General features: G+C 71.6%; 51 protein-coding genes and 4 pseudogenes (1 of these 55 only partly in view). 35 read left to right on the top strand and 20 right to left on the bottom strand.

Features of this window, described 5'->3' with window-relative positions; genetic code table 11:
* On the top strand, positions 1-315 hold the final stretch of the coding sequence (locus tag ACIRP7_RS30655; RefSeq protein WP_403665783.1) for an acyl-CoA synthetase. 1,182 nt of this gene lie to the left of the window's left edge; only the last 315 of its 1,497 coding nucleotides appear in the window; its start codon lies beyond the left edge, outside the window; the stop codon is at positions 313-315.
* Positions 316-327: 12 nt separating this feature from the next.
* Here ACIRP7_RS30655 and paaK read toward each other — a convergent pair whose 3' ends face one another.
* The gene (paaK, locus tag ACIRP7_RS30650) at positions 328-1,623 is read right to left on the bottom strand and encodes a phenylacetate--CoA ligase PaaK (RefSeq protein ID WP_403665781.1); all 1,296 of its coding nucleotides are present in this window, start codon (positions 1,621-1,623) and stop codon (positions 328-330) included.
* Between the two features lie 213 nt (positions 1,624-1,836).
* On the opposite strand from paaK, the gene ACIRP7_RS30645 reads away from it, so the two are divergent.
* Positions 1,837-2,556, top strand: a complete 720-nt coding sequence (locus ACIRP7_RS30645; RefSeq protein WP_403665779.1) for an alpha/beta fold hydrolase — start codon at positions 1,837-1,839, stop codon at positions 2,554-2,556.
* Here ACIRP7_RS30645 and ACIRP7_RS30640 read toward each other — a convergent pair.
* Positions 2,534-4,381, bottom strand: coding sequence for a sulfatase (locus ACIRP7_RS30640; protein WP_403665777.1), 1,848 nt, complete (start codon positions 4,379-4,381; stop codon positions 2,534-2,536). The two genes, ACIRP7_RS30645 and ACIRP7_RS30640, sit on opposite strands and share 23 nt — an antisense overlap.
* Before the next feature lie 143 nt (positions 4,382-4,524).
* Positions 4,525-6,141 carry an acyl-CoA synthetase gene (locus ACIRP7_RS30635; RefSeq protein WP_403665775.1) on the bottom strand — a complete coding sequence of 539 codons (1,617 nt, stop codon included), beginning with the start codon at positions 6,139-6,141 and terminating at the stop codon, positions 4,525-4,527.
* 177 nt (positions 6,142-6,318) lie between these two features.
* On the opposite strand from ACIRP7_RS30635, the gene ACIRP7_RS30630 reads away from it, so the two are divergent.
* The 8 genes from ACIRP7_RS30630 (at position 6,319) to ACIRP7_RS30595 (ending at position 13,394) form a co-directional block, all read left to right on the top strand.
* Positions 6,319-7,119, top strand: coding sequence for a crotonase/enoyl-CoA hydratase family protein (locus ACIRP7_RS30630; RefSeq protein ID WP_403665773.1), 801 nt, complete (start codon positions 6,319-6,321; stop codon positions 7,117-7,119).
* A gap of 139 nt (positions 7,120-7,258) precedes the next feature.
* Positions 7,259-8,200, top strand: a complete 942-nt coding sequence (locus ACIRP7_RS30625) for a Zn-ribbon domain-containing OB-fold protein (RefSeq protein WP_403665771.1) — start codon at positions 7,259-7,261, stop codon at positions 8,198-8,200.
* Positions 8,197-9,240 carry a thiolase domain-containing protein gene (locus ACIRP7_RS30620; protein WP_403665769.1) on the top strand — a complete coding sequence of 348 codons (1,044 nt, stop codon included), beginning with the start codon at positions 8,197-8,199 and terminating at the stop codon, positions 9,238-9,240. The genes ACIRP7_RS30625 and ACIRP7_RS30620 overlap by 4 nt, the downstream gene beginning before the upstream one ends.
* Positions 9,237-10,403 carry a thiolase domain-containing protein gene (locus tag ACIRP7_RS30615; RefSeq protein ID WP_403665767.1) on the top strand — a complete coding sequence of 389 codons (1,167 nt, stop codon included), beginning with the start codon at positions 9,237-9,239 and terminating at the stop codon, positions 10,401-10,403. Before ACIRP7_RS30620 ends, ACIRP7_RS30615 begins: the two co-directional genes overlap by 4 nt.
* A 95-nt stretch (positions 10,404-10,498) precedes the next feature.
* On the top strand, positions 10,499-10,741 hold the full coding sequence (locus ACIRP7_RS30610; protein WP_028807758.1) for a DUF397 domain-containing protein: 243 nt from the start codon (positions 10,499-10,501) through the stop codon (positions 10,739-10,741).
* Between the two features lie 119 nt (positions 10,742-10,860).
* On the top strand, positions 10,861-11,781 hold the full coding sequence (locus ACIRP7_RS30605) for a universal stress protein (protein ID WP_403665764.1): 921 nt from the start codon (positions 10,861-10,863) through the stop codon (positions 11,779-11,781).
* Between the two features lie 81 nt (positions 11,782-11,862).
* Positions 11,863-12,459, top strand: coding sequence for a CGNR zinc finger domain-containing protein (locus ACIRP7_RS30600; protein ID WP_403665762.1), 597 nt, complete (start codon positions 11,863-11,865; stop codon positions 12,457-12,459).
* Between the two features lie 437 nt (positions 12,460-12,896).
* The gene (locus tag ACIRP7_RS30595; RefSeq protein ID WP_403665760.1) at positions 12,897-13,394 is read left to right on the top strand and encodes a hypothetical protein; all 498 of its coding nucleotides are present in this window, start codon (positions 12,897-12,899) and stop codon (positions 13,392-13,394) included.
* A 52-nt stretch (positions 13,395-13,446) separates the two neighbouring features.
* Here ACIRP7_RS30595 and ACIRP7_RS30590 read toward each other — a convergent pair whose 3' ends face one another.
* Together ACIRP7_RS30590 and ACIRP7_RS30585 are read right to left on the bottom strand one after the other, a co-directional pair.
* Positions 13,447-15,402 (bottom strand): N-acetylmuramoyl-L-alanine amidase, encoded by a 1,956-nt coding sequence (locus tag ACIRP7_RS30590; protein WP_403665758.1) that lies wholly within the window; start codon positions 15,400-15,402, stop codon positions 13,447-13,449.
* 270 nt (positions 15,403-15,672) lie between these two features.
* Positions 15,673-16,812 carry an aminoglycoside phosphotransferase family protein gene (locus ACIRP7_RS30585; protein ID WP_403665756.1) on the bottom strand — a complete coding sequence of 380 codons (1,140 nt, stop codon included), beginning with the start codon at positions 16,810-16,812 and terminating at the stop codon, positions 15,673-15,675.
* A 243-nt stretch (positions 16,813-17,055) separates the two neighbouring features.
* On the opposite strand from ACIRP7_RS30585, the gene ACIRP7_RS30580 reads away from it, so the two are divergent.
* Positions 17,056-18,549, top strand: coding sequence for a hypothetical protein (locus tag ACIRP7_RS30580; protein WP_403665754.1), 1,494 nt, complete (start codon positions 17,056-17,058; stop codon positions 18,547-18,549).
* Positions 18,550-18,554: 5 nt separating this feature from the next.
* Here ACIRP7_RS30580 and ACIRP7_RS30575 read toward each other — a convergent pair whose 3' ends face one another.
* Positions 18,555-19,985, bottom strand: a complete 1,431-nt coding sequence (locus ACIRP7_RS30575) for a PP2C family protein-serine/threonine phosphatase (RefSeq protein WP_403665752.1) — start codon at positions 19,983-19,985, stop codon at positions 18,555-18,557.
* 373 nt (positions 19,986-20,358) lie between these two features.
* Here ACIRP7_RS30575 and ACIRP7_RS30570 point away from each other — a divergent pair, with 373 nt between their 5' ends.
* Positions 20,359-20,772, top strand: a complete 414-nt coding sequence (locus tag ACIRP7_RS30570; protein WP_403665751.1) for an SsgA family sporulation/cell division regulator — start codon at positions 20,359-20,361, stop codon at positions 20,770-20,772.
* 8 nt (positions 20,773-20,780) lie between these two features.
* Here ACIRP7_RS30570 and ACIRP7_RS30565 read toward each other — a convergent pair whose 3' ends face one another.
* Positions 20,781-21,878, bottom strand: a complete 1,098-nt coding sequence (locus ACIRP7_RS30565) for a chemotaxis protein (RefSeq protein WP_403665749.1) — start codon at positions 21,876-21,878, stop codon at positions 20,781-20,783.
* A 96-nt stretch (positions 21,879-21,974) separates the two neighbouring features.
* Positions 21,975-22,403 carry a PaaI family thioesterase gene (locus ACIRP7_RS30560; protein WP_393601562.1) on the bottom strand — a complete coding sequence of 143 codons (429 nt, stop codon included), beginning with the start codon at positions 22,401-22,403 and terminating at the stop codon, positions 21,975-21,977.
* Between the two features lie 67 nt (positions 22,404-22,470).
* On the opposite strand from ACIRP7_RS30560, the gene ACIRP7_RS30555 reads away from it, so the two are divergent.
* Positions 22,471-22,899, top strand: a complete 429-nt coding sequence (locus tag ACIRP7_RS30555) for a MarR family winged helix-turn-helix transcriptional regulator (RefSeq protein WP_403665746.1) — start codon at positions 22,471-22,473, stop codon at positions 22,897-22,899.
* Between the two features lie 26 nt (positions 22,900-22,925).
* Here the strand turns inward: ACIRP7_RS30555 and ACIRP7_RS30550 are convergent, their stop codons facing one another.
* From ACIRP7_RS30550 to ACIRP7_RS30540, 3 genes and pseudogenes are all read right to left on the bottom strand, one after another.
* Entirely contained in the window at positions 22,926-24,512 is a 1,587-nt protein-coding gene (locus tag ACIRP7_RS30550) for an alpha/beta hydrolase (RefSeq protein ID WP_403665745.1), read from the bottom strand.
* 166 nt (positions 24,513-24,678) lie between these two features.
* Positions 24,679-25,159 (bottom strand): annotated as a pseudogene (locus ACIRP7_RS30545) (nucleoside deaminase).
* Positions 25,160-25,174: 15 nt separating this feature from the next.
* Positions 25,175-26,374: an MFS transporter gene (locus ACIRP7_RS30540; RefSeq protein WP_403665743.1), complete on the bottom strand. Its 1,200-nt coding sequence runs from the start codon at positions 26,372-26,374 to the stop codon at positions 25,175-25,177.
* Positions 26,375-26,430: 56 nt separating this feature from the next.
* Here ACIRP7_RS30540 and ACIRP7_RS30535 point away from each other — a divergent pair, with 56 nt between their 5' ends.
* Genes ACIRP7_RS30535 through ACIRP7_RS30525 form a run of 3 tightly spaced genes read left to right on the top strand, consistent with a single transcriptional unit; the run spans position 26,431 to position 28,605 of the window.
* On the top strand, positions 26,431-26,808 hold the full coding sequence (locus ACIRP7_RS30535; RefSeq protein WP_403665741.1) for a MerR family transcriptional regulator: 378 nt from the start codon (positions 26,431-26,433) through the stop codon (positions 26,806-26,808).
* A 41-nt stretch (positions 26,809-26,849) separates the two neighbouring features.
* The gene (locus ACIRP7_RS30530) at positions 26,850-27,626 is read left to right on the top strand and encodes a GNAT family N-acetyltransferase (RefSeq protein WP_403665739.1); all 777 of its coding nucleotides are present in this window, start codon (positions 26,850-26,852) and stop codon (positions 27,624-27,626) included.
* A 55-nt stretch (positions 27,627-27,681) separates the two neighbouring features.
* The gene (locus ACIRP7_RS30525; protein WP_403665737.1) at positions 27,682-28,605 is read left to right on the top strand and encodes an NAD-dependent epimerase/dehydratase family protein; all 924 of its coding nucleotides are present in this window, start codon (positions 27,682-27,684) and stop codon (positions 28,603-28,605) included.
* Here ACIRP7_RS30525 and ACIRP7_RS30520 read toward each other — a convergent pair whose 3' ends face one another.
* Together ACIRP7_RS30520 and ACIRP7_RS30515 are read right to left on the bottom strand one after the other, a co-directional pair.
* Entirely contained in the window at positions 28,606-29,487 is an 882-nt protein-coding gene (locus tag ACIRP7_RS30520) for a GNAT family N-acetyltransferase (protein WP_403665735.1), read from the bottom strand. It abuts the gene before it with no gap.
* A gap of 168 nt (positions 29,488-29,655) precedes the next feature.
* The gene (locus ACIRP7_RS30515; RefSeq protein ID WP_352386050.1) at positions 29,656-29,919 is read right to left on the bottom strand and encodes a GlsB/YeaQ/YmgE family stress response membrane protein; all 264 of its coding nucleotides are present in this window, start codon (positions 29,917-29,919) and stop codon (positions 29,656-29,658) included.
* 230 nt (positions 29,920-30,149) lie between these two features.
* On the opposite strand from ACIRP7_RS30515, the gene ACIRP7_RS30510 reads away from it, so the two are divergent.
* Entirely contained in the window at positions 30,150-31,592 is a 1,443-nt protein-coding gene (locus ACIRP7_RS30510; protein ID WP_403665733.1) for a hydrolase, read from the top strand.
* Between the two features lie 173 nt (positions 31,593-31,765).
* Entirely contained in the window at positions 31,766-32,491 is a 726-nt protein-coding gene (locus tag ACIRP7_RS30505; RefSeq protein WP_403665731.1) for a phosphotransferase, read from the top strand.
* A 45-nt stretch (positions 32,492-32,536) separates the two neighbouring features.
* On the opposite strand, the pseudogene ACIRP7_RS30500 reads toward ACIRP7_RS30505, so the two are convergent.
* Positions 32,537-32,768 (bottom strand): annotated as a pseudogene (locus ACIRP7_RS30500) (SPW repeat protein); the annotation flags it as partial.
* Positions 32,769-32,844: 76 nt separating this feature from the next.
* On the opposite strand from ACIRP7_RS30500, the gene ACIRP7_RS30495 reads away from it, so the two are divergent.
* On the top strand, positions 32,845-33,816 hold the full coding sequence (locus tag ACIRP7_RS30495; protein ID WP_403665729.1) for a MerR family transcriptional regulator: 972 nt from the start codon (positions 32,845-32,847) through the stop codon (positions 33,814-33,816).
* A 40-nt stretch (positions 33,817-33,856) separates the two neighbouring features.
* Here the strand turns inward: ACIRP7_RS30495 and ACIRP7_RS30490 are convergent, their stop codons facing one another.
* Positions 33,857-35,230 (bottom strand): cryptochrome/photolyase family protein, encoded by a 1,374-nt coding sequence (locus ACIRP7_RS30490; RefSeq protein ID WP_403665727.1) that lies wholly within the window; start codon positions 35,228-35,230, stop codon positions 33,857-33,859.
* A 37-nt stretch (positions 35,231-35,267) separates the two neighbouring features.
* Positions 35,268-36,794, bottom strand: a complete 1,527-nt coding sequence (locus ACIRP7_RS30485; RefSeq protein ID WP_403665725.1) for an SDR family oxidoreductase — start codon at positions 36,792-36,794, stop codon at positions 35,268-35,270.
* Between the two features lie 159 nt (positions 36,795-36,953).
* Between ACIRP7_RS30485 and ACIRP7_RS30480 the strand changes: the two genes are divergently transcribed.
* Positions 36,954-37,142: a hypothetical protein gene (locus ACIRP7_RS30480; RefSeq protein WP_352386039.1), complete on the top strand. Its 189-nt coding sequence runs from the start codon at positions 36,954-36,956 to the stop codon at positions 37,140-37,142.
* Between the two features lie 9 nt (positions 37,143-37,151).
* Here ACIRP7_RS30480 and ACIRP7_RS30475 read toward each other — a convergent pair.
* Positions 37,152-38,107 (bottom strand): annotated as a pseudogene (locus ACIRP7_RS30475) (LysR family transcriptional regulator).
* 138 nt (positions 38,108-38,245) lie between these two features.
* On the opposite strand from ACIRP7_RS30475, the gene ACIRP7_RS30470 reads away from it, so the two are divergent.
* The 7 genes from ACIRP7_RS30470 (at position 38,246) to ACIRP7_RS30440 (ending at position 44,694) form a co-directional block, all read left to right on the top strand.
* Positions 38,246-38,329: a putative leader peptide gene (locus tag ACIRP7_RS30470; RefSeq protein ID WP_350760414.1), complete on the top strand. Its 84-nt coding sequence runs from the start codon at positions 38,246-38,248 to the stop codon at positions 38,327-38,329.
* A gap of 134 nt (positions 38,330-38,463) precedes the next feature.
* Positions 38,464-39,573 carry a dimethylsulfone monooxygenase SfnG gene (gene sfnG / locus ACIRP7_RS30465; RefSeq protein WP_403665723.1) on the top strand — a complete coding sequence of 370 codons (1,110 nt, stop codon included), beginning with the start codon at positions 38,464-38,466 and terminating at the stop codon, positions 39,571-39,573.
* 13 nt (positions 39,574-39,586) lie between these two features.
* Positions 39,587-40,804, top strand: coding sequence for an acyl-CoA dehydrogenase family protein (locus ACIRP7_RS30460; protein ID WP_403665721.1), 1,218 nt, complete (start codon positions 39,587-39,589; stop codon positions 40,802-40,804).
* Positions 40,805-40,871: 67 nt separating this feature from the next.
* Entirely contained in the window at positions 40,872-41,426 is a 555-nt protein-coding gene (gene ssuE, locus ACIRP7_RS30455; RefSeq protein WP_403665719.1) for an NADPH-dependent FMN reductase, read from the top strand.
* A 6-nt stretch (positions 41,427-41,432) separates the two neighbouring features.
* The gene (locus ACIRP7_RS30450) at positions 41,433-42,641 is read left to right on the top strand and encodes an SfnB family sulfur acquisition oxidoreductase (RefSeq protein ID WP_403665717.1); all 1,209 of its coding nucleotides are present in this window, start codon (positions 41,433-41,435) and stop codon (positions 42,639-42,641) included.
* Positions 42,642-42,673: 32 nt separating this feature from the next.
* Positions 42,674-43,819, top strand: coding sequence for an LLM class flavin-dependent oxidoreductase (locus ACIRP7_RS30445; protein ID WP_403665715.1), 1,146 nt, complete (start codon positions 42,674-42,676; stop codon positions 43,817-43,819).
* A 59-nt stretch (positions 43,820-43,878) separates the two neighbouring features.
* The gene (locus ACIRP7_RS30440) at positions 43,879-44,694 is read left to right on the top strand and encodes an alpha/beta fold hydrolase (protein WP_403665713.1); all 816 of its coding nucleotides are present in this window, start codon (positions 43,879-43,881) and stop codon (positions 44,692-44,694) included.
* On the opposite strand, the gene ACIRP7_RS30435 is transcribed toward ACIRP7_RS30440, so the two are convergent.
* Positions 44,691-45,737, bottom strand: coding sequence for an acyl-CoA dehydrogenase family protein (locus ACIRP7_RS30435; protein WP_403665711.1), 1,047 nt, complete (start codon positions 45,735-45,737; stop codon positions 44,691-44,693). The two genes, ACIRP7_RS30440 and ACIRP7_RS30435, sit on opposite strands and share 4 nt — an antisense overlap.
* Positions 45,738-45,830: 93 nt before the next feature.
* Between ACIRP7_RS30435 and ACIRP7_RS30430 the strand changes: the two genes are divergently transcribed.
* From ACIRP7_RS30430 to ACIRP7_RS30405, 6 genes and pseudogenes are all read left to right on the top strand, one after another.
* Positions 45,831-46,187 (top strand): YciI family protein, encoded by a 357-nt coding sequence (locus ACIRP7_RS30430; RefSeq protein ID WP_403665709.1) that lies wholly within the window; start codon positions 45,831-45,833, stop codon positions 46,185-46,187.
* Positions 46,187-47,356, top strand: coding sequence for an RNA polymerase sigma factor (locus tag ACIRP7_RS30425; protein WP_403665707.1), 1,170 nt, complete (start codon positions 46,187-46,189; stop codon positions 47,354-47,356). Before ACIRP7_RS30430 ends, ACIRP7_RS30425 begins: the two co-directional genes overlap by 1 nt.
* 117 nt (positions 47,357-47,473) lie before the next feature.
* Positions 47,474-48,796 (top strand): aldehyde dehydrogenase family protein, encoded by a 1,323-nt coding sequence (locus ACIRP7_RS30420; RefSeq protein ID WP_403665705.1) that lies wholly within the window; start codon positions 47,474-47,476, stop codon positions 48,794-48,796.
* Between the two features lie 138 nt (positions 48,797-48,934).
* On the top strand, positions 48,935-49,678 hold the full coding sequence (locus ACIRP7_RS30415; RefSeq protein WP_403665703.1) for a tRNA-dependent cyclodipeptide synthase: 744 nt from the start codon (positions 48,935-48,937) through the stop codon (positions 49,676-49,678).
* A 178-nt stretch (positions 49,679-49,856) separates the two neighbouring features.
* Positions 49,857-50,741, top strand: coding sequence for an NAD(P)-dependent oxidoreductase (locus ACIRP7_RS30410; RefSeq protein WP_403665700.1), 885 nt, complete (start codon positions 49,857-49,859; stop codon positions 50,739-50,741).
* Positions 50,716-51,138, top strand: a pseudogene (locus tag ACIRP7_RS30405) (pyridoxamine 5'-phosphate oxidase family protein). The gene ACIRP7_RS30410 and the pseudogene ACIRP7_RS30405 overlap by 26 nt, the downstream one beginning before the upstream one ends.
* 75 nt (positions 51,139-51,213) lie before the next feature.
* Here the strand turns inward: ACIRP7_RS30405 and ACIRP7_RS30400 are convergent.
* Positions 51,214-52,008 carry an IclR family transcriptional regulator gene (locus ACIRP7_RS30400; protein ID WP_403665698.1) on the bottom strand — a complete coding sequence of 265 codons (795 nt, stop codon included), beginning with the start codon at positions 52,006-52,008 and terminating at the stop codon, positions 51,214-51,216.
* Positions 52,009-52,262: 254 nt separating this feature from the next.
* Here ACIRP7_RS30400 and ACIRP7_RS30395 point away from each other — a divergent pair, with 254 nt between their 5' ends.
* Together ACIRP7_RS30395 and ACIRP7_RS30390 are read left to right on the top strand one after the other, a co-directional pair.
* Positions 52,263-54,053 carry a bifunctional sugar phosphate isomerase/epimerase/4-hydroxyphenylpyruvate dioxygenase family protein gene (locus tag ACIRP7_RS30395; protein ID WP_403665696.1) on the top strand — a complete coding sequence of 597 codons (1,791 nt, stop codon included), beginning with the start codon at positions 52,263-52,265 and terminating at the stop codon, positions 54,051-54,053.
* A gap of 53 nt (positions 54,054-54,106) precedes the next feature.
* Positions 54,107-55,012, top strand: a complete 906-nt coding sequence (locus ACIRP7_RS30390) for an aldo/keto reductase (protein WP_403665694.1) — start codon at positions 54,107-54,109, stop codon at positions 55,010-55,012.
* 4 nt (positions 55,013-55,016) lie between these two features.
* Here ACIRP7_RS30390 and ACIRP7_RS30385 read toward each other — a convergent pair whose 3' ends face one another.
* Positions 55,017-55,472 carry a pyridoxamine 5'-phosphate oxidase family protein gene (locus ACIRP7_RS30385; RefSeq protein WP_403665692.1) on the bottom strand — a complete coding sequence of 152 codons (456 nt, stop codon included), beginning with the start codon at positions 55,470-55,472 and terminating at the stop codon, positions 55,017-55,019.
* Positions 55,473-55,810: the final 338 nt, after the last annotated feature.

The following is a 55,810-nucleotide window of genomic DNA, read 5'->3' as shown; positions in this document are numbered from 1 at the left end:
GTCGACCGGGTGAAGGACGTCATCAACTCCGGTGGGGTGCTGGTCGCTTCACGCCAGGTCGAGGACGCGCTGTACACGCACGACGCGGTCGCCGAGGTCGCCGTGGTCGGCCTGCCCGACGAGCGGTGGATCGAGGCCGTCACCGCGGTGGTCGTCCCTCGCGGCGAGGTCACCGAGGCGGAACTGCTCGACCACGCGCGGGAGAAGCTCGCCCACTTCAAGGCGCCCAAGCGGGTGGTGTTCGTGGACGAGCTGCCGAGGAACGCGAGCGGAAAAATCCTGAAACGGGAGCTGCGGGACCGGTTCTCGTCGTGAGGGGCCAGGGCCTTAGCGGGGGCGCAGGTCGACGATCCGGCGGATCTTTCCGACGGACCGCTCCAGGGACTCCGGTTCGACGATCTCGACGGCGACCGACACCCCGATGCCGTCCTTGACGGCCGCCGCGATGGCCCGCGCGGCGACCTCGCGGGCCTCGGGGGTGGCGCCGGACCGGGCCTCCGCGCGCACGGTGAGGGCGTCCAGGCGGCCCTCGCGGGTGAGCCGGAGCTGGAAGTGGGGCGCGACGCCCGGGGTGCGCAGGACGATCTCCTCGATCTGGGTGGGGAAGAGGTTCACCCCGCGCAGGATCACCATGTCGTCGCTGCGGCCGGTGACCTTCTCCATCCGCCGGAACACCCGGGCCGTGCCCGGCAGCAGCCGGCTCAGATCCCGGGTCCGGTACCGGATGACGGGCATGGCCTCCTTGGTGAGCGAGGTGAACACCAGCTCACCCCGCTCGCCGTCCGGCAGGACCTCCCCGGTGATCGGGTCGACGATCTCGGGGAAGAAATGGTCCTCCCACACATGGAGCCCGTCCTTGGTCTGCACGCACTCCTGCGCCACGCCCGGCCCGATCACCTCGGACAGCCCGTATATGTCCACCGCGTCGATCGCGAACCGCTCCTCGATCTCCCGGCGCATCTCCTCGGTCCAGGGTTCGGCACCGAAGACGCCCACCCGCAGGGAGGTGCTCCGCGGATCGACGCCCTGTCGCTCGAACTCGTCGAGCAGCGTGAGCATGTACGACGGGGTCACCATGATGATCCGGGGTTCCAGGTCCTGGATGAGCTGGACCTGGCGTGCCGTCATGCCACCGGACGCGGGGACGACCGTACAGCCGAGCCGTTCGGCACCATAGTGTGCGCCGAGCCCGCCGGTGAACAGTCCGTAGCCGTATGCCACATGCACCACGTCTCCGGGTCGGGCGCCGGCCGCCCGGAGGGAACGCGCCACCACGTCGGCCCACAGGGAGAGATCGTTCTCGGTGTAGCCGACGACCGTGGGGCGTCCGGTGGTGCCGCTGGAGGCATGGATGCGGCGCACATGGTCCCGGGGCACGGCGAACATCCCGTACGGGTAGTTCTCGCGCAGGTCGGCCTTCGTGGTGAACGGGAACCCGGCCAGATCGGCCAGGGACCGGCAGTCGTCCGGCCGGACACCGGCCCGGTCGAAGGACTCCCGGTAGAACGGCACGTGCTCGTACGCGTGCCGCAGCGACGCCCGCAACCGCTCCAGCTGCACCGCCCGCAACGCACCGGCATCCAGTCGTTCGCCCGAGTCCAGCAGCTCCGCCGTATCCGCCATCGGAACGTCCCTTCCGCCAACCCCATCATTACGGACGACCGATCATTCGGTCGAGGTGCTGGGGATCAGTAATCCAGGCGAGGGGGGTCGAGGCAAGAGGTCGGCGCGATTCAGGGGCGGAACCCACCGACCAGCCGCTGCTCCTCGCGTCGGCGCTCTGCCCTGAGCAGAGCCGGGACTCGGCCGACCGTCCCTCCGGATACGGTCGCCGGCATGGACTTCGTCAAGGCGAACGGCATCACCCTCGCGTACCGGTCCTGGGGCCGCGAGGACGCGCCGCCCGTGCTGTTGTTGCACTGCCGGGGTGCGGACGGGGCCGACTGGACCCGGATCGCCGAGCGGCTTGCCATGGGAGCACGACCGCGCCGCGTGTACGCGCCCGATCTGCGGGGGCACGGGCGCAGCGACTGGCCGGGAGCGTACGGGTACGAGGCGATGCGTGACGACATGCTCGGCTTCCTGGCCGCGCTGGGTGTCGAGCGTGCCGACGTCGTGGGTCATTCGCTAGGTGGGGCCGTCGCCTACCTCCTCGCGCAGCACGCGCCCGGTGTCGTACGACGGCTGGTCCTGGAGGACGTTCCCGCGCCGATGCCCCTCGACCCGCCGCGACCACCTGCCCCCGCTCCGGACACCGACCCGCCCTTCGACTGGGCCATGCTGCGGGCCACCGACGCGCAGCGCAACGCCCCGGACCCCGTGTGGTGGGACCACATGGAGCGGATCACCATGCCCACGCTGCTCATCGGGGGCGGTACCACCAGTGCGATCCCGCAGGAGCAGGTCGTCCTGTTGGCCTCAGTGATTCCCGCCGCCCGGCTGGTGACCGTCGGCGGCGGTCACCAGGTGCACGAGGCCAGGCCGGAGGAGTTCCTGGCAGTCGTCGTGCCCTTCCTGGAGGCGCCCCCGGACGTCACTTCGCGAACGCCGTCATGAAGCGGTCGCGGAACTTGTCCATGCCCCACTCGGGCGCGTTGTCGGCGGGCTTGAGACCGTCCGTCCAGTTCCAGTCGTCGACCCGGTCCAGTACCTTCGGGTCCTTGGCCACGATCGTGATCGGCACGTCCCTGCTGGTGGAGCCCTTGGTGACGGTCGGGACGGGCTGGTGGTCGCCGAGGAAGACCAGGACCGTGTTGTCGTCGCCGTAGCGCTGCATCCACTGGGTCAGGCTGTCCACGGAGTACTGGATGGCTTTTCGGTACTCGGTGCGCACCCGCTCCTGGCTCTTCCAGACCTCCGTCGGGTTCGTGCCCTCCTTCTTGATCTGCTCGAAGACCGAACCGTCACCGAGGTCGTTCCAGTCGATCGTGTGGGCGATCGGCGACCAAGGGTTGTGACTGGAGGCCAGGATGATCTCCGCCATGATCGGGTCGCGGTTCTTCTTGCCGTGCTCCAGCTTCTGGAACGCCTCCAGGCTGAACTGGTCCGGCACCGGCGTCCAGCTGAAGTAGGGGCCCTTGTAGCCGAGGTGCGTGGAGTCGTAGATGTGGTCGAGACCGAAGTACTTGCCCTCGGGCCAGGACTTGCGCACGCCCGGCACGATGCCGACCGTGCGCCAGTCGCCGGTCTTCTGGAAGTAGCTGGTGAGGGTCGCCCGGTCACTGGAGGTGAGGTTCAGGTACCGCTGCTGGTTCTTGACCCAGAGACCGGACAGGAACGTCGAGTGGGCCATCCAGCTGCCGGCGCCCGTCACGGGCGACCTCAGCCAGCCGCTGCGGGACGCGAAACCGGCCGCCTTGAGCGTCGCGTCGCCCTTCTTGAGCGTCGCGTCCATCTCCGGTGCCATCGCCGGGTCGTCGATCGCCACCCGGCCGTAGCTCTCGATGAACGTGAAGAGGACGTCCTTGCCGCGAAGACCGGTCAGAAGCTGGTCGGGAGGGGTCGCGGCGAAGGCGTCGACGGCGGACTCCTTCTCGAAGACCTTGGCGTCGCCCAGTCCGTTGCGCACGTGCTGCACACGGTTGGCGAGGAACTCGGTGTTGCCCTTGGTGGCGAACGAGACACCGCCGAACTGCACGCCCACCGTGAAGCAGGTGACCCACACCGTGCCGAGGACGAGGGTGGTGCCGACGGCCGTGGAACGGTGCCGGGACATCACGTTCGTCAGCCGGACCATCGCCCACGTGCACAGCGCGAGCAGGGCGAGGAAAAGGACGATCACCCCGATCACCGCGAGGATCTCGCCGGTGCGGCCGAACGTCTCCCTGAGCCAGTCCGTGGCGTTGCCCAGCATGATCCAGTCGAAGACCAGGTCGAACGGCCGGGCCAGGGTCTGGTAGAAGCCCATGTCGAGGAACTTCAGGACGGTGAACAGTCCGAGGAACACCCCGAGGGCGACCGCCGCGATCCGGCGTGCCTTCGGCGGCAGCACGAGGAGGACGGCCGCGATGACGATCGCCTCGACGGGGAGACGGAAGAACGACCGGAGGTTCATGTGGTCGAGCCGGTTCGGGAAGAGCAGCACGAGCAGCACCAGAAGTGCGGCCAGCACGCTCGTCCCCACGGACACACCACGGGCCGTACGGGGGTAGCGGCGGCGCCAGCCGAACCAGCCGGGGCGCGGGGACTCGCCGGCCTCGGAGGCGTCGGCGGCCCGAGTGGTCTCGGCGGCCTCGGTGCTCTCGGCCGTCCCTCTCTCGACTGTCCCGGTCTCCTCTGCGACCTCTTCCGTCACCTCTTCCCCCGTCGCACCTCCACCGTCCGTATCCGCCTCGTCCCGAGTGGTGTCCGGCAGTTGACGAGAGCGCGTGAAGAGCGACACCCGGTGGTCCTTCCGTGCGGTCTTGCTGTGGCGTGCGGTCCTGCCACGACGGCATGACGAACAGGGCCCGCTGACCGAGCCTGCCATCACCAGTACGTTCGCACGTCACGTTCGGTTCAATCGCACGGGGCTGGGATCGGCCGTCATCCGTCCGTGGCCGCCACCGCCACCTTCTGTGCCCACCGGTAGTCCGCCTTGCCGCTCGGCGACCGGCGGATGGACTCCGCGATCACCAGCTGGCGCGGCACCTTGTACCCCGCGAGCCGCGTCCGGCAGTGCGTCTGGAGATCATCCAGGGACATCCGCGCCGCCCCCCGGCGCAACTGCACGACGGCGGCCACGTGGTGCCCCCACTTCACGTCCGGCACTCCGGCCACGAGCGCGTCGTACACATCCGGATGCGCCTTGAGCGCCTGCTCGACCTCCTCCGGGTACACCTTCTCGCCGCCCGTGTTGATGCACTGCGAGCCCCGCCCGAGAACGGTGACGATCCCCTCCTCGTCGACGGTGGCCATGTCGCCGAGCAGCACCCACCGCGCGCCGTCCTTCTCGAAGAAGGTCTCGGCGGTTTTCCGCGGATCGTTGTAGTAGCCGAGCGGCACATGGCCGCACTGCGCCACCCGGCCCACCTCGCCCACGGGCACCGGCTCGTGCGTGGCCGGATCGACCACCTGGGTGCGGGAGTTGACCCGGACCCGGAAGCCGCGCTCGGGACCGGAGTCCTCCGTCGCCGTCCCGTTGAAGCCGGATTCGGAGGAGCCGAAGTTGTTGAGCAGCATGGCGTTCGGCACGAGCGCCCGGAACTGCCGGCTCACCGTGTCCGACATGATCGCGCCCGACGAGGACACACTGAACACCGACGACATGTCGGTGCCCTTCATCGGACCCTCCAGCGCGTCGATGAGCGGCCGCAGCATCGCGTCGCCCACCAGCGACATGGCGCTGACCTTCTCCCGCTCGACGGTCCGCAACACCTCTTCGGGCACGAACTTGCGGTGCAGCACGACCCGTTGGCCGAAGTTGAAGCCGATGAGAGCGGTCAGGGTCGAAGTGCCGTGCATCAGCGGGGGCGTGGGGAAGAAGGTGATCCCCGCCCCGCCCGCCGCGACCCGCTCGGCGAGCTCCTCGGGCCGCTCGACCGGATCCCCGGTCGGTGCGCCGCCGCCCAGCCCGGAGAAGAACAGGTCCTCCTGGCGCCACATCACCCCCTTGGGCATCCCGGTGGTCCCGCCGGTGTAGATGATGAACTGGTCGTCGGCCGAACGCGCCGGGAACCCGCGCCCGGGCGACCCGGAAGCCTCGGCGTCCGTGAAGTCCACCGCCGGTAGCGCGCCCGGCTCCGCCTCCCCGACCCGTATCAGGTGCCGCAGCCGTTCCGCGTGCGGCAGTGCGGCCGCCACCCGGTCGGTGAACTCGGTGTCGAAGACGAGCCCCACCAGGTCCGCGTCCCGGTAGAGGTAGACCAACTCCTCCTCGACGTACCGGTAGTTGACGTTGACCGGGACGATCCGCGCCTTCAGGCAGCCCAGCAGCGCCTGCACGTACTCCACCCCGTTGTAGAGGTGCAGCCCGACATGCTCACCGGCCCGTACTCCGCTGTCGAGCAGATGGTGACCGATGCGATTGGCCGCGGCGTCCAGTTCCGCGTACGTCAGCCGTCGCTCCCCGCCCGTACCGGGAATGTCGATGTACGCGAGAGCCTCACGGTCCGGCACCACGTCGACGACCGACTCGAACAGGTCGGCAAGGTTGTACTCCACCGTTCCTCCTGAACTGATCCCGGCCTGGCTTTGTGACGGTTCGCCGGTCATCAGAGCAAAGGGCGGCGTGACTGTGAAGGGCTCGCGCGAAGAAATCTGACTGTCTGTCAGAAAACCCTTGAAGTGCATCGGCGCCTACTGCAACCTGTTCTCGTTCTGGCAGAGGGGAGACGGTCGATGGGTGGCACGGAACACCTCGACATCCAGCGCGAGGGCGCCACACTGGTGCTCACGCTCAACAGGCCCGAGGCGAAGAACGCGCTCTCGTTGCCGATGCTGGTCGGCCTGTACGACGGCTGGCTGGAGGCGGACGCGGACGACTCGATCCGCTCGGTGGTCTTCACCGGCGCGGGCGACTCGTTCTGCGCCGGCATGGACCTCAAGGCTCTCGCGGGCAAGAGCACCGGCGGCGAGCAGTACCGGGAGCGGCTGACCGCCGACCCGGACCTGCACTGGAAGGCGATGCTGCGCCATCACCGCCCTCGAAAACCGGTGATCGCGGCCGTCGAGGGGTACTGCGTGGCGGGCGGCACGGAGATGCTCCAGGGCACCGACATCCGGGTCGCCGGGGAGTCGGCGACCTTCGGCCTCTTCGAGGTCAGGCGAGGCCTGTTCCCGATCGGTGGCTCAACGGTCCGGCTGCAGCGCCAGATTCCGCGCACACACGCGCTGGAGATGCTGCTCACGGGGCGCCCGTACACCGCACGGGAAGCCGCCGACATCGGACTGATCGGCCATGTCGTCCCCGACGGCACGGCTCTTGCCAAGGCCCTGGAGATCGCCGAACTGATCAACGCCTGCGGCCCGTTGGCCGTCGAGGCGGTGAAGGCCTCGGTCTACGAGACGGCCGAGATGACCGAGACGGCCGGGCTGGCCGCCGAGCTGAAGCGGGGATGGCCGATTTTCGACACCGTCGACGCCAAGGAAGGAGCGCGAGCCTTCGCCGAGAAGCGGCCGCCCGACTACAAGCGGGCGTAATGCCTCGTCGGCCTCGGCCGGTTCGCAGCCGCGGGCCGTATGTGGCTGGTCGCGCCCACGCGGCGGAGCCGCAGATGTCACTGCCCCGCGCCCCTCACGGGCGTCTCCCGCACCCGATCCTCCTAGGAGGTATGCGCCGATGCCGGATGTACTCAAGGCCCCACTCGTCGTCGAATTCCCCTTCACCCGCTCGCTCAGCCCCGTCCAGAGCGCCTTCCTGACCGGTCTGCGGGAACGCGTGATCCTCGGAGTGAAGACCCGCGACGGCCGCACCCTGGTCCCGCCCGTCGAGTACGACCCCGTCACCGCCGAGGAGATCCGCGATCTCGTCCCCGTCGGTCTCACCGGGACCGTCACCACCTGGGCCTGGAATCACGAACCGCGTCGCGGGCAGCCGCTGAACACGCCCTTCGCCTGGGTCCTGGTGAAGCTCGACGGCGCCGACACCGCCCTGCTGCACGCCCTCGACGCCCCCGGCCCCGACGCCGTCCGCACCGGCATGCGCGTCCGGGTCCGCTGGGCCGAGGAACGCACCGGTGCCATCGCCGACATCGCCTGCTTCGAGCCGTACGACGGAGACGACTCCGAAGTGACCCTCCACACCGGCGAGTTCGAGGACCCGGTCCACGGCATCGTCGCCGAGGCCCGCCTCGACTACACCTACTCACCGGGCCGCGCCCAGACCGCCTACATCAACGCCCTCGCCGAACGCCGGGCCGTCGGCGAGCGCTGCCCGTCCTGCCGCAAGGTGTACGTCCCGCCCAGGGGTGCCTGCCCCACCTGTGGTGTGGCCACGGCGGAACAGGTGGAAGTGGGTCCTGCCGGCACAGTGACCACCTTCTGCATCGTCAACATCAAGGCGAAGAACCTCGACATCGACGTGCCGTACGTCTACGCCCACATCGCCCTCGACGGCGCCGACCTCGCCCTGCACGGCCGGATCGGCGGCATCCCGTACGACCAGGTGCGCATGGGCCTGAGGGTCGAGCCGGTGTGGACCGAGGGCGGCCGCTATCCGGACCACTACCGGCCCACCGGTGAACCCGACGCGGACTACGAGACGTACAAGGAGCTGCTGTGACGCGTGACATCGCGGTTGTCGCCTTCGCCCAGTCCGACACCCTGCGCTCCACCGAGGAACTGTCCGAGGTGGAGATGCTCATGCCGGTCCTGCACGAGGTCATCGCGCAGACCGGGCTCAAGACCGCCGACATCGGCTTCACCTGCTCGGGTTCCTGCGACTACCTCGCGGGGCGCGCCTTCTCCTTCACGCTGGCCCTCGACGGGGTCGGCGCCTGGCCGCCCATCTCCGAGTCGCACGTCGAGACGGACGGGGCCTGGGCGCTGTACGAGGCATGGACCAAGCTGCTGTCCGGCGACGCCGACACCGCGCTGGTGTACTCCTATGGCAAGTCCTCGCCCGGTTCCCTGCGCGACGTGCTCACCCGGCAGCTGGACCCCTACTACGTCGCCCCCCTGTGGCCCGACTCCGTCGCCCTCGCCGCCCTCCAGGCCCAGGCACTCATCGACGCGGGCGACACGGACGAGCGCGAACTGGCCGCGATCGGCGCCCGCAGCCGCAGCACCGACAATCCGCGCGCACAGCTCAAGGGCCCTGTGCCGCAAGGGGATTACCTGGTACGCCCGCTGCGCACCGGAGACTGCCCGCCCATCGGGGACGGGGCCGCCGCCGTGGTCCTCGCGGCGGGGGAGCGAGCCAGGGACCTGTGTGAGCGCCCTGCCTGGATCCGCGGCATCGACCACCGCATCGAGGCGCACTCGCTCGGCGTCCGCGACCTGACCGACTCGCCCTCCACCCGCCTGGCGGCCGAGCGGGCCGGAGCCTTCGAACGACCCGTGGACACCGCCGAGTTGCACGCGCCGTTCACCTCGCAGGAGGTCGTCCTTCGCAAGGCCCTGCGACTCGACGACTCCACCCGGATCAACCCGTCCGGGGGTGCTCTCGCCGCCAATCCGATGATGGCCGCCGGACTCGCCCGCATCGGCGAGGCCGCCGCCCGTGTCCACCGGGGCGAGTCCGACCGCGCCCTGGCCCACGCCACCTCCGGGCCCTGTCTCCAGCAGAACCTGGTCGCCGTACTCGAAGGGGATCCCCGATGAGCAAGGAGCCCGTGGCCGTCGTAGGCATCGGCCAGACCAAGCACGTCGCCGCCCGCCGGGACGTCTCGATCGCCGGGCTCGTCCGGGAGGCGGCCCGACGGGCACTCGACGACGCCGAGTTGACCTGGGCCGACATCGACGCCGTGGTGATCGGCAAGGCGCCCGACTTCTTCGAGGGCGTCATGATGCCGGAGCTGTACCTGGCCGACGCGCTCGGCGCGGTCGGCAAGCCGATGCTGCGCGTGCACACGGCGGGCAGCGTCGGCGGCTCCACGGCCCTGGTCGCTGCGAACCTGGTGGCGGCGAGAGTGCACCCCACCGTCCTGACCCTCGCCTTCGAGAAGCAGTCCGAGTCCAACGCCATGTGGGGCCTGTCCCTGCCGATCCCCTTCCAGCAGCCCCTGCTGGCCGGAGCGGGCGGCTTCTTCGCACCGCACGTGCGGGCGTACATGCGGCGCACCGGCGCCCCCGACACGGTGGGCTCCCTGGTGGCGTACAAGGACCGCCGCAACGCGCTCAAGAACCCGTACGCGCATCTGCACGAGCACGACATCACCCTGGAGAAGGTCCAGGCCTCACCCATGCTCTGGGACCCGATCCGCTACTCCGAGACCTGCCCCTCCTCGGACGGCGCCTGCGCCATGGTGCTCACCGACCGGGCAGGAGCCGCGCGAGCACCCCGGCCGCCCGCCTGGATGCTGGGCGGCGCGATGCGCAGCGAGCCGACCCTGTTCGCCGGCAAGGACGCCGTGTCGCCGCAGGCGGGCAAGGACTGCGCGGCCGATGTGTACCGGCAGGCCGGGATCGCCGACCCGCGCCGGGACATCGACGCCGTCGAGATGTACGTGCCGTTCTCCTGGTACGAGCCCATGTGGCTGGAGAACCTCGGCTTCGCCGACGAGGGCGAGGGCTGGAAGCTCACCGAGGCCGGGGTCACCGAACTGGACGGGGATCTGCCCGTCAACATGTCGGGCGGAGTGCTCTCCACCAATCCGATCGGCGCCTCCGGCATGATCCGCTTCGCCGAGGCCGCCCTTCAGGCGCGCGGACAGGCAGGGGAACACCAGGTGGAGGGCGCCCGCAAGGTGCTCGGGCACGCCTACGGCGGCGGATCCCAGTTCTTCTCCATGTGGCTCGTGGGGTCTGAGCCCCCCGATGCGTGAATTGACTCCTGAAAGGTCCCCCTCACGTGGCCTGTCGGCGGTCCGGGTCGATCGCTAGGCTGGCCGCGGACGACGCAATCGGGAGGAGCACGGACGTGGCCGAGACCACCATCCAGCAGCAGCCGCTCATGGGCTGGGAGAAGCCGGAGCTGGACCTGAGCAACGCCGATTGGCACTCGAGCAGCCGCGGTCGGGGGGATGTGCAGATCGCCTTCGTCGAGGGGTTCATCGCGATGCGCAACAGCGGCCGCCCGGAGAGCCCTTCCTTGATCTTCACCCCCGCGGAGTGGGGCGCGTTCGTGTCAGGGGCGCGGGAAGGAGAGTTCGACCTCACCTGAGCAGTCGGTGTTCCTTCCCTTTTTCCGGACACGCGACCTTGAGGACCTTCCCGGGGCCGACGCCTGAGCGAGGCTGACCCCAGGAAGGGGAGGGTCGTCCTTCCGGAAGCGAGGAACACATGAGCACCCTGCCGGTGATCGCCGCGGTGGACGGTTCGGACGACAGCCTGCGCGCCCTGGACTGGGCGCTCGACGCGGCCCGCCGGCGCGGAGCGCCGCTGCGGGTGGTGCATGTACGGCAGTACGCCGTCTGGGCCCAGCCCGACATCCTTGTCGCCGGCGCACCGGACCCGGACGACGATCCCGTCCTCGACCGGGTACGGACCCGTCTGGTGGACCGGCCCGACCAGCCGCCGGCCGAGTACCTCGGTGTCGAGGGCGCACCCGGTGCCGTGCTGCCCGAACTCGGCTCCACCGCCCAGCTCCTCGTGCTCGGCTCCCGGGGCCGGGGTGGTTTCGCCGGCCTGCTGCTCGGCTCCAACGGCATGGCCGCCGCCCGTGACGCCGAGTGCCCCGTGGTCGTGGTGCCCCGCCCCGGGCGCGAGGTCGACGGCGAGGCGCCCACCGGGCCGGGCCCGCGTGTGGTCGTCGGCCTGCACGTCGACAGCCCCGACGACGCCGCCCTCGACTTCGCGTTCGGCGAGGCCGGTCTGCGCGGCGCCCGCCTCCAGGTGGTCTCCGCCTACCAGTGGCCCCTGCAGAGCTGGGCGGCACCGGGCGAGATGATCCCGCCCAAGATCGACCAGGACGCTGTGGCGAACGAGACCCGCGCCCTCGCCGAGGGCTTCCTCGCCCCGCACATCGCCCGCCACCCCGGGGTTGTCGCCGAACCGTACGTGCCCCCGGGCGACGCGGCCGGACATCTGGTCGCGGCCTCCAAGGGCGCCGACCTGGTCGTGGTCGGCCGGCACCGGCGCCGCCTGCTGGCGCCGGCCCGCCTGATGGGGTCCGTCACCCAGGCCGTCCTGCTGCATGCCGCCTGCCCTGTGGCGGTGGTACCGCCCGGGGCGGTGGAGCCGCAGGACCTCCCGGAGGACTGACGGCCGCCCGGGCCTTCCCACTGGATCACGCACCGCCATGACAGTGCACTAATGGGTGTTGCGACATCTAGCATTAACCGCATGCAGGACACGATCACCAGAGACACCCGTCTCGCCCTGGACCTGGCCCTCACCGTCCGGCACGACGGACACGGCGGCGTCGCCGACGACCTGAGCGACCTCGCCGGTCTCACCGCCTGGGTCCGGGAACATGCCGGGACGTTGCCGGACGCCTCGGATCTCGCCGTCGACGAGGAGACCCTCGCCGCAGTGCGTGACCTGCGGGCCGCCGTCCGCGCGCTGTTCGCCCGCGCCGTGCGCCCCGACGCGCCCAGCCCCGCCGACGCGGCACGCCTCCTGCCGGTGCCCGAGGCGGTCGCCCGCCTCAACGCGGCCGCCGCCCGCACTCCGACCGTCCCCGTCCTGCACTGGACCGACGGCGCCGAACCCGTCGTACACCGGCGGCCGTCGCCCCGGGGCGCCGACCTCACGGCCGTACTCGCGCAGGCCGCGATCGCGTTTCTCGCCGGAGCCGACCGGCGGCGGCTGCGCGCCTGCCATGCCCCGCGCTGCGTGCGCTACTTCCTGAAGGATCATCCGCGGCAGGAGTGGTGCAAGCCCTCCTGCGGCAACCGCGCCCGGGTGGCACGGCACCATGAGCGTCACCGGAAGCAGTGACGTCGCAGGCGGTTCCAGAAAGCAGAACGGCTGCGGGCGTTCCGCGGGACATGGCGCAAGAAGCAGTGACCGACGAATGCCGTGGCCAACTGCTTTCAGCGGACGGCCGGTTGGTCGACGCCGACGCGCCCATTGAGGCCGGCGCCCGCGTCGGGGCCACGATCCCCGTCCGTGACCAGCCGCTGGCCGGGCTCGAAACGCTCGGTTTCAGGCGGCCCTCATGGTGACGGGGCTCGCCGTCCTCGACCTCGGGATCGTCGGGGTGGTCACCGCCGCAGCGCCGGCCGGCGTCGGCGGGCTGATCTACTTCCTCGACGTGCTGTACGAACACGAGAACGGTGAGGGGTCCCGAGCGGGAGTGCGGGAAACCCCGCGACCCGCCCCCCCCCACGTACCTGCGCCCGCACGACCACGTGACTGCCCATTACCATGGGCGCATGTCGTTCCTCCGCCGCCGCAGCGCAACCCCCGCCGGTCCAGACTTCGACGTACTGGCCATGGACCCGGGCGACTGGCCCGGCAACCTCGGCGCGGGGCTCCTGCCCGCTCCCGACGGCACCTGCCAGGGCGTCTTCCTGCGCTACGACCTCTTCGGCGGCCGCGGCCCCGCGATGATCATCGGCAACCTCCCCGAGGGTTCACCGGCCCGCGAGGTCCCCGAGGGACAGGTCCCCTTCGAGGTGGCCCAGCTGCTGCTCGCGCTGGAGAACGACGAGGAGGTGACCGTCACCGACACCGAGGACATGCCGGTGATGCAGGGCGACAACCTCCTGATCGTGCGCCGCCTCAAGCTCTCCGAGAGCCGGATCTCCTGCGTCCAGTTCGACCGCAGCGACAACGTCCTGGTGACCATCGCCGCGTGGGACCGCCCGATCACGGACGACCTGTACGCCCTCCTCAAGCCCCTGCCGGCGGAGCTCTTCCAGCAGGGCTGACTACCGGCAGTGGGGGGACACCGTCCCGGACGGCGTCCCCCGCCTGTTCCCGCTAGCGCCGCACCGAGGGTTTCACGTCGACGTCCGCCGCGCGCACGAACGCCACCCGGTGGCCGTACTGGATCTCGTAGTACAGGTCCTTGCCGACCACGACCTTGTGCGAGTCCGTCGTGAAGGTGACCGCGTAGTAGTACTCGCCGGGCACCTTGTCACCGATCACGTACGTCTGGCCCTTGAGCACCTTGTACGGCAGTGGCGACACCGCCTGCGCGGGCACCCCCGTCGGATAGGCGGTGGCCTCGGGGTAGGCGCGGCCGTACACCGGGACGCTGTCGAGGCCCTCCTTGGGGGTCACGACGAGACCGGCGGCACTCACCGCCGTCGGGTCGCCCTCGGGGTTCTTGAACCAGGCCATCTGGCCCAGGTACCAGATCGCCGTCCAGTCGCCGTCGCGCCCGGCAACCGCGTACTGCTGGCCGGTCGAGACCCGTGACGACAGGTCGTTGACGTCGGTCGTCGGGGCCCTGCCGCCCAGACCGATGTCCGTGATCAGGGCGGAGTTCTCGTCGGGGGCCGAGTAGAGCCGCACCTCGCTCGAACCGTGGGACGCGCAGGGCTCGCCCTTGGTGACGCAGCCCGTGTACTGCGGCTGGTTGGTGGCGTAGTCCGGCCGGATCGTCACCAGGCCGCCCTGCTTGGGGGCGCTGGCCCTGAACGGGTGGCCCAGCAGTTCGAAGTAGTGCCGCCAGTCCCAGTACGGGCCGGGGTCGGTGTGCATGCCCGCGACGGTCGAGGTCGTCGGGCCGGGCACGTTGTCGTGGCCGAGGACGTGCTGCCGGTCCAGCGGAATGCCGTACTTCGCGGAGAGGTACTTCACCAGGCGCGCCGAGGACCGGTACATCGCCTCCGTGTACCAGGCGTCCGGATTGGCCAGGAAGCCCTCGTGCTCCAGACCGATCGACTTGGCGTTGATGTACCAGTTGCCCGCGTGCCAGGCCACGTCCTTCGCCTTCACATGCTGGGCGATGTGACCGTCGGTCGAGCGCAGGGTGTAGTTCCACGACACATAGGTCGGGTCCTGCACCAGGTTGAGGACGCCCTCCCAGGTGCCCTCGGTGTCATGGATGACGATGTACTTGATGCTCTGCGAGGCCGGACGGTCGCCCAGGTCGTGGTTGCCGTAGTCGTTGTCCCCGAACTCCTCGTACGGCGCCGGGATCCACTCGCAGGACACCGTCTTGGGGCACTCGGTGCTTCCCGCGCTGGGCTTCCTGAGGCCCGCCCGGGCCAGCTGTGCGGTGTCCGGGGCGAGCTTCGGGCGGGCGGCCAGCGCGACCCGCTGACCGGCGTCCGTGATGCGTTCCTCGCCGGTGCGCAGCACGTCGAAGACGTCGTTCGCGTACGCCGCCGCGGTCGCGCTGTCGTCCGCGCCGGAGAAGCGGGCCACCGCTCCGTACCAGTCGGCCGGGTCCTGGCTCGGCGGTTCGCCCAGGTCCTGCTGGGCGGCGGCCAGCAGCGCGGCACCGCCGGCGACGTTCGCCGCGGGGTCGGTGCGCAGGTCCTGGGCGCTCAGGCCGGTCAGCTCAGCGGCCTTCGGCAGGGTTTCGAGGCGGCCGGGGAGCTCGGCGGGCTCCGGGATCTTCGTGGCGGGCAGCAGGGCGGCGCGGGCGCTGTCGCCGCGCGCGTCCTCGGTGCCCTCGCTGTGGTGCGGCGCCGTGGCGAGCGCGGTGTGGGCGTCGGTCAGGTGCATCGGCCCGTAGCCCCCGGTCACGCTCGGCGCGCCGGCGTGCGTGTCCCAGCGGGACTGGAGATACGAGACACCCAGCAGGACGCTCTGCGGCACGTGGTACTCGGCGGCCGCCGCGGCGAAGGCCCGCTGGAGGCCGGCCGCCGAGTCCTCGGCCGACGACGGGGCCGCGCCGAGCAGGGGCAGCAGCAGGGCGGTGCCGGCCAGCGTGCCGAACACCCTCCGGGTGGCTCTGTTGGGGTCGGTGGCGGATCCTCGCAATGCAGCCTCCAGGGACGATCGAGCGCGATGAGCCGAGCGGGGCCGGGCGTGCGTCAGTGCTACCGGCTTGTCGACGATCCGTCAATCATGCCCAGAGGCAGGGAATTTCCCATGTCAATCCGGGTTCACGGGAGTTTCGTGGCGCAGGCCCCGCGGGCCTGCGGGGCGTCAGTGGCGTACACCAATGACCGCCACTCGCGAAGACGCCCCGGACATACGACGGTCCGCAGCGCGCCGCTTCACAGGGCGCACCGCGGACCGTCGTCCCCGTCAGCGAGTGCCGACCGCCGCGCGTACGGCCCGACGGGCCAGCTGGCAGTCGTCGTGCAGCCGCCTCAGCAGCAGCCGCTGTTCCTCGCCGGACGGCGCGGCACCCGGGTGGGCGGGGCCCGGTGCCGCCGGGGTCGCGTCGTGCATCGAACGCTGCACGGCCGTCTCGTAGGTACGGATCTCACGGGTCAGCACGAGCATCAGGTTCACCAGGAACGCGTCCCGCGAGGCAGGGCCCGCCGACTGGGCGATCTGGCTGATCTGACGACGCGCCACCGGGGCGTCGCCGAGGACCGACCACAGCGTCGCCAGGTCGTAGCCCGGCAGATACCAGCCCGCGTGCTCCCAGTCCACCAGCACTGGACCGGCCGGTGAGAGCAGGATGTTCGGGAGCAGTGCGTCGCCGTGGCAGAACTGGCCCATGCCCTGCCGGCCCGCCGAGTGCGCGATGCCGTGCAGCAGTTTCTGCAGGTCGCCCAGGTCGCGGTCGGTCAGCAGCCCCAGTTCGTGGTAGCGGGAGATGCGGGCCGCGTAGTCGAGCGGGGCGTCGAAGGTGCCCGCGGGCGGACGCCAGGCGTTGAGCCGGCAGACCGCGCCGAGCGCCGCCCTGATGTCCGCGCGGGGCGGGGATTCCGCGGGATGCCGGTGCAGCGCCGCCGCCCTGCCGGGCATCCGCTCGATGACCAGGGTGCAGTTGTCCGGGTCCGCCGCGATCAGCCGCGGGACGCGCACCGGGGGCCGGTGCCGGACGAACGAACGGTATGCGGCTATTTCGTGCCGGATGCGCTCGGCCCATACGGGGGAGTGGTCGAGTAAACACTTGGCGACGGCCGTGCTGCGTCCCGTCGTACCGACCAGGAGCACGGAGCGCCCGCTGCGGCGCAGCACCTGCACCGGGGCGAACTCCGGGCAGATCCGGTGCACCGACGCGATCGCCGTGCGCAGCTGGGCGCCCTGGGGGCCGGACAAGTCGAGTCTCCCGCTGAGCGGTTGGGTGCCGAGCCCCGGAACGCGCCGTGCCCTGCCCGTACCCGGTACGGGGGCGGTCGGCCGCGCGGGGTCGAGGTAGGGGCCACCGCCCGCCGGGCGGAGATGCGGCGACCTGGGCGGGGCGGACACGGAGGACGATGCTGCGTACATGGGAGAGACAGATCCCTTCGTGTGCCTGCTGTGCCTGGAGAAGCAGTGCGCCGCCCGATCCGGACCACCGGGTGCACCCTGGGGAATGTCCCTGTGCGGTCCGGGTCGGGGTGGCGCGTTCCTACCTCAGCGCATATGCCCCGTGGCACACCATCTGGCGCACCCTGGCGAACCCTGGCGAATAGTCCCGGAGCAACTGACCCGGGGCTACTGTCAACTCAGCCGAGAACCTGGGGGCTTGACGTGAGCGGACAACCCAACGCCCGACTTTCGGACCTGTTCGGCCTGGCCGGCTGGTCCAAGGGTGAACTCGCGAGGCTGGTCAACCGGCAGGCGGCGGCCATGGGCCATCCCCAGCTCTCGACCGACACCTCGCGGGTGCGGCGGTGGATCGACATGGGAGAGATCCCGCGCGATCCGGTGCCACGGGTGCTGGCAGCTCTGTTCACCGAGCGTCTCGGCCGTGTCGTGACCATTGAGGACCTCGGTCTGGTCCGGCACGGGCGTACGGGGAAACGGCAGGGCGACGGGAGCGCGGAACATCCCGACGGCATGCCGTGGGCGCCCGACCGAACCGCCGCGGTCCTCACCGAATTCACGGGAATGGACCTCATGCTCAACCGACGCGGCTTGGTGGGCGCGGGTGCCGCGCTCACCGCGGGATCCGTACTCAGCAGCGCCATGCACGACTGGCTGCACACCGATCCGGCCCTCACCGCCGATGCCCCCCAGTTCGACGACCCCCTGCACGCCGACCCCGCCGGGTTCGACCGTTACGAGGCCGCCCCCATCGGGTCGCAGGAGATCGAGGAGCTGGAGCGCTCCGTCGAAGTCTTCCGGGCCTGGGACGCGGCCCGTGGCGGCGGCCTCCAGCGCAAGGCGGTCGTGGGCCAGCTCAACGAGGTGGGCGGCATGCTCGCCTACCGGCACCCCGACCATCTCCAGCGGCGTCTGTGGGGCGTCGCCGCCAACCTGGCCGTCCTCGCGGGCTGGATGTCCCACGACGTCGGCCTCGAACCCACCGCCCAGAAGTACTTCGTCATCGCCGCCCATGCCGCGCGAGAGGGCGGTGACCGGCCCCGGGCCGGCGAGGCGCTCTCCCGCGCGGCCCGTCAGATGGTGCACCTGGGCCGGCCCGACGACGCGCTCGACCTGATGAAGCTCGCCCGGTCCGGCTCCGGAGAAGAGGTGCTGCCCCGCACCAAGGCGATGCTCTACACCATCGAGGCCTGGGCACAGGCATCCATGGGCAAGGGCCAGGCCATGCGCCGCACCCTGGGACAGGCGGAGGACCTCTTCGTCTCCGACAAGAGCGACGTGCCACCGCCGAGCTGGATGCAGACCTTCAAGGAGGAGGACCTGTACGGCATGCAGGCCCTGGCCTACCGCACCCTGGCCGAGCACGACCCCAGTGCGGCCGCGCACGCCCAGCACTACGCGGAGAAGGCGCTCGCCCTGCGGGTCGACGGACGTCAGCGGTCGAAGATCTTCGACTTCCTGTCGATGGCCTCGGCCTGCTTCATCGCCGACGACCCCGAACAGGCCGACCGGTACGCGCGGTTGGCGCTGGTCTCCATGGGCTCCAACTCCTCCCACCGCACCTGGGACCGGCTGCGTCAGATGTACCGGCTCACCGCCGAGTACTCCAGCTACCCGAAGATCAGCGAACTGCGCGAGGAGATCAGGCTGGCGCTGCCGAAGCAGAAGGGAAGGGATGGCAACAGCGCACGGGCGTGAGGTTGTTATGAAGTCACCTTGGCGATGAGCACGCAGGCGTCGTCCTCGCGCTCGGTCTCACCGAACTCCTCCATGACCATCCGCACTCCGTCCTGTGCGGTGCGCGCCCCGCCGAACCGGGGGGCGAGGTCCAGGAGTCGGTTCACGGCGTCCGCGTTGCCCCGTCCGGGCACCAGTCCGTCCGTGTGCAGCAGGAGCAGGTCGCCCGGTTCGAGGGTCTCCTCGGCCTGCGCGTAGACGGCTCCGGAGGTCGCGCCGAGGAGCACGCCGTCGGGGGAGTCCAGCCTGCGCCCCGTCCCGCCCCGGAACAGCAGCGGGGCGGGGTGCCCGGCCTGTGCCCAGACCAGGGTGCGGGTTGCGGGGCGGTAGCGGCAGCAGACCGCGCTGCCGAGGGCCGGCTGCACGGTGGCGTCGAGCAACTGGTTGAGCAGGGACATCAGCGGGCCGGGCTGGGTGCCCGCCATCGCCATGCCGCGCACGGCGCCGAGCAGGGTCGCCATGCCGGAGGCCACGGCGACGCCGTGCCCGGTGAGGTCGCCGACGGTCAACAGCGTTTCCCCGTCGGTCAGTTCGAGCGCGTCGTACCAGTCGCCGCCGATCAGGGCGCTGGACGAGGAGGGGAGATAGTGGGCGGCCAGGTCCAGGGTCTCGGTGCCCCGGTGCGGGAGCCGCAGGGAGCCACGCCACGGCGGCAGCACGGCCTCCTGCAGCTCGACCGCGAGCCGGTGTTCGGTCTGCGCGCGCTGCCGGTGGCGTTGTAACGAGTCACGGGTCTCGCTCACCGCCCGTTCACTGCGGCGCAGTTCGCTGACGTCCCGCAGCACCGCCCACATCGAGGCGGTGCTGCCGTCGGCGCCGAGCACGGGCTCGCCCATCATGTGGACGGTGCGCACCTCGCCGTCCGGGCGCACGACACGGAACTCGCCGTCTATGCGTTGGGCGTCGACCAGACAGTCCGTGACCATGACCGTCAGCTTGGGCCGGTCCTCGTCGAGCACCAGGGAAGGGAGTTCATCGAGGGTGAGCGGGGGAGCTGTGCGGTCGCGGCCCAGGATCTCGTACAGCTCTCCGGACCAACTGGCCTCGTCCGTCAGCAGGTTCCACTCCGCGCTGCCGACCCGGCTGAGCAACGAGCCGCGCCGGGGAGCGGGCGGCGCGGTTCGCGCTGCGGACTGTGCCGCGGGTGCCGACGGCACGGGCGGCGGGCCGTCCCGCAGTTGTGCCAAGTGCTCGTCGAGGTCGTTGAGTTGGTGCAGTGCGAGGTCGTACAGCGCGCGCTGCCAGCGCTCCTCGGGGTCCGAATCGTCGCTCGGCGCGTCCCGTCGTACGGCGTCCACGTCACCCTTGAGCCGCCGCGCCTGCGATATGAGCGCGTCGACCGAGCCGCGTCCTGGGGGCTGGGCGGCGGGGCGGTCCGCGGAGAGGTGGGACGGCATGACGCACTCCGATGCGGGGACGGTTCGACCAAGGCGGGACGGAAGGACCGTTACGACTGTTGCACAGGCCGCGACGCGCTGTAAGAGATTTGGCAACACACGATCCGGTGGTGCTTCTGGCATATGCCACAGTCTTCACGGAGCGGTCGTTCCGGGCGGGTTGTCTACGCCGTTCCCTGCCTCAAGTCGTAGATGGCGTACGTGACTTGACGGGGCGCCGGGGTGGTGGGCCGGGCGTTCATTTGTGTGTTCGACGGTCTTGTGTTCCAAGGAGTGTGACATAGGTTGATCGGATGGAATGCATGTGATGCAGGTCACATAATTTCACCTCGTTCAGGCGTAATGCAAAGGGGGTCTGCGTGCTCCTAAGAACATGGACACGACCTTCCAGCAGCCCGCTCCCGCCCGCCTGATCACCGCGGAGAACCAGGAACTGCCCGTCCCCGCCACCCTGCGCTACGGCTCCACCGATCCGCTGGCGGTGTGCGTCGACTTCCCGCCCGAGGTCTCCCTGGACGGGCAGGGGGTGACCTGGACCTTCGCCCGTGCCCTGCTGGAGGAGGGGCTGAGCGGACCGGCCGGCGCCGGGGACGTGCACATCTGGCCGTGCGGCCGGGACACCACGGTCGTGGAGTTCCACTCGCCGTACGGCCTCGCCCTCCTCCAGTTCCCGACGCCCGCCCTGCGCGGCTTCCTGCTGCGGACCTACGCGGTGGTCGGCGCCGGGCAGGAGGACCTCGACCAGGCCGTCGAGCGGGGGCTCGGCGAACTCTTCGGGACCGTGTGAGCCCTGCGTCAGAACCGCAGCACACCCGCGATGCCGTCGGCGCCGCCCAGTGTGCCGTCCGGTACGAAGCGGACGTCGGCGCCGGTGTCCAGGCACTGTTCGACGATCTCGTCCACGATGTCCTCGCGGGCGTCGAGGTCACCGCTCTCGGCCGGGACCAGATGATCGCCGCCCTCGTCGCGGACCGTCACCCGGTAGTTCTCCTCGACGGCCAGCAGCCGCAGTCGGCCCTCCCGGGCGCTCTGCCAGATCTCGTCGACGCCGGCCGCGAACGCCCGCCGCCCGCGCGCCGATTCGAGCTCGCGGGTCACCGCGTCGGTGCTCTTGCGGGCGTCCGCGGCGACCTGCGGCCGGACCGCCTGCCACACCGCCACCGGGGTGCCGTGCGCGAGCCCGCCGTGCGGGACGTGCACCGCGTCCCTGGTGACGACGCCGACCTCGTGCAGGGCGGACAGCGCCGCGGTCTCGCCGGTGATGTACAGCGGGCGCGGGTCCTCGCGCAGCACCTTGGTCATCGCCGAGTCGGCGTCCCGCAGGAAGTGCCGCGTGTCCTCGTCCCGGTAGGTGCTCGGCAGGTCACCGATCCGCTCCAGGCGCTCGGCGTCGAAGTTCTCGCGGGTCCGGGTCAGCGGGAAGCCGCCGGCGCGATGCTCGGCGACCCGGTCGACACCGCCGTTCCACAGTGTGGCGCGGTCGGCGGAGACCGACAGCACCCAGAACGGCCGCTCGGAGGCCTGAGCGGAGACGAGGTTGCGGGTCAGGAAGGTGTCCGAGAGCACCACTCGCTCCGGCACGGCACGAGCCAGGGACCACACCTGGTGCTCACCCGGCGCGGCGAAGATCACCAGTCCGTCCTCGGTATGCGCCAGATCGATCTCGGCGAGGGCCTGGTCGAGCTGCCGGGAGACGTCGATGCGCCGCAATCGGGGGACCGCCGGATCGGCCTCCAGCTGCTTCTTGGCCTCGGCCACCACATTGCGCAGCCGGACCGGATCCTGGGCCTTCTCGGGTTCACGGCGGTGGGTCGGCGTCAGCACGGACACCGCCGGATAGGCGCGCGGACGGCGCAGTTCGGAGAGGGTCGCAGGGCTGAGTGCGTGCTCCATAACAGCACCATAGGACTGATCGGCCGATCAGGCATTCGGGGCAACTTGATCGCGCGTACAGGGCATTTCGCTGATATGGCGTCGGCACCCGACGGCTCACGCCGTGAGCGGTGCGAGGACGGCGATCGAGCCCTGCGCCACCGCGCACAGGGTCTCGGCGCCGCCGGCGTCCACGGTGCTCAGGTCGCAGCGGCACACCACGCGGGTACGGCCGGCCCGTACGACCCGGGCGCGGGCGCGCAGCAGCTCGCCGCGGGCAGGCCGCAGGAAGTCGATGGAGAAACCGGCGGTGGTCACCGCCGAGCCGGCCACCGAACCCGCCGCGAACGTGAGCGCGTTGTCCGCCGCGTAGCCGAGCACTCCGCCGTGCAGGGTGCCGTGCTGCTGGAGCAGGTCGCCGCGGATGTCGAACTCGAGGGTCGCCTCGCCCTCCTCGAAGGCCGTCAGCCGGGCGCCGACCAGCCTGCTGAAGGGCTGTGCCGCCAGAACCTTCCGGGCGAGCTCCAAGTCCAGGGTCCGATGCATGCCCACTCCTCACTTCGCTAGTGAAGTGAGACTGGCGCGGACCGGGCGCGTCTGTCAACATCGGCCCATGTCCGACCCCGACGACCAGCGTCTCTACTTCCTGCTCCAGCGGGCCGCACACCGCCTGCGCACCGCCGCCGACCGGCGCTGCCTGGCCGCCGCGGGGGTCACCACGGCCCAGCTGGGCGCCCTGTTCGCCGTGCACGACGAGCCGGGCATCACCCAGCAGGGGCTCGCCCGCACGCTCGGACTGCGCGAGTCGGCGGTGACCGGGTTGGTCGGACGGCTGACGGCGGCGGGTCTCGTGGCCAAGGAAGCGCACCCGAGCGAACACCGGGCCGTCGTACTGGAGTTGACCGGCACAGGGACCGAGGCACTGCGCGCCGCCCAGCCGGAGATCGACCGCTTCAACGCGGAACTGCGCGAGGTGCTGGGCGACGAAGGCTTCACCGGGGCGGCGACGGCCATGCACCGGCTCGCGTACTGGGAGTCCTGAGGCGGACCCCCGGTCTCCTGTTCGCCTCAGCCGTCGCGTTCGGCCCCGCACGAGCTGCCGTTCGGCGGCAGGCTGCCGTACAGCAGGAAGTCGTCGACCTTGCGGTGCACGCACTTGGAGGAGCCGTAACCGGTGTGGCCTTCGCCCTTGTTGTCGAGGACCACGGCCGAGTCGCCGAGGCGCTTCGCGGTCTCCACGGCCCAGCGGTACGGCGTCGCCGGGTCGCCGCGGGTGCCGACGAGCAGCATCTTCGGCGTGCCGACGTCATGCACCTTCTCGCGGATGAAGTCGGTGCCCTTCGGGCGGCCGTAGCACAGGAGGTACTCGGTGAGCCGGTAGCGGCCGAAGACCGGGGACGCCTTCTCGTAGGCGGCACGCAGCCGGATCAGATCCTTGGTGATCCGGTCGGCGCCGGGGCGGTCGGGATCGTCCGCGCAGTTGACCGCCATCAGCGCCGCCGGAAGATTGTCGAGCGGTACGTCCTCCACGTCGGAGAGGGGGCTGTGGGTCGGGTCGTCGGAGGGCGGCCGGGCGCGGGTGAGGAAACCGGAGCCGCCGCCCGCGAAGGCGAGCACTCCGGTGGTGTCGCCGTCCTCGACCAGTTCGGCGAGCGCCCGCTCCAGTGAGGGCCACAGGTCCTCGCTGTAGAGGGCCTGGCTGATGGCGCCCACGAGGTCCTGGCCGGTGAAGGCGGGGCCGAAATCCGTCGGCACCGGGTCCTCGTCCAGTGACGCCACCAGTCGTACGACCTGCTCCCGGGCGCCGCGCGCGTCGGTGCCGAACGGACAGCCGATGTCCTTGACGCACCAGTCGACGAAGTCCTCCAGCGCCGTCTGCTGCCCGGCGGCGCCCGCCACACCCTGCTCGGACAGCGGCTCGGTGAGGGTGTCCACACCGTCCAGCACCAGCCGGCCCACCTTGTCCGGGAACTGGGCCGCGTACACCGCCCCGAGCCGGCTTCCGTAGGAGAAGCCGAGGTAGTTGAGCTTCTTGTCACCAACGGCCTGGCGCATGATGTCCAGGTCGCGGGAGGCGTTCACCGTGCCGATGTGGCGGAGCACCGGTCCGGAGTGCTCGGCGCACTGGGCGGCCGCCTTCCGCAACCGCCCGAGCACGGTCCGCGGATCCTGGGCGACGGCCGTCTCGTCGTTGGTGGCCGCCAGCGCCTCGTCGGTGCCCGCGCCGCAGCTGACCGGCGAGGACCTGCCCACGCCGCGCGGATCGAAGGACACCACGTCGTACTCGTCCGTGAGGCCCATGAAGTCGTCTCCGCCGGCCGCGAGTCCGGGCACGCCGGCGCCGCCGGGGCCACCGAAGTTCAGCAGCACCGAACCCCGCTTGTGCTCGGCCGTGGACCGGTAGCGGGCGAGTGCCAGGTCGAGGGTGCCCGCGCGGGGCTTCGCGTAGTCGAGGGGAACAGTGACCTTTCCGCACTGCAGGTCGTCGGGGGTCTCCATGCCCACGCACTTCGACCACTTGATCTTCTGGCGGTAGAAGGGCGACAGGTCCGGTCCGGAGCCGTCCGCGGCCACGGCCGGCAGTCCGGCGCCGAGCAGGACCAGCCCCACGGCTCCGGACAGAGCGCATCGCCGCCTCGTCACCTTGGCGAGCATCCATGCCTCCAAGGACGCCCATCGGCGCCCTCCGATCACGATAAGCGGCCCTCCGGCGGACCGCCTCCGGACGAGAGGGATCACGGAATGCGCCCTGGCCCGCCGGCGTGATGCCCATGGGCCTGGTGTGCCAGAAGTTCGACAAGCATTCGCTGGGCTCGCTGCGTCAGCCCTGGTGGAACCGGCGGTGCAGGAGTTGTACACGCTCCGTCAGCTCGGGCACCGGGCCCTCCACGACCACCTGAGGGGCCACGTCGTTGACCGGCAGGGTCCGCACCGGTGGCGCCGGCACGCCCAACTCGTCCAGCCACTCGGCGAGTTGTGCGGACCAGGCGACGTACACGATGCGTCCGAGGCCGACCCGGGCGTGCGCGGCGGCGCACATCGGACAGTGCTCGCCGGAGGTGTACACGGTGGCCGCGGCCCGCTCCCCGGGGGTCAGGTGCGCCGCCGACCAGCGGGCCAGCTCGAACTCGGGGTGCCGGGTGCGGTCACCCGGAGGCCACGCGGTTGTGGTCTTCGGCGAGGATCTCACCGGCGGCGCTCACCAGGACCGATCCGAACGGTTCGGCCCCGGCCTCCAGCGCCTCGGCGGCCAGATCCACGCGGCGGCGCAGATACGGCAGTTCTGTGTCCTTCACGACCATGACACGAGCCTGGGATCATCGCCGCTTCGGCGGAAACGCGTTTCGCCGGCCCACGGCGACCACCCCGAGCGCGACCAGCACCAGCGGTAGAGCCGTCCAGGGCAGGGCGCCCGCACCCAGGCCCTCCAAGACCATTCCGCCGGTCAGTGAACCCGCCGCGATCCCGGCGTTGTACACCGTGGTCTGCAACGACGTGGCCGCGTCCGCGCGCTCCGGGCCCGAGGCGTCGACCAGCGCCGTCTGGATCAGCGTCGGAGCGCCCCCGAAGGCGACGCCCCACGCGGCGACCGAGACCAGCAGCACACCCGGCACCCCGGCGGCGAGCCCCAGCACGAGCATCACGGCCGCGCACAGCCCCAGCGCCCCGAGAAGGGTCGGCCGCGGATGGCGGTCCACCAGCAGCCCGGTGAGCCAGATGCCCGCCACCGTCGCCGCCCCGAACACCAGCAGGACCACTCCCGTACGGCCGAAGCCGGCGTGCGCCGCGAACGGGGCGACGTACGTGTACATCACCTGGTGCCCCACCAGGAGGAACAGCGTGACGGACAGGACGGCCGGGACGCCCGGCAGCGCGGCGACCCGGACGAGCGGCACGCGCGCGTGCCGCGCCTCGCCGGGGAAGCCGGGCACCCGCCACCGCACCCAGCCCACCAGCAGCACCGCGAGCCCGGACAGCAGCCCGAACGCCGTGCGCCAGCCCACCGCCCCGGCCAGCGCCGTGCCGGCCGGGACGCCCAGGGACAGGGCGAGAGTGATCCCGGCGAGCACGATCGCGATGGCCCGGCCACGCCGCGCGGCCGGCACCATCCGTGCCGCGTACCCGGCGAGCATCGCCCACAGTGTTCCGCCCGCGCACCCGGCCACCAGCCGGGCGGCGAACGTCAGGGGGTACGACGAGGACAGCGCCACGGCCGCGTTGCTCACCGCGAAGCAGAGCAGCGCCCCGACGAGCACCCGTCGGCGAGGCAGCCCGCGCAGCAGGGCGGTGAGTGGGATCGCGGCGGCGAAGGACGCGGCCGCGTACCCGGTGACGAGGAAGCCGATCCGGGCCTCCGGGACACCCAGAGCCGGGGCCATGCGGGGCAGCAGTCCCGCGGGCAGCAGCTCGGTCAGCACCGCGGTGAAGGCGGCCGTGGACAGGGCGAGGAGCCCGGACCACGGCAGCGGGGCGGGCGCGGGCGGGGCCGTGCCCTTGGCCGGGGAGATGGTGGACATGCGACCATGCTCGGACCTTCACATCAGTGTGAAGGCAAGGGCGACCCGGGAGCGTCATGAGGATCGGTGAGCTGTCCCGCCGTACGGGAGTCCCCACCAGGCTGCTGCGTTACTACGAGGAACAGGACCTGCTCCACCCCGAGCGGGCCGACAACGGCTACCGCGCCTTCGGTGAGGCGGCGGTCCGGGACGTCCAGCAGATCCGCGGGCTGCTGGACTCGGGCCTGACCACGGAGATGATCCGTACGATCCTGCCGTATCTGTCGGGGCCGGAGGAGATCCTGCTGCCGCCCGAACACCTGACGCCCGAGACGGCCGCCCTCCTGGAGGCCCACGTCGACCGCATCCAGGCCCGGATCGACTGCCTGGCCCGCAACCGCGACCGGCTCAGCGGCTACCTGGCGTCGGTGCGCGCGGCGGACGGGCGGCCGTAAACGCCATTGCCGCGGGGGCCTCCGGGTGATGAAGTGGGCACATGGATCATGTTGCGGTACTCGCCCTCTTCGACCGGAACATGCGCGAAGGCGCCCAGCCGGACGGCCCCGGCGCACGTGTGGAGCGGGTCGGCAGGGTGGTCCGCCAGGTCGCCGCCGAGCACGGCTGGAACGGCGTGGTCTGGTCCGACCTGGACGAGGCGAGTGCCGACAGGGCGATCGCCGAGCAGATCGCGTACTACACGGGGCTCGGCCTGGAGTTCGAGTGGAAGCTGTACGGGCACGACCTGCCCGTCGACCTGGGTGAGCGGCTCAGAGCGGCCGGGTTCACCCCCGAGCCCGAGGAGACGCTGATGATCGCCGAGGTCGCCGACCTCGTCCTGGACGCCGAACCGCCCGAGGGGATCCGCTTCCTCCCGGTCACCGACCGGGCGGGCGTCGACCTCGTGGCGGACGTGCACGAGAAGGCCTTCGGCACCGACAGCTCCCGGCTGCGGCACCAGCTGCTGGCCCGGCTCCGGGACGACCCCGACACCGTGGTCGCGACCGTCGCGCTCGCCGGTGACGAGCCGGTCAGCGCGGCCCGCATGGAGCTGGTGCCCGGCACCCGTTTCGCCGGCCTGTGGGGCGGCGGCACCGTCGAGGGCTGGCGTGGCCGCGGCATCTACCGCGCCCTGGTCGCCCACCGCGCCCGCGCCGCCGTGGAGCGTGGCTACCGCTACCTCCAGGTCGACGCGCTGGCCACGAGCCGCCCCATCCTCGAACGCCTCGGGTTCAAGCCGCTGACGATCACGCAGCCGCACGTGTACCGGCCGTAGTGCCCGGCGGCGGCCGGGATGTCACGCCCGGGGCCGTTTGATCCGTCGCACCGGTATGACGACGAACCAGAACCGGAGCATCCTCCTCGCCGGCGCGAGCGGTGTCCTCGGCCGCCACATCGCCGGGGCCCTGACCGACGCGGGCCACAAGGTCACCGGACTCGGCCGGGGTGAGGGCAATGCCGTCCGCGCCGACCTCATGGACCGTGACGCCCTGCTGCGTGCCGTGGACGGACAGCACTTCGACACGGTCGTCCACGCGGCGACCGCCCTGCGCAAGCCGCCCGTGCGCCACCGCGACATGTACGCCACCGACGCCCTGCGCATCGAGGGCACCGCCCACCTGATCGAGGCGGCACGGGCCACCGGAGCACGCCGCTTCGTCACCGAGTCGATGGTCTTCGGATACGGCTACGGCGACTTCGGCGACCGTCCGATCACCGAGGACGACGACTTCGGCCCGCGCGGCACCGACCCGGAGCTGGAGCGGCACCTCGCCGGCATGCGCACCAAGGAGGAACTCACCTTCGGGGCGGCCGGGCTGGAGGGCATCGCACTCCGCTTCGGCCTCTTCTACGGCCCCGGCGGCACCGAAGCCCTCCTGCCCCTGCTGCGCAGGCGCAGCCTGCCCGCCCCCGCCGACCACGGCCGGGTCCTGCCCTGGGTGGAACTCACCGACGCCGCCCGGGCGGTGGCCGCCGCGGTCGAACACGGGCGCCCCGGGCAGGCGTACAACATCGCGGACCGCACGCCGATGGGCTTCCGTGCCCATCTGCTGTGCGTGGCCGAGGAGTTCGGGCTGCCGAAGCCGATGTCCGTGCCCCGGTGGCTGACCAGGCCGATGGCGTACGCGCACACCATGTTCTCGACGAACATGCGGGTCTCGGCGCGCAAGGCCGAGCGGGAACTGGGGTGGACGCCGGTGTACCCCTCCGGCCGCGAGGGCCTGGCCGCACTGCGGGCCGCCACGATCCGGTGATCACAGGTCGAGCCGGCACTCCACGGCCCGGTGCGTCGGCAGGTATCCGAGGGAGTCGTTGACGGCGAGCATCGGCTTGTTGCTGTCCGCGGTGTCGGTGCACAGCCCGGACAGCGTCGGGTGCCGTTCCAGGGCGTGACGGATCGCCGCGGCCTTCATCCAGCGAGCGAGGCCACGCCCACGGTGTTCGGGGAGCACGGCGGTGCCGTAGTGCTGACCGTCGCCCAACCCGTCGCCGGGCACGACCAGTTCGGAGAACCCGACCACGCCGCCGTCCGCCGCGTCCACGACGGCGACGGTGTGCAGCAGCTCGCCGCGCCGCGCGACGGCCTCCGCGGCCGCGACCACGCGCTCCACGTCCCAGACGACCCTGCCGAAGTCGGTGCCCTCCATCGGCATGTCGTCCATCGCCCGCCGCGAGTCGGCGAACGAGCGCGCCAGCGCGTCGGGCACGGTGCCCTCCCACTCGGTCAACCGGTAGCCGGGGTAGGGCAGTTGGAGGAGTGCGTCGATGGTGGCACGGTCGACGTCGGCCAGCGTGAGCCGAGCGTACGTGAGCGCCAGGACCTGCCGGAAGCCCCGTGCGGCCAGGAACAGATCGGCGGGGGAGCCCTGTACGGCCTGGGCGATCACCGACCGTCGCCGCTCCGCCTTCGCCGCTTCCACTGCGGCCTGCAGAAGCCGGGTTCCGATGCCCTGCCGCCGCTCGGCGCCGTGCACCGCGAGCTGCAGTTCGGCGAGGTGCTCCTGGCCCTGCTTCGTGAACAGCCGCAGGAAGGCGGATCCGAGCGGCACACCGTCCTCCCCGGCGGCCAGCCAGGCCAGCCGGCGGCTGGAGGCGGCGGGCCGGGGATCGGCGAGCGGGGTGATGTCGAAGGACAAGCGGGTCTCCGTCACGGAGGAGGGGCGGCGGGCGCTTGAAGCCTGCCGTCGGGCTCCGGCGTCCGCAACGGGATTTGCCGCCGTGGGACCCACACGCACGGCGGCGCGCCGGAGGCTCCGGCGCGCCGCACTCTGGCACGTGCTGGGGGCGCTCTGCCCGTGAGGCCGTCAGCGGCGCGCCTTCGACCGGTCCAGCGCCGCCACTCCGAGCGCGGCGAGGGCGATCTGGATGAGCCACTCGACCCAGTCGACGCCGTTGGTGTCGGCCACCCCGAAGGCCGCGGCGATCGCCGAGCCGATCAGCGCGGCCACGATGCCGACCAGGATGGTCAACAGGATTCCGATGCGCTGACGGCCCGGCACCACGAGCCGGCCCAGGACACCGATGACGATGCCGATCACGATGGCACTGATGATGCCGCTGACTTCCATCTCCGCCCCTTTTCCGATGAGCAACGATGCACTCCGGATGCCCGCCGGAGGCGTCGGCAGTCAGGCTGTGTCCCAACCGTCGGTCAACACCGGGTCAATCCTCGTCGGGAGGGCCGGACGGTTCTGTGCAGGCCCTTGGATGTCATGTACGGTCCAAATTGATCGTGTGTCTATGCGCGTAGTTCCCGTCCCGCATCGCCCTTCCCCAACTCCTCACGGAGGTATGCCGGATGCCCGGACTCACCCTTCCCCGCCACAGACTCGGCGCGGTCCTCGCCGGAGTCACCCTCCTCGCCGCAGGTGTGGCCGTACAGGCCACCGCGACCCCCGCCGCCGCTGCCACCCCGCACCGGATCCTCTTCGACAACGCCCACGCCGAGACAGCCGGAAACGCGGACTGGATCGTCTCCACCAGCCAGCCCGACCCCCTCGGACAGGACTCCTCGCCGTCCGCCGAGACCGACTGGACCGGCGCCCTCTCCTCCTGGGGCGTCGCCCTGCAGAAGACCGGCGACTACAGCCTCAAGACCGCGACGAGCGCCCTCACCTACGGCGGCTCCTCCGCCACCGACCTCTCGAACTTCGACACCCTGGTCCTGCCCGAACCCAACACGCTGTTCACGACCGCCGAGAAGACGGCGATCATGACCTTCGTGAAGAACGGCGGCGGCCTCTTCATGATCTCCGACCACACCGGCGCCGACCGGAACAACGACGGGGAGGACGCGCTCGAGATCCTCAACGACCTGATGAGCAACAACAGCGTCGACTCCACCGACCCGTTCGGCTTCTCCATCGACTCCCTGAGCATCAGCTCCGACTACCCGTCGGCCATCAGCGACAGCAGCAACCCCGTCCTGCACGGCTCCTTCGGCACGGTCACCAAGAGCCTCATCGCCAGCGGCACCACGGCCACCCTCAAGCCCGCCGACAACGCGAACGTCAAGGGCCTGCTCTACCGCACCGGTTACTCCGGCAACACCGGCGCCTTCTTCGCGACGAGCACCTTCGGCAGCGGACGCGTCGCCTTCTGGGGCGACAGCTCACCCATCGACGACGGCACCGGCCAGTCCGGCAACACCCTCTACGACGGCTGGAACGACTCCGGCGCCACCAACGCGGCCCTCGCCCTCAACGCCACCGAGTGGCTGTCCGGCGGAAGCGGCAGCGGCGGCGGGGACGGCGGCGGCGGTTCCACCTGCACGTCGGCGCAGCTCCTGGGCAACAACGGCTTCGAGTCGGGCAGTTCGACCTGGGCCGCGAGCAGCGGTGTGATCACCAACTCCGGCAGCGAGTCCGCCCGCACCGGCTCCTACTACGCCTGGCTCGACGGCTACGGCTCCGCGCGCACCGACACCCTGTCCCAGTCGGTGACCGTCCCCTCCGCGTGCACCACGGCCACGCTCAGCTTCTACCTGCACGTCGACACCGCCGAGACCTCCACCAGCACCGCCTACGACACCCTCAAGGTGCAGGTCCTCAACAGCTCGGGCACGGTACTGAGCACCCTGGCCACGTACTCGAACCTCAACGCGGCCTCCGGCTACACCCAGCGCAGTTTCAACCTGGCGGCCTACGCGGGCCAGACCGTCACTCTCAAGTTCACCGGCACGGAGGGCTCCACGCTCCAGACGTCGTTCGTCATCGACGACACGGCACTGAACGTCAGCTGATCCCGGCCGGGACCCACCCGGTGGCGGCCGGCACCTCGGCCGCGATGTCGATCACCGTGCGCCCGTCGTCGAGCAGCGACCCGTTCGTCCCTTCCGTCCCGCGGCGCGACACTGGACGCCGTAACCTTCGAAGGCACACCGCAGGGGTGCGATGCCCGGGGAGGCGGTCGGAGATGGAGGAGTCGGTGCTCGGCGGCGGCGCGGTCAACCGGGTCGTCCGGGTCGGAGACACCGTGCGGCGCCCGCCGTCCGAACGGTCCGGCTTCGTGCGGGAGTTGCTCGCCCTGTTCGAGAGGGCGGGCTGGCCGGGGGCGCCGCGGTTCCTCGGCGTCGACGAACTCGGCAGGGAGACCTTCGGTCATATCGAGGGGCGGGCCGCCGTGAGCCCGCGCGAGCGCGCCGCGGTCCGAACCGACGAGGCCCTCACGGAGGTTGCCCGACTCGTCCGCGTCTTCCATGACCTGACCCACGGAACAGCGCTCGCCGGGGACCGGGACGTCGTCTGCCACAACGACCTCGCACCGAAGAACACCGTGTACGCCGCCGGGCGGCCCACCGCGTTCATCGACTGGGACCTGGCCGCTCCGGGCGAGCGAATGCACGACCTCGCCCACGTGTGCTGGCAGTACCTCGACCTGGGGCCGGACGTGGCGGACGTAGGGGAGACCGCCCGCCGTATCCGGCTGATCTGTGATGCCTACGGCCTCGACCGGCGGGACGGGTTGTTGGACACGGTGCTGTGGTGGCAGGACCGGTGCCTGCGGGGGATCGAGGCGGGCGCGCTCCGGGGCGAGCGGGCCATGGTCCGGCTGCGCGAGCAGGGAGCCGTGGACGAGGTGCGGGCCGCGAAGGAGTGGGTGGCGGGTCACCGGCGTGAACTCGGCGCCTTCCTGGGGTGAGTGCCGTCGGGACCGGCCCTGGCGTCTCCTGTGCCGAGGGAGCCGCTACGGCCTGGGGGCGCTCTTAGCCGCCGTGACGGTGCACATCAGCCCCAGGAGCACCGCGAGGGCGCCGATGATGATGTTGTTCAGCGCCACACCGGCGTCGGAGCTGTCGCCGACGACCCAGGGAGCGATGATCATCCAGATACCGACCGCCCACGACGAGGTTGTGGGTCACGAGGGCGGGCCGGCTCGTCGTGTAGTGGAGTATCCAGGGGGACACGGCACAGTACAGTCGACCCGACCGCGGCTGGTGCGGTGGCTGAGCAAGGTCAGAGACTTGCGTCGGTTCTGCGTCGTATAGTCGCTCCATGAGTGGGACCAGCCTCACCACAGGTGCCCTGGCCCGGCGGCTGGGGGTGTCGCCCACCACGCTGCGCTCCTGGGACCGCCGCTACGGCATCGGCCCCGCCGTCCGCACCGACGGCCGGCACCGCCGCTGGACCCCGCGGGACGTCGCCGTGCTGGAGGCGATGTGCCGGCTCACCGCCGCGGGTGTGCCGCCCGCCGAGGCGGCCCGCGCGGCCAAGGAGCAGGGCGGCGGCGCGGGCGTGCCGAGGACACCGGATCCCGCGGCCGGCGCACGGTCCCGGGCGGCCGGCCCGCTCCCCCTGGGCGATGTGCGCCAGGAGTGCCGTGGTCTCGCCCGCGCAGCCGTACGCCTCGACGCGCCCGCCGTGGAGGAGCAGTTGACCGCGGCGGTCGAGACCCACGGCCTCGCCGTCGCCTGGCAGGAGGTGATGGTGCCCACGCTGCACGCGGTGGGCCGCAAGTGGGCCTCGTCCGGAGACCGTTACGTCGAGGTCGAGCACCTGCTGTCCTGGCACATGTCCACCGCGCTGCGCCGCCGCACCCGCCCCCCGGCCCGACAGGGCGACCCGCTCGGCCCCGGGCCGGTCGTGCTGGCCTGCGTCCCCGGTGAGCAGCACACACTGGCGCTGGAGGCGCTCAACGCCGGCCTGGGCGAACTGGGCGTGCCCACCAGGATGTTGGGGGCCGCCGTACCCGCGGAGGCGCTGACCGCCGCGGTGGACCGGCTCGGCCCCGCGGCCGTCGTCCTGTGGGCGCAGGCCCGCTCCACGGCGAGCCTGCCGCTGGCCCGGCACATCGCCGACGCCCAGTGGGGGGTGAAGGGCGCCCGCAGAAGGCCCGTGGTGATGCTGGGCGGGTCCGGCTGGCTCGGCCGCTCCGCCCCCGGAATGCTGCGGCCGACGGCCTTCGAGGACGCCCTGGACGCCCTGGCCCGCCTGTACACGGCTGAAGCGCCTCCGATATCCGGCTGACCTCAGTGGCGTCCCGGCCGTCTCCGGCGCCCCGTCGGCCTCAGCCTCGGCCGCGCGCCCGCTTGAAGCGGGCCAGTCCCTCGGACAGGTCCACGATCGGATCCGGGTAGTCCGGCGCGGCGCGGTCCAGACCTCGCAGTTTCCACGGCTCGTGCACCAACGGCCCCTCCAGCGCGGCAAGTTCGGGCACCCAGCGGCGGACGTACGCGCCGTCCGGGTCGTACCGCTTGGCCTGGGCGACCGGGTTGAGGACCCGGTTGGGGCGGGTGTCGGTGCCCGTCCCCGCCATCCACTGCCAGTTGAGCTGGTTGTTGGCGAGGTCCCCGTCCACCAGCAGGTCAAGGAAGTGCCGGGCACCGATCCGCCAGTCCACGTACAGCGTCTTGGTGAGGAAGCTCGCGGTCAGCAGGCGGCCGCGGTTGTGCATCCACCCTTCGTGCCGCAGCTGGCGCATCGCGGCGTCGACGACCGGGTAGCCGGTGCGGCCCTCCTTCCACGCCGCGATGTCGTCCGCGGCGGTCCGCTCGGAGCGCCAACTGTCGTGCTGTGTGCGGTAATCGGCGGCGGCCACGGCAGGGCGGGCCGCGAGCACCTGCCGGTGGAAGTCGCGCCAGGCGAGCTGCCGTACGAAGGCTTCCGCGCCCGGACCGCCCGCCCGGCGCGCCCGGTGGACGAGCTCCACGGGGGAGAGGGTGCCGAAGTGGAGGTGCGGGGAGAGCCGGGAGGTCGCGTCGCCGGCCAGGTCGTCGTGACGGTCCTCGTACCCGGCGAGCCCGACCCGCAGCCAGGTGGCGAGCTGCTTGCGGCCCTGCGTCTCACCGCCCTCGGCGAGGCCTTCCGAGAGCCCGGTCAGGCCGGCACGGGACGGCAGCGGCTCGGATGCCACGCCGTCGGGGACCCGCACGGTCCGCGGGGCGGTGAGCGGGTCCCGCAGCCGCTCCTGGGACCAGCGCCGGAAGTAGGGCGTGAAGACGGCGAAGTGGTCCGAGACGGCCGGGACCACCACGCCGGGGGCGACGGCCGTGGTCACCGTGTCGTGGACGTGCAGCCGCACGCCCTCCGCCTCCAGGACCCGGCGCAGCCGCTCCTCCCGCCGGTGGGCGTGCGCGCTGACGTCGGACGCCATGTGCACCTCGTCGGCGTCCGCCTCGGCGGCGACCTTGCGCACCTGGTCGACGAGGTCGCCGGAGCGCACCACCAGCCGGCCGCCGCGCTCGCGCAGACCGGCGTCGAGGTCGCGCAGACAGTCGGCGAGGAACGCCAGCCGGTTGGGCGCGGCGAACCCGGCGGCGTCGACGGCCCGGTCCCGCACGAACAGCGGGACGACCCGCTCGGTGCCGTCGAGCGCCGCCGTGAGGGGCGGATGGTCGTGCAGGCGTAGGTCGCAGGTGAACAGGACGACCGAGATGCTCATGGTGCGTACTCCGGGGGTGCGGAAGGGAGCCGGAAGGTCAGGGGACCGGGAGGTGCTTCGGATCGCGGGCCGCCGAACCCGCCGCGGCCCGGGCGATGTTGCGGGCCATGCCGCCGAAGACGACCGCGTGGAAGGGCGAGACGCTCCACCAGTAGGCATGGCCGAGCAGACCGTGCGGATGGAACAGGGCACGCTGCCGGTAGCGGGTGCCGCCGTCCTCGCCGGTCGTGACTCCCATCTCCAGCCAGGCAAGGCCCGGCAGCCGCATCTCGGCCCGCAGCCGCAGCAGCCGGCCGGGCTCGATCGCCTCCACCCGCCAGAAGTCCAGCGAGTCGCCGACCCGCAGCCGTGCCGCGTCCCGGCGCCCCCGGCGCAGTCCGACCCCGCCCACCAGCCGGTCCAGCAGGCCCCGTACCGCCCACGCCAGCGGGAAGGAGTACCAGCCGTTCTCACCGCCGATGCCCTCGACGACCCGCCACAGCGCCTCGGGCGGGGCGTCGACCTGCAGCTCCCGGTCGTCGCGGTAGAGGCTCCCGCCGGCCCAGTCGGGATCGGTGGGCAGCGGATCGCTCGGGGCTCCGGGCACAGACGCCGACGACCACCGGGTGGTGACGCGCGCCTCCCGCACCCTTTGCAGAGCCAGTCGTACGGCGTCGTCGAAACCGATCGCAGGGGCGGGCGGGCCGGAGAGGTGGCGGGCGATGTCGTGCTCGTGGCAGACCACCTCGTGCCGCAGGGACTCGGTGAGCGGCCGGGCGATCGAGGCGGGCACCGGCGTCACCAGGCCCACCCAGTGACTGGACAGCCCGGGGGTGAGCACCGGCACCGGAAGGATGATCCGGCGGGGGAGCCCGGCGACCGCCGCGTACCTGAGCATCATCTGCCGGTAGGTGAGAATCTCCGGCCCGCCGAGGTCGAAGGCCCGGCTCACGTCCGACGGCATTCGGGCGCTGCCGACGAGGGCCCGCAGCACATCGCGGACCGCCACCGGCTGGATGCGGGTGTGCACCCAGCTCGGGGTGACCATCACGGGAAGGCGTTCGGTCAGGTACCGCAGCATCTCGAAGGAGGCCGAACCCGAGCCGATGACGACGGCCGCCCGCAGGACCGTGGTCGGGACCCCGGAGCCCAGCAGGATGCGGGCCACCTCGGCGCGGGAACGCAGGTGCGGGGAGAGCTCCTGCTCGGGCACCCCCGCCGGGGTGAGTCCGCTGAGGTGCACGATCCGCCGCACGCCCGCGATCCGGGCCTGCTCGGCGAAGATCCGCGCGGCCCTGCGGTCGGTGTCCTCGAAGTTGCTGCCGGAACTCATCGCGTGCACCAGGTAGTACGCCACGTCCACCCCGTCCAGGGCCCGGGCCACGGACGCGGCGTCCGTCACGTCACCGCCCACCACCTCGGCCCGGCCGGCCCAGGGGTGGTCGCGCAGCCGGTCGGGTGAACGGGCCAGACACCGTACGCGGTACCCCGCGTCGAGCAGCTCGGGAACCAGACGCCCGCCGATGTATCCCGTCGCACCGGTCACCAGACAGCGCGGTCCCTCGCGCGTGTCGTCCTCGTCCATCGCTTGTCGGCCCTTCCTGTCGCCCCCTGTGATCACTTCTCCCGCCGGACCTCGTTCGGATGCGGGACCGGACCACGCGACCGGAACGAAAACACCAGGGCGTGCACATGTGCGCTCGAATCCCGGGCAAGCGGACTGGTACGAGACGGTTCGTCAGCGATGTTGGAGGTGTCTGCCGCTATGAGCGCGAAGGTGTTGGAGCGGTTCCCTGCAGGAGCTCCGCGCGGATCGTGGCCGGCAGAGGAGTACGCCGCGCAAAGGCGTGCGCAGGGTGAACCTGCGACCGTGGTGATGGACATCCAGTCCGACGCGTTCCTCGTGGTGGTCCCGAGCCGCGACGAGGACTGACACCCGGCCTCAGAGGGAGCTCGGCAGCGTCCCGCCCAGCTGCCGGGCCCGGCGCACGAACACCTCGTGCAGGTCCCGCGCCGCCCGCGGCACGGACTCGGCCCTGCGGCGCTGAAGCATCAGCAGCACCCGGGTCGTGTCGCCCTCGATCGGCCGGTGGGTGATCGTGCCCTGACGTGAGCGCAGCGAATGGGGGTCCCCCCGGCCGGAGGCTGGGGGAGGATCCGCGACCACGCTGAAGTCGGGAAGCACGGTCACCCCCAGCCCCTCTGCCACCATCAGCTTTCCCATCTCCGCCCCGTCGGTGGAGTACGCGAAGGACGCGTCACGCCCGTCCAGCAGCCGGTGCACGAAGCGGTGCATGACATAGCCGGTGCGCATGGCGATCAACGGCTGGGAGAGCAGATCGTCCACCGGTACACACGTCCGCGCGGCCAGCGGACTGTCCGGGCCCAGGCACACCACCTGCCGCCCGTGCAGGAGCTGTGTCGACTCGAAGCCGGCCGGTGTGTCGTCGCCGTCGAGATGGTTGGCCAGCCCGAGATCGAATCCGCCCTCCGACAGGGCCCGGTGGATGTCGCTCTGCTGGGCGCCGACCACCTCGACCTGGGTGACGGGATGCGCGGCCCGGAAGTTCTCGACCGCCGGGAGAGCAGCGGCACGGTCGCCGCGTTCACCGTGCCGACGCGGACCATACGGCTGATGCGGTGCTGTTCCCCCGCCGCCGACCGCAGCCGGTCCACCGCCTCCAGCACGCCGACGATGTGCGGCAGCAGCTCCCGGCCCTCCGCGCTCATCGTCGCCCCGGACCGTTTGCGCTCCAGCAGGTCGACCCCGAGCTCGCGCTCCAGGTTCCGCACGGTCTCGCTCAACGCGGGCTGCGACAGGCGCAGTTCCTCCGCCGCCCGGCGCAGTGAGCCGAGCCGCGTCACCGCGGCGATGTATTCCAGCTGTTCCGTCCGCATGCCCCGAAGAACGCGGGCCATTTCCCGCCCGGTTCAAGGGTTTCCCTGTCACACGTTCGTGAAATTCAATGGTCCGCGATACGAGACCGGTCGGGTTTGCCTTGACGCCTCTCGCCACCGGCTGTCACGATCGACGACATGAAGATGCGACTGGACCTCACGCGGCGACGCCATGTCGACCTCGCGCGCGTCTCCAGCGCCTCCTGTTGCGCCGCGGCCTGATCAACCTCCCTCCGATCCGCCGCGCCTCTCCCTCTTTCGAGGGTTCTTTCGAGAGTTTCCACGCCTGAATTCCGTGCGCCCGCGCACCCCTTGAATTCGGCGTGCCCGAAAACATTCCGCAACAGGAGTCACACATGCCTGCCGCGCCCGTGAAATTCGCCTACTGGGTCCCCAATGTCAGCGGGGGACTCGTCACCAGCAAGATCGAGCAGCGCACCGACTGGGGCTACGACTACAACCGCGAACTCGCCGTCCTCGCCGAGAACAACGGCTTCGAGTACGCCCTCAGCCAGGTCCGCTACATGGCCAGCTACGGCGCCGAGTACCAGCACGAGTCGACCAGCTTCAGCCTCGCCCTGCTGCTCGCCACCCAGCGCCTGAAGGTCATCGCCGCCGTCCACCCCGGCCTGTGGCATCCCGGCGTCCTCGCCAAGCTCGGCGCCACCGCCGACCACCTCTCCAAGGGCCGCTTCGCCGTGAACGTCGTGTCGGGCTGGTTCAAGGGCGAGTTCACCGCCCTCGGCGAGCCCTGGCTGGAGCACGACGAGCGCTACCGCCGCGCCGAGGAGTTCATCACCGCCCTGCGGAAGATCTGGACGGAGGACCACGCCGAACTCGCCGGTGACTTCTACCGGTTGCGTGACTTCTCCCTGAAGCCGAAGCCCCTCAACACCGAGGAGCGGCCGCATCCGGAGATCTTCCAGGGCGGCAACTCCACCGCCGCACGTCAGATGGCCGGCCGGGTCTCCGACTGGTACTTCTCCAACGGCAAGGACTTCGACGGGGTGGTCGAGCAGCTCACCGACGTCCGCAAGGCCGCCGCCGAAGTCGGGCGCACCGCACCGAAGTTCGGCCTCAACGGCTTCCTCATCGCCCGGGACACCGAGGCCGAGGCCCGCGACACCCTCCGGGAGATCGTCGCCAAGGCCGACAGCGAGGCCGTCGAGGGCTTCGGCGCCGCCGTGAAGCAGGCCGGACAGTCCACCGGCGACAAGAAGGGCATGTGGCAGGACTCCAGCTTCGAGGACCTCGTCCAGTACAACGACGGCTTCCGCACCGGCCTCATCGGCACGCCGGAGCAGATCGCCGAGCGGATCGTCTCCTACAAGAAGCTCGGCGTCGACCTCCTCCTGCTGGGCTTCCTGCACTACCACGAGGAGGTCGAGTACTTCGGCAAGCGCGTACTGCCGCTCGTGCGTGAGCTGGAGGCCCAGCTTCCCGAGTCCACCCCCGCCCAGGTCTGAGGAGGTCACCGAGATGAGCACCGTCACGAACACCGACTGGCAGCACCGCCCCGCCCCCGAGACCGCGCGGGACTGGATCGCCCGCGCCGCCGAGGTCGCCGCCGTCCTCGCCACCGACGCCGCCGCCCGGGACCGGGCGGGCGCCACCCCGTACGCCGAGGTCCAGCTCCTCAAGGAAGCCGGCCTCGTCACCCTCCTCGGTCCCACCGAGCACGGCGGCGGAGGCCAGGACTGGCCCACCGCGTACCGGGTCGTCCGCGAGATCGCCAAGGCCGACGGCTCCATCGGCCAGCTCCTCGGCTACCACTACCTGTGGTTCTGGGCCGCCCGCCTGGTCGGCACCCGCGAGCAGTGGGAGCACGTGGAGGCCGAGGCGTCCCGCAACCGCTGGTTCTTCGGCGGCGCGGTCAACCCGCGCGACAAGGACGTCGTCGTGACCGAGGACGGCGACGACCTCGTCTACACCGGCCGCAAGTCCTTCTCCACCGGCAGCAAGGTCTCCGACGTCACCGTCCTCGAAGGCGTCCTGGAAGGCACCGACCAGCACATCTTCGCCATCGTGCCCTCCGATTCCGCGGGCCTGACCTTCCACGACGACTGGGACAACATCGGCCAGCGCCTCACCGAGAGCGGCGGAGTCACGCTCGACGGCGTACGCACCCCGTGGTCGAGCGCGGCCGGATACGTCGACAAGGTGTTCCAGCCGCGCGTCTACAACACCCTCAACGTCCCCACCATCCAACTGGTCTTCGTCAACTTCTACCTCGGCATCGCGGGCGGCGCGCTGGAGACGGCCGCCACCTACACCCGCGAGAAGTCCCGCTCCTGGCTGCACGGCGGTTTCGAGCGGGCGGTCGACGAGCCGTACGTCATCGACACCTACGGCGACCTCACCGCCAAGCTCTGGGCGGCCGAGGCCCTCGCCGACGCCGTCGCCGCCGAGGGCCAGAAACTGCACGACGACCCCGACGCCGTCACCGAGCAGGACCGCGGCGACTTCGAGGTGCGGGTCGCCGCCGTGAAGGACCGCGCCACCGACGTCGCCCTGGAGATCTCCAGCCGGATCTTCGAGGTGACCGGCGCCCGCTCCACCGCCACCGCCGAAGGCCTCGACCGCTTCTGGCGCAACGTGCGCACCCACACCCTCCACGACCCCGTCGCCTACAAGCGGCGCGAGGTCGGCCGCTGGGTCCTCGAGGGCGAACTGCCCGAACCCACCTGGTACTCCTGACCGCTTCCCCGGGGCGCCCCCTCCTGAACCGGGGGCGCCCCGCCTCCCCGCCCCGAAAGAGGACCCCATGGCCACCGTCCTGTCCGTCTCCGGCAGCCCCTCCGCCTCCTCCCGCACCAACCGGCTGCTGCGCCACCTCGACCGGCGCCTGACCGCGCAGGGCCACGAGGTGATCCCCCTCGACGTGCGCACCATCCCCGCGGAGGCGCTGCTCGGCGCCGACTTCCAGCATCCGGCGATCGTCGCGGCCACCGAACTCTTCGCGCGGGCCGACGGGGTCGTCGTCGGCACGCCCGTCTACAAGGCCTCGTACTCCGGAGTCCTCAAGGCCCTCCTCGACCTGCTCCCGCAGTACGCCCTCGCCGGCAAGACCGTACTGCCCCTGGCCACCGGCGGCTCCACCGCCCATGTCCTGGCCATCGACTACGCGCTGCGGCCGGTCCTCAGCTCCATGGGCGCGGCCCACATCGTGCAGGGCTGGTTCACCCTGGACAAGGAGATCAGCGTGCAGGACGACGGCACGCTGAGCATCACGCCCACCGCTACCGAGGCGCTCACCCTGGTCGTGGACCAGTTCTCGACCGCGCTGGGACGGCGGCCGGTGCTGGCGGCGGCGGGCTGATCCCCCATGACAGGCCACAGGACAGCCCACGGGCCGGCCCACGTGATCGCCGACGACGCGGAGGCCCTCGCGGTCGCCGCGTCGCTCGCCGCGGAGTTCCGCGTCGGCGCCTCCGCCCGGGACGCAGAACGCAGGCTGCCCCGCGAGGAGTTGGACCGTCTCTCCGCCTCCGGGCTGCTCGCCGTCACCGTCCCCGCCGAGCACGGGGGAGCGGACGTGAGCGCGCCGACCCTCGCCGAGATCTTCCGGCTGCTCGCCTCCGCCGACGCGAGCCTCTCCCAGCTCCCGCAGAGCCACTTCGTCTATGCCAACGTGATCCGCCGTCAGGGCACCGAGGAACAGCGGAAGTTCTTCTTCGCCGAACTGCTCGCCGGGCGCCGCTTCGGCAACGCGCAGTCCGAGGCCGGAACCAAGCACGTCCAGGACATCCGCACCCGACTGCACCCGCAGCCGGACGGCTCGTACCGCCTCGACGGCGTCAAGCACTACTCCACCGGCGCCCTGTTCGCCGACTGGATCCCGGTGCTGGCCCGCGCCGAGGACGACAAGCTGTACGTCGCCTACGTGCCCGCGGACGCCCCCGGCCTCGCGGTGATCGACGACTGGGACGGTCTCGGCCAGCGTACGACGGCCAGCGGCACCGTCCGCCTCGAAGGCGTCGAAGTCCCCGCCGACCGGGTCCTGCCCCACCACCTCACCTTCGAAGGGCCCCAACTCCACGGAGCCGTCGCCCAGTTGCTGCACGCCGCCATCGATACCGGGCTCGCCGGGGGCGCACTCGCGGAGGCGGCGGAGTTCGTCCGGACGAAGAGCCGCCCGTGGTTCGAGAGCGGTGTCGACACGGCCGCCGAGGACCCGCTGCTGATCCAGCGCTTCGGCGAACTGGCCCTGCAGACAAGGGCGTCCGAGGCCCTGCTGCGGGAGGCCGCCCGGGCCGTGGAAGCCGCCCGGGCCGACCTCACCGACGACTCGGCGGCCGAGGCGTCCATCGCGGTCGCCGCCGCCAAGGTGCAGGCGGCACAGGCCGCGGTGGAGGTCGCGAGCGCCCTCTTCGAGGTGGCCGGCACCCGCTCGGCCCTCAACTCCCTGAACCTGCACCGGCATTGGCGCGATGCCCGGACCCACACCCTGCACGACCCGGCCCGCTGGAAGATCCAGCACATCGGCAGGTACGTGCTCAGCGGCACCCGGCCGCCCCGGCACGGCCTCCTGTAGCGAACAGCGGACCTTTCCGATCGGAGACCCCCATGTCCCTCACCTTCCACTGGTTCCTGCCGACCAACGGCGACAGCCGCCATGTCGTTGGCGGTGGTCACGGCACGCCCGCCACCGTCTCCGGACGGGACCGGCCGCCGACGGTCGCCTACCTGAGCCAGATCGCCCGGGCGGCCGAGGACCTGGGCTTCGTGGGGGCGCTCACGCCCACCGGCGCCTGGTGCGAGGACGCGTGGCTCACCACCGCGATGGTCAGCCAGAACACCGAGCGGCTGAAGTTCCTGGTCGCCTTCCGGCCCGGCTTCGTCTCGCCGACCCTCGCCGCGCAGATGGCCTCCACCTTCCAGCGGCAGACCGGCGGGCGGCTGCTGCTCAACGTGGTCACCGGCGGGGAGAGCCACGAGCAGCGGGCCTACGGGGACTTCCTCGACAAGGACGCCCGCTACCGTCGTACCGGCGAATTCCTCGACGTCGTGCGGGGGTTGTGGGAGGGCAAGACCGTCGACCTGCACGGCGAGCACCTCCACGTCGAGGACGCGAAACTGGCGCGCGTGCCCGACCCGGTGCCCGAGGTGTACTTCGGCGGGTCCTCGCCCATCGCCGGGGAGGTCGCCGCCAAGTACGTCGACGTGTACCTCACCTGGGGCGAGCCGCCCGCGCAGGTCGCCGAGAAGATCGCCTGGATTCGGGGGCTCGCGGCCAAGGAGGGCCGCACCCTGCGCTTCGGGATCCGTCTGCACGTCATCACCCGCGACACCTCCGAGCAGGCCTGGGCCGAGGCGAACCGCCTCCTGGAGGGCTTCGACCCCGAGACCGTCAGGTCGGTGCAGGCAGGGCTCGCCCGCAGTGAGTCGGAGGGGCAGCAGCGGATGCTCGCCCTGCACGGCGGCGGCAGCCGCGACGGACTGGAGATCCACCCCAACCTGTGGGCCGGCATCGGCCTGGTGCGCGGCGGCGCGGGCACCGCGCTGGTCGGCAGCCACGACGAGGTCGCCGAGCGGATCAAGGAGTACTACGCCCTGGGCATCGACGAGTTCGTCCTCTCCGGCTACCCGCACCTGGAGGAGGCCTACTGGTTCGGCGAGGGCGTCCTGCCGCGCCTCGCCGCGCAGGGGCTGTGGCAGCACCCGTCCGGGGAGCGGGCCGCGCCCTCGGCGCAGGTGCCGTTCGCGAGCTAGGGCCGTCACGACGTACGCTCACGGGTTCGACCTTGCGCATCCGTCGAGAGGAAGAGCCCGTGAGCGACTGGACGTTGACCAGGACCTTCCGCAGCAGCTCCGGCGAGGTCCGCTGGGACAGCCTCGGAGAGCCCGGCCGTGACCCGGTCGTCCTCCTGCACGGCACGCCCTTCTCCTCGTACGTGTGGCGTGCCGTGGCCCGCGCCCTGTCCCGCCGCCACCACGTGTTCGTGTGGGACATGCCCGGCTACGGGGCCTCGGAGAAGTCCGCCGGCCAGGACGTCTCCCTGGCGGCCCAGGGCAGGGTCTTCACCGAACTCCTGGCGCACTGGGACCTGGACCGGCCCCGGGTCGTGGCCCACGACTTCGGCGGTGCCGTGTCCCTGCGGGCCCATCTGCTGCACGGCGCCCGCTACCACTCGCTCACCCTCGTCGACCCGGTCGCACTGGCCCCCTGGGGAACGTCGTTCTTCCGGCTCGTCGGCGAGCACTCCGAGGTCTTCGACCAACTTCCGCCCGCCCTGCACCGGGCCCTCGTCCGCGAGTACGTCAGCTCGGCCAGCAGCCCCGGCCTGCACCCCGCCGTCCACGACCGGCTCGTCGAACCCTGGCTCGGCGACACCGGCCAAGCTGCCTTCTACCGCCAGATCGCCCAGGCCGACCAGCGCCACACCGACGAAGTGCAGGACAGGTACGGCGAGATCGCGATCCCGATCCTGGTGTGCTGGGGCGAGGACGACACCTGGATCCCAGCGGACAAGGGGCGCGAACTCGTGGCCCGCATCCCCGGAGCGCGCCTCGAACTCATCGCCGGCGCCGGACACCTCGTCCAGGAGGACGCACCCGCCGAACTCATCGAGGTCCTCCTCGGTTAGCTCTCCGTGAGCGCGTCCAGATGCGCCCGCCGCACCTCGGCCGTCTGCCCCTGCACGAGCAGGAACATCCCTTCCCGGAACAGCCGTTGGGCCGTACCGCCGAGATCCATGGCCCGTCCGCCCCCTGCCACCACGGCCGCCGTCGTGGCGGCCCGCATCAGGTCGTACGACCGCGTCTTGAGCGCGAGCCGTTCCGGGACGCGCTCGTACGGGACGGGATGCTCGGCCAGCGCGTACACCTGCCCGCGCACCTCGTCGAGGCGGCCGCGCAGGGCACCCGCGGTCTTCGACTCCCCGGCCTCCTCCAGGAGGTGGAGCGCCGCGTAGGCCACGCCGAAGACGGCGGGGGAGGCGTTGGTGTTGCGCGGCCGGTCCACCAGCGCGAACTTCTCCTGCGGGGTGCGCAGCACCACGGCGTCCTCGGGCAGCCACAGGCCGTCCAGTTCCAGGGAGACCGTCCGGGCCGCGGTGAGCGCAGCGAGCCGCATCGGCCGCGACGCCCGCACTCCCGGCTGCTCGCAAGCCTCGGTGAACGCGAAGACCACCTCGTCCGCCTCGCTCACCCCGGCCAGCAGCATCACGTCGTTCAGGCCCCAGCCCGTGTACCAGGGCACCCTCCCGTCGAACCGCCAGCCGCCCCGCTCGGCCGTCGCCCGCACCGGCACCCGCGGAAACGCGCGGACGTGCGCGAACGCGATCCCGGCCAGCGACTCACCGGTCGCCAGCGGCCCGAGCAGCCGCTCCCGCACCGGCAGAGCCGACTGCGCGAGCATCCGCACCGGCGAGTGGTGCTGCGTCTGCACGAACCAGGTGGAGCAGCACGCCCCGGCGAGGATCTCCTGGACCTCCCGCGCCACCGCGTCGGGGGCGCCCGCACCGCCGTACTCCCTCGGCGCGCTCACCCCGAGAAGCCCCGAGCGTCTGATCGCGTCGAGGTGTCCCACGGGCACCCCCTCCTGGTCGACCCGGGCGGCGTGCGGGGCGAGGAGGCCGTCGGCGAGGGCGCGGGCGGTGGCGAGGAGCGGATGCGGTGCGGTGGTCATGGACAGATTCTCCCGATCCCGCCGCGCGCGGTGTCGATCCGGGGGTGTGCCGTTCGTGTAGGAGGTGAGACAGACTCACAGGAGGAGACCGACATGCAGTACTACCTGCTCAACGTCATGCAGCCCGGCTGGGACGAGGTGCCCGCTCCCGAGGAGCTGGCCGAGATCGGCAAGCGGCTCGACGCCTTCCACCAGGAGCTGCGCGAGGCCGGGGCCTGGGTTTTCGCCGGGGGACTGCACAGCCCCGACGCCTCGACCGTGCTGCGGCCCCGCGACGGCGACGTGCTGATCACCGACGGGCCCTACGCCGAGGGCAAGGAACAGCTCGGCGGCCTGTGCATCGTGAAGGCACCCGACCTGGACGCGGCCCTGGAATGGGGGCGCAAGGCGGCCCTGGCCACCACCCTGCCCATCGAGGTGCGCCCCTTCCAGCACGAGTCCGAGGACTGATGACCCCGGACATCGAGGGCGTCTTCCGCGAGGAGTACGGCCGCGCGGTCGCCGTCCTCGTCCGCTTCCTCGGCGACATCGACCTCGCCGAGGAAGCGGTCCAGGACGCCTTCACCACGGCTGTACGGCGCTGGCCGGAGACCGGTGTGCCGCCCAGTCCGGCCGGCTGGATCATCACCACCGCCCGCAACCGCGCGATCGACCGGCTGCGCCGCGAGTCCACCAGGCAGACCCGCCACGCCGAGGCCGCCCTGCTGCACGCCCCCGACGCACCGCCCGAGGAGGACCCCGTGCGCGACGAACGGCTCCGCCTCGTCTTCACCTGCTGCCACCCCGCGCTCGCCCCGCAGGCCCGGGTCGCCCTCACCCTGCGTCTGCTCGGCGGCCTCACCACCGCGCAGATCGCCCGCGCCTTTCTGGTCCCCGAGCCGACGATGGCCCAGCGCCTCGTCCGAGCCAAGGCCAAGATCCGCGACGCCCGCATCCCCTACCGCGTCCCCCGCGACGCCGACCTCCCCGACCGGATCGCGGGAGTGCTCGCCGTCGTCTACCTCATCTTCAACGAGGGTTACGGCGGCACCCCCGAACTGTGCGCCGAAGCCGTACGCCTGGGCCGTCTGCTGGCCGAGCTGATGCCGGACGAGCCCGAGGTCACCGGTCTGCTCGCGCTGATGCTGCTCATCGAGTCCCGCCGGGCCACCCGCACCGACGCCGACGGCGCACTCGTACCGCTGTCCGAGCAGGACCCCGACCGCTGGGACCACGCGCTCGTCGCCGAGGGCCAGTCGCTCGTACGGCGGTGTCTGCGCCGGAACCAACCGGGGCCGTACCAGATCCAGGCCGCCATCCAGGCCGTCCACAGCGACGCGCCCACCGACTGGGACCAGGTCCGCCGACTGTACGACCAGCTCATGGCCGTCGCGCCGAGCCCTGTCGTGGCCCTCAACCGCGCGGTCGCCGTGGCCGAGACCGAGGGACCCGGCCGGGCCCTCGTCCTGGTGGACGCGCTGGACCTCGACGGCTACCACGTCCTGCACGCCGTCCGGGCCGACCTGTTGCGTCGGCTCGGTCGCGAGACGGAAGCCGCGGACGCCTACGCGAAGGCGGCGGAACTCACCGAGAACCCGGCGGAGCGCACGTATCTCGAACGCCGCCGCCGCGCGCTGTGACCCCCCTCACGAAAAGTATGGGCGGTGGCCTGGAATGCGCCCGGAGGGGAAAAGGTTGCAATATACATCTGACCGTCGAGAGTGGCCGCAAGGCCCGCGCACCCCAGCGAGGCATCCGTGAACCACCCCGCCCCCGAGCAGCCCGCCGACGTCGTCGCCCGACTGCGCGCCACCTTCCGCAGCGGCCGCACCAAGCCCGTCGAATGGCGTACGACGCAGCTGCGCCGCCTGCGCGAGATGCTCACGGAGAAGGGCACGGAGCTGGCCGCCGCCCTCCACGCAGACCTGGGCAAGAGCTCCACCGAGGCCTTCCGCACCGAGATCGACTTCACGATCCGCGAGATCGACCACACCCTGGACCACCTCGCCGACTGGCTGCGCCCCGAGTCCGCCCCGGTCCCGGCCCACCTCGGCGCCGACGCGACCGCCCGGACGCAGTACGACCCGCTCGGCGTCGTCCTCGTCATCGCGCCCTGGAACTACCCGGCCCAGCTGCTGCTCGCCCCGGTGGTCGGCGCCCTCGCCGCCGGCAACGCGGTGGTCGCCAAGCCCAGCGAGCTGGCCCCGGCCACCTCCGCCGCCGTGGCCCGGCTGCTCCCCGCCTACCTGGACACGGACGCCGTCGCCGTCGTCGAGGGCGGCATCCCGGAGACCACGGCCCTGCTGGCCGAGCGCTTCGACCACATCTTCTACACCGGCAACGGCACGGTCGGCCGGGTCGTCCTGCGCGCCGCCGCCGAGCATCTGACCCCGGTCACCCTCGAACTCGGCGGCAAGTCCCCGGCGTTCGTCGACCGCGACGCCGACCTCACCGTCGTCGCCGACCGCCTGGCCCGCGGCAAGTTCCTCAACGCCGGGCAGACCTGCGTCGCCCCCGACTACGTCCTGACCGACCCGGACACCGCGGCCGCCCTGGAGCCGCTGCTCGCGAGCGCCGTCGAGAAGCTGTACGGCAGCGACCCCGCCGACTCCGGCGAGTACGGCCGCATCATCAACGAACGGCACTTCGACCGGCTCACCGGACTGCTGGACTCGGGCCGCACGGTCGTCGGCGGCACGAGCGACCGCACGAGCAAGTACATCGCGCCCACCGTCCTCGCCGACGTGGACCCCGACTCCCCGGTGATGGGGGAGGAGATCTTCGGCCCGATCCTGCCGATCGTCACCGTCCCCGGCCTCGACGCCGCCATCGACTTCATCAACGACCGGGACAAGCCCCTCGCGCTGTACGTGTTCACCGACTCCGACACGACCCAGCGCCGCATCGCCGACGAGACCTCCTCCGGCGGTCTCGGCCACGGCCTGCCCCTCGCCCATCTCACCGTCTCCGACCTGCCGTTCGGCGGGGTCGGCGAGAGCGGCATGGGCAACTACCACGGCCGCTACTCCATCGAGACCTTCAGCCACCGCAAGGCGATCCTGGAGAAGCCGCTCGGCTAGTCACCGCACGCGGTGCGGTGCGGTGCGCGGCGAACCTACGGGGCCGCCGGCTGCTTCGTCTCTCGACAGCGGCGACCGCGACCGGAGAACCAGCGGCGCACCGCCCGCGCGGGAGATGTGAAGACGGGGGAACTCACGATGGACGACTGGGCGATCCCGACGACCTGGGCACCCTCGACCGGGGCCCGCCGCGGGGACGGCTTCCTCGCCACCCCCTTCTCCGAGCGCTGCGCGGGCCTCCTCGACGCCGGACACCACGTCTTCCTCGGGATCAGCCCCGGCAACGGCTACTTCTCCGAGGAGCGGCTCGTCGCGCTGCTGCGCTGGGCCGCCGCCCGCTTCACCCGGGTCGAGATCGCCCACCCCGGCCCCGAGACCGTCGCCTGCACCTACCTCGGCCGCGGCTACGAACCCCGGCACGCCCGCGCCCGTGCGCACCGCGACGTACGCCAGACGGCCAACCGGATCTCCCGCGCCGTGACCACCGCGCGGATCGACCCGGGCCGACTGCATGTCGCGCGGTTCTCCGCCTTCTACGACACCCCGGCCTACCGCACCGCCCTCGAACGCGTCACCCGAGCCCACCAGGAGCAGCCCGCGTTCCACGCCACCTGCACCCGCATGGTCACCGGCGTCCTGCGCACCACCATGCCCACCGACTGGACCCCAAGCGCCGACCAACTGACCGCAGGCACCGAGTACTTGGACCGCGAGCTCCCCTCCCTCCTCGACACCCCGGCCATCCTCGGCGTACCGACGTCCGTCTTCGCCTACCGTGCCACCCCGGCCCTCGCCGGCTTCTTCTACGGCCCGAACGCACCGCTCCCGGCCGTGGCCACCCAGGGATTCGTCACGGTGGAACCCCTCCCGGCCATGCGGTGACCCTCTGTCAGGGGGCCGCGACCGGGACGTAGCCCGCAAGCCCGCCGCCGCGTCGGCCCAGGAGCGTTCGAACCCGATGCTCGACGGCCGCCAGGCGTGGCTGGACGGGCCGATCCGCGCCGCTTCCGGCAAGCTCGGTTCCTGACAGACATCCGTACCCCCGCATGGAGTTGACGTCATGACCGACAAGCTCACCGTGAGCGTCCTGGGCACCGGCATCATGGGTGCCGCGATGGCCCGCAACCTCGCCCGCGCCGGACACGCCGTCCGCGCCTGGAACCGCAGCGCGAGCAAGGCACAGCCGCTGGCCGCCGACGGTGTCGAGATCGCCGACAGCCCCGCCGAGGCCGTGCGCGGCGCCGATGTCGTCCTGACCATGCTGTACGACGGCCCCGCGGCCCTGGACGTCATGCGCCAGGCCACCGATGGGCTCCGTCCGGGCGCCGCCTGGGTTCAGTCGACCACCGTCGGCATCGAGGCGATCGCCGACCTGGCGGCCTTCGCCCGCGAGCACCGGCTGGTCTTCTTCGACGCGCCCGTCCTCGGCACCCGGCAGCCCGCCGAGGCCGGTCAGCTGCTGGTCCTCGCGGCCGGACCGGTCGACGGCCGCGGGGCGGTGACTCCCGTCTTCGAGGCGGTCGGCGCCCGCACGGTGTGGACCGGCGAGGACGGCGCCGAGGGCAGCGCGACCCGGCTGAAGCTGGTCGCCAACAGCTGGGTGCTCGCGGTGACCAACGCGGCCGGCGAGGTCCTCGCCCTCGCGAAGGCCCTCGGCGTGGACCCGCAGGGCTTCTTCGACGCCATCGACGGCGGCCCCCTCGACATGGGCTACCTGCGGGCCAAGGCGGGCATGGTCCTGGGCGGCCGGTTGTCACCGGCCCAGTTCGCGGTCTCCACCGCCGCCAAGGACGCCCGGCTGATCGTCGAGGCCGGTGAGCGGGGCGGAGTCCGCCTGGACGTGGCCGCCGCGAGCGCCGAGCGCTTCGAACGTGCCGCCGCCCAGGGGCACGGTGACGAGGACATGGCCGCCGCCTACTATGCGAGCTTCGACGAGAACGCCTGAACCCGAGGATCCCGAGGAGGACCCCTTCGCGTCCAAGCCCCCGCTGCCGCCCGAGGCCGTCGAACTGCTCCGGCGCCCCAACCCCTGTGTGACGGCGACCCTTCGTTCCGACGGCACACCGGTATCGGCCGCCACCTGGTACCTCTGGGAGGACGGCCGTGTCCTGATCAACCTGGACGAGGGCCGGGTCCGGCAAAAGCACCTGCGCCGCGACCCTCGTCACCCTCACCGTCCTGGACGGCGACAACTGGTACGCGCACATCACGCTCATCGGCCGCGTGACCGAGACGTACGAGGACAAGGAGGCCGGGCCCGGGGCCGCGTGAGCGCCTGGATCGAGGTCGAGCGCCGGCACGGCTGGGGCGAGATGAAGGACAGCGACCAGGACTCCGGGTGAGGAGGGAACCGTGGCGAGGGCGCGACCGCACCCTCGCCCGCCCGTCGACGCGGTGGAGCCCTGGGCCGCCGTGCGTCAGACGCCGCTGCTCAGCGGGTGGCTGAAGCCCTGGCCGGAGATCAGGCGGGCGCCCTCGGCGAGCTCCGTGGCGAAGCGCTCGACGGCCTCGTAGGGGAAGCGGTGGCTGGGGCCGCTGAGGGAGAGGGACGCCACGACCTCGCCGGTGCGGCCGGTGACGGGTACCGCCACGGCGGTGAGCCCCTCGTCCCACTCGCTGCTGCTGACGGCGTAGCCGCGCTCGGCGGCCTCCGCGACCCACGCCCGCAGCCGCTCGACCTGTGCCTCGCCCTGCGGTGAGGCGACGGCGACCCGGCGCAGGAACGCCTCGGAGGCGCCCCGCAGCAGGATCTTCGAGGAGGCGCCCGCCCACAGCGGCTGCTCGTCGCCGACGTCGACGACATGGCGCAGCGGGTGCGGACTCTCCTCGTGCGCGACGCAGATGCGCTGGACGCCCCGGGCGACGAACAGATTGACGGTCTCGCCCAGCCGGTCCGCCAGATCGCGCATGACCTTCCGAGTCTCCTGCGGTACCTCCCACTGGCTGCGCGCGAGATAGGCCCAGCGCCACAGCGCGGGCCCCGCGGTGTACCCCGACGGGTGCGAGCCCAGCAGGCCGCTCTCCTCCAGGGTCTGCACCAGACGCAGCGCGGTCGTCTTGGCGAGCCCCGTCGATTCGGTGATCTCCCGCAGGGTGATCACCGGCCGGTCCTCGGTGAGCAGGGCGAGGATGTCGAAGGCCCGCCGCACACTGCGCACCCCGCCCGCGTGCTGGTCGGCGTCGCCCTCCGCCCGCCGCTGTCCGTCGCTCACCCGCTGCCTCCCCGCATGTCTGCCCTCGTCCGGTGTCGCTTCCGACCGTAGTCCGCTGTGCGGACCAAGCAAACCGCGACGCCCAAGAAGCCGCTGGTGGCTGCCCTCTCCGGTCGACGTGCCCTTGTTCCAGGAGCCTGGGGCACCTAGTCTGACCGTACAGTGGATCGATTGAACCATCTGGTGGTCCTTGGGAGTCCGACGGGAACATGGTCCGGCCGGGAGCGAGTATGTGTGACACCTCGGGAGTGAGCATGCGCAAGTCCATCGCCACCGTCTGCCTCAGCGGCACCCTCACCGAGAAACTGACGGCCGCCTCACGGGCCGGCTTCGACGGCGTCGAGATCTTCGAGAACGACCTCCTCGCGAGCCCCCTCGCCCCCGAGGAGATCGCCGCCCGCACGGCCGACCTGGGCCTGAGCATCGACCTCTACCAGCCGATGCGCGACATCGAGGCCGTCCCGGAGGAGACCTTCGCCCGCAACCTCAGGCGTGCCCGGCACAAGTTCGAGCTGATGCGCAGGCTCGGCGCCGACACCGTCCTCGTCTGCTCCAGCGTCGCCCCGCAGGCCGTGGACGACGACGCCCTCGCCGCGGAGCAGCTGAGCCGCCTCGCCGACCTGGCCCAGGAGTCCGGCATCCGGGTCGCCTACGAGGCACTGGCGTGGGGGCGGCACGTCAGTACGTACGACCACGCCTGGCGGATCGTCGACGCCGCGGGCCATCCGGCGCTCGGCACCTGCCTGGACAGCTTCCACATCCTGTCCCGGGGCTCGGACCCGAAGGGCATCGAGGACATCCCCGGCGAGAAGATCTTCTTCCTCCAGCTCGCCGACGCCCCGCTGATGGCCATGGACGTCCTCCAGTGGAGCCGCCACTACCGCTGCTTCCCCGGCCAGGGCGGATTCGACGTCGCCGGACTCCTGCGGCACGTCCTGAGCGCCGGATACGACGGCCCCCTGTCCCTGGAGGTCTTCAACGACGTCTTCCGCCAGGCGGACGCGGGCCGCACGGCGCTCGACGGACTGCGCTCCCTGCTAGCCCTGGAGGCGAACGCCGGAGTCTCTCCGCTCCCGGCCCCCGTGATCCCCTCCGGCGTCGCCTTCGCCGAACTCGCCACCAGCGACCCGGAGCCCGTCGGTGAGCTCCTCACGGCTCTCGGCTTCACCCGCACCGCCCGTCATCACGGCAAGCCGGTCGACCTCTGGGAGCAGGGCGGTGCCCGCGTCCTGGTCAACACGGGCACCGCGGGCCGCCGTACCGACACCACCCTGGCCGCCGTAGGCCTGGAGACGGCCGATCCGGCGGCCTCCGCGCGGCGGGCGGAAGCCCTGCTCGCGCCCGCCCTGCCCAAGCGCCGCGGCGCACAGGACGTTCCCCTGGAGTCGATCGCGGCCCCGGACGGCACCGAAGTCCTGTTCTGCGCGACCGGACGCCCCGAACTCCCCAGCTGGACCGACGACTTCGCGGACACGACCGGCAGCGGGCCCGCCGAGTTCGACGGTGTCGTCACCGCCATCGACCATCTCGCGCTCACCCAGCCCTGGCACCAGTTCGACGAGTCGGTGCTCTTCCACCGCACGGTGCTGGGCCTCAGTCCGCACGACACCGTCGAACTCGCCGACCCCTACGGCCTGTTCCGCAGCCGTGCCCTGTCCGCCTCCTCCGACGGGCCCCGGTTGGTCCTCAACCTCGCGCCCGCGCCGCAGGAGGACGGTGAGACACGGGCCCGGCACGTGGCGTTCGCCGTCGACGACATCGTCGCCGCGGTCCGTCGCTTCCGGGCGGACGGAGCCGGACTGCTGCACGTCCCGGCGAACTACTACGACGACCTGGAGGCCCGGTTCGAGTTCGCCGAGGGGGAGTTGGAGACGTATCGCGAGCTCGGCATCCTCTACGACCGCGACGAGCGGGGCGGCGAGTTCCGGCACTGCTACACCGGGACGGTCGGCCGTGTCTTCTTCGAGTTCGTGCAGCGCTCCGGCGGCTACACCGGCTTCGGGGCGGCCAACGCGCCCATCCGGCTGGCCGCCCAGCGGAGGTAGGAGTTCGGGAAATGCCGGCGGGGGACCAGCCGGAGGTGTGTCATCATCCGCCGATGACCACCGAAACGATCACCGCGGACGCGGCAGGCACCTGGACACTCGGCGATCTCACCGTCAACCGCATCGGCTTCGGCGCGATGCGGCTGACCGGCAGCTCGGCCTTCCATCTCGGCACACCCAGCGACCGGAAGCGGTCCATCGCCGTGCTGCACAAGGCGAGGGAGCTCGGCGTCAACCACATCGACACGGCGGCCTTCTACTTCTCCTCGCTGCGCTCCGCCAACGAGATCATCAACAGCGCGCTGTCCCCGTACCCCGACGACCTCGTCATCGCCGCGAAGGTCGGGCCCTTCCGGGACTACACCGGCGAGTGGGGCACCTCGGCCCGACCGGAAGACCTGCGCGGCCACGTCGAGGAGAACCTCCGCCAGCTCGGCCGCGACCACCTCGACCTGGTGTACCTCCGCCGAATGCGCCAGGACTCGATCGCCGAGCACTTCGGGGCCCTCGCCGAACTGCGAGAGGCGGGCCTGATCCGGCACCTGGGCATCTCCGACGTCGAGCCCCGCCATCTCGCCGAGGCACAGGCGATCGCGCCGGTGGTGTGCGTGCAGAACCGGTTCGGGCTCGACTCCCACAACCCCGGCACCGACGACATCCTGCGGATCTGCGGTGAACAGGGCATCGCCTTCGTGCCGTTCTACGCGATCGCGGGAGAGAGCGGCCCCCACGGCGCCGCCTCCGGCCACGACGAGGAGGTCCTGGCGGTCGCGCGGGCACACGGCGCGACTCCCGCCCAGATACGGCTCGCCTGGACCCTCGCCCAGGGCCCGCACGTCCTCGCCATCCCCGGCACCGGCAACCCCGATCACCTCACCGAGAACATCGCGGCGGGTGCCGTCCGGCTCACCGACGAGGAACGGGACACGCTCGACTCACTGCACCGGAAGGCCGGTTGAGCGGTCACACGACCCACACGCCGTCCTCCATGACATGCCGCCCGTGCATCTCGTGCACGCCGTTGAGGGCCTGCACCGTGTGCGGACGCACCTGGAAGAAGGAGTAGGAGGCGCTGTCCTCACGCGGATCCCAGCCCGTCTTTCCGTGGAACAGCTCGATCGCCGCGGCCGGCACGTCCGTCCCGCCATACGTCCGCACCTTCCCGTCGATGAGCACGACGTCCTGGGTGTCCCCGAACGCCAGCCTGGTGCGGCCGCCGTCGCGCAGGTTGCGGCCCGTGGGATTGGTGATCCGGGTGGACAGCCAGACGGACTCGCCGTCCCAGGCGAACCACAGCGCGACCAGACACGGCAGCCCGTCGGCGTCCGCCGAGGCCACCCAGATGTCCGTCTCCCGCTCCAGACGGGCCAGTACGTCACGCTTGCGCTGTTCGAGGCTGCGGCTCTCGGTGATCGTCATGGCCGGGACGCTACCGGCCGCCCCGCCCCGGCGCCTCGGTCCGGGGCCCTACGCCCACGGACCGAGGCGCCGAAACCGCCGGCGCGGCCGGGGGCATGCCTGCGGCGCGGTCCCTGACGCGTCGCCGAGTCCCGCCCTCGTTAGTCGTCACCGTCCGCGGGTCGGAGACGGCGGAACGCTCGCGCGGTGCGGCAGCGGACCCTGACAGCGCGGCCCTGGGTCACCCGGCCACGTACGGCCATCTGCCCGGCGCCCGGAATATCGCGTCTCCATGGGGCCGTAGTCCCACCGGCCGTCGTTGCCTGCCGCGCGGGGGCGACGGCAGGGCCCCGCTCGGG

Origin of the sequence: Streptomyces sp. NPDC102270 (assembly GCF_044766405.1) — a bacterium.
Classification (GTDB): domain Bacteria; phylum Actinomycetota; class Actinomycetes; order Streptomycetales; family Streptomycetaceae; genus Streptomyces.
The sequence above is the reverse complement of the archived record's forward strand: the minus strand, read 5'-3'. Positions and strand labels throughout refer to the sequence as shown.

Bases quoted from the DNA above. Each gene is read 5' to 3' on its own strand.
- paaK (WP_403665781.1), bottom strand. From the start codon at position 1,623: ATGGCGGATACGGCGGAGCTGCTGGACTCGGGCGAACGACTGGATGCC.
- ACIRP7_RS30645 (WP_403665779.1), top strand. From the start codon at position 1,837: ATGGACTTCGTCAAGGCGAACGGCATCACCCTCGCGTACCGGTCCTGG.
- ACIRP7_RS30630 (WP_403665773.1), top strand. From the start codon at position 6,319: ATGGGTGGCACGGAACACCTCGACATCCAGCGCGAGGGCGCCACACTG.
- ACIRP7_RS30625 (WP_403665771.1), top strand. From the start codon at position 7,259: ATGCCGGATGTACTCAAGGCCCCACTCGTCGTCGAATTCCCCTTCACC.
- ACIRP7_RS30615 (WP_403665767.1), top strand. From the start codon at position 9,237: ATGAGCAAGGAGCCCGTGGCCGTCGTAGGCATCGGCCAGACCAAGCAC.
- ACIRP7_RS30605 (WP_403665764.1), top strand. From the start codon at position 10,861: ATGAGCACCCTGCCGGTGATCGCCGCGGTGGACGGTTCGGACGACAGC.
- ACIRP7_RS30600 (WP_403665762.1), top strand. From the start codon at position 11,863: ATGCAGGACACGATCACCAGAGACACCCGTCTCGCCCTGGACCTGGCC.
- ACIRP7_RS30595 (WP_403665760.1), top strand. From the start codon at position 12,897: ATGTCGTTCCTCCGCCGCCGCAGCGCAACCCCCGCCGGTCCAGACTTC.
- ACIRP7_RS30585 (WP_403665756.1), bottom strand. From the start codon at position 16,812: ATGTACGCAGCATCGTCCTCCGTGTCCGCCCCGCCCAGGTCGCCGCAT.
- ACIRP7_RS30575 (WP_403665752.1), bottom strand. From the start codon at position 19,985: ATGCCGTCCCACCTCTCCGCGGACCGCCCCGCCGCCCAGCCCCCAGGA.
- ACIRP7_RS30570 (WP_403665751.1), top strand. From the start codon at position 20,359: ATGGACACGACCTTCCAGCAGCCCGCTCCCGCCCGCCTGATCACCGCG.
- ACIRP7_RS30565 (WP_403665749.1), bottom strand. From the start codon at position 21,878: ATGGAGCACGCACTCAGCCCTGCGACCCTCTCCGAACTGCGCCGTCCG.
- ACIRP7_RS30560 (WP_393601562.1), bottom strand. From the start codon at position 22,403: ATGCATCGGACCCTGGACTTGGAGCTCGCCCGGAAGGTTCTGGCGGCA.
- ACIRP7_RS30555 (WP_403665746.1), top strand. From the start codon at position 22,471: ATGTCCGACCCCGACGACCAGCGTCTCTACTTCCTGCTCCAGCGGGCC.
- ACIRP7_RS30550 (WP_403665745.1), bottom strand. From the start codon at position 24,512: ATGCTCGCCAAGGTGACGAGGCGGCGATGCGCTCTGTCCGGAGCCGTG.
- ACIRP7_RS30540 (WP_403665743.1), bottom strand. From the start codon at position 26,374: ATGTCCACCATCTCCCCGGCCAAGGGCACGGCCCCGCCCGCGCCCGCC.
- ACIRP7_RS30535 (WP_403665741.1), top strand. From the start codon at position 26,431: ATGAGGATCGGTGAGCTGTCCCGCCGTACGGGAGTCCCCACCAGGCTG.
- ACIRP7_RS30530 (WP_403665739.1), top strand. From the start codon at position 26,850: ATGGATCATGTTGCGGTACTCGCCCTCTTCGACCGGAACATGCGCGAA.
- ACIRP7_RS30525 (WP_403665737.1), top strand. From the start codon at position 27,682: ATGACGACGAACCAGAACCGGAGCATCCTCCTCGCCGGCGCGAGCGGT.
- ACIRP7_RS30515 (WP_352386050.1), bottom strand. From the start codon at position 29,919: ATGGAAGTCAGCGGCATCATCAGTGCCATCGTGATCGGCATCGTCATC.
- ACIRP7_RS30510 (WP_403665733.1), top strand. From the start codon at position 30,150: ATGCCCGGACTCACCCTTCCCCGCCACAGACTCGGCGCGGTCCTCGCC.
- ACIRP7_RS30505 (WP_403665731.1), top strand. From the start codon at position 31,766: ATGGAGGAGTCGGTGCTCGGCGGCGGCGCGGTCAACCGGGTCGTCCGG.
- ACIRP7_RS30495 (WP_403665729.1), top strand. From the start codon at position 32,845: ATGAGTGGGACCAGCCTCACCACAGGTGCCCTGGCCCGGCGGCTGGGG.
- ACIRP7_RS30490 (WP_403665727.1), bottom strand. From the start codon at position 35,230: ATGAGCATCTCGGTCGTCCTGTTCACCTGCGACCTACGCCTGCACGAC.
- ACIRP7_RS30485 (WP_403665725.1), bottom strand. From the start codon at position 36,794: ATGGACGAGGACGACACGCGCGAGGGACCGCGCTGTCTGGTGACCGGT.
- ACIRP7_RS30480 (WP_352386039.1), top strand. From the start codon at position 36,954: ATGTTGGAGGTGTCTGCCGCTATGAGCGCGAAGGTGTTGGAGCGGTTC.
- ACIRP7_RS30470 (WP_350760414.1), top strand. From the start codon at position 38,246: ATGAAGATGCGACTGGACCTCACGCGGCGACGCCATGTCGACCTCGCG.
- sfnG (WP_403665723.1), top strand. From the start codon at position 38,464: ATGCCTGCCGCGCCCGTGAAATTCGCCTACTGGGTCCCCAATGTCAGC.
- ACIRP7_RS30460 (WP_403665721.1), top strand. From the start codon at position 39,587: ATGAGCACCGTCACGAACACCGACTGGCAGCACCGCCCCGCCCCCGAG.
- ssuE (WP_403665719.1), top strand. From the start codon at position 40,872: ATGGCCACCGTCCTGTCCGTCTCCGGCAGCCCCTCCGCCTCCTCCCGC.
- ACIRP7_RS30450 (WP_403665717.1), top strand. From the start codon at position 41,433: ATGACAGGCCACAGGACAGCCCACGGGCCGGCCCACGTGATCGCCGAC.
- ACIRP7_RS30445 (WP_403665715.1), top strand. From the start codon at position 42,674: ATGTCCCTCACCTTCCACTGGTTCCTGCCGACCAACGGCGACAGCCGC.
- ACIRP7_RS30435 (WP_403665711.1), bottom strand. From the start codon at position 45,737: ATGACCACCGCACCGCATCCGCTCCTCGCCACCGCCCGCGCCCTCGCC.
- ACIRP7_RS30430 (WP_403665709.1), top strand. From the start codon at position 45,831: ATGCAGTACTACCTGCTCAACGTCATGCAGCCCGGCTGGGACGAGGTG.
- ACIRP7_RS30425 (WP_403665707.1), top strand. From the start codon at position 46,187: ATGACCCCGGACATCGAGGGCGTCTTCCGCGAGGAGTACGGCCGCGCG.
- ACIRP7_RS30415 (WP_403665703.1), top strand. From the start codon at position 48,935: ATGGACGACTGGGCGATCCCGACGACCTGGGCACCCTCGACCGGGGCC.
- ACIRP7_RS30410 (WP_403665700.1), top strand. From the start codon at position 49,857: ATGACCGACAAGCTCACCGTGAGCGTCCTGGGCACCGGCATCATGGGT.
- ACIRP7_RS30395 (WP_403665696.1), top strand. From the start codon at position 52,263: ATGCGCAAGTCCATCGCCACCGTCTGCCTCAGCGGCACCCTCACCGAG.
- ACIRP7_RS30390 (WP_403665694.1), top strand. From the start codon at position 54,107: ATGACCACCGAAACGATCACCGCGGACGCGGCAGGCACCTGGACACTC.
- ACIRP7_RS30385 (WP_403665692.1), bottom strand. From the start codon at position 55,472: ATGACGATCACCGAGAGCCGCAGCCTCGAACAGCGCAAGCGTGACGTA.